Here is a 57,671-nt window from a genome sequence, read left to right on the forward strand (position 1 = left end):
TACCGACTCGACGCCTGGTGGACCGGAACCCCGCTGGGCACGACACGAATCTCCCACTACGAACAACTTGCCCTCAGCCACGCGGCCTGATCGACAAAAGCCCAGATCACATCGACCAACAGAGTCCCCACACCCACCAACGCAAAAACCAGCTCGCCCCGAACGACGACCCCACTGTCATCCCCCTGCCACCGGCTCGGATTGAACGCCACAAGGCCGTCGCCAGCCTCATCAACGGGTACCGGCGAGCCAGCTGACGACGGCCAAAGGCCCAGCGCAGCAGGCCGGTCGGCGCACACTCGTCAGGGTCGGGGCACAGGCGGGCAAGGCGCTCGTTCGCTAGGTCGACGGCGTCCCGAAGGCTACCGCCGCCGTTCGGATAGAGCTCGTGCTCCACACGCTGTAAGCGCTCCTCGATGGCGCCTACCCGTTCCATGACCCCTGGGCGGCTCGGCACCCCGGGGCACGCTTCCTCTCCGGCCCAATCGTCCATGAATTCGTTCACGCGACGGCCGGAGAGCAGCGCGGCGCGCCGTACGGCGGATTCCCACCCCACCCCGCATGCCGACTGCCCTCGCACAGTCGTCCGGCCGGAGCCTGTGACCATCGCGGACAGCACCGTGGCTCCGTTGTCGTTCTGCGGTCGGGCCGGCGCTAGCCCTCTGACCCGCAGCACCAGCACCTGCGTCGAGCAGCGGAGGCTGGCGGCGACTCAGCGTTGGCGCTGCACCGCTTCGGCGAATTCTTCCTGCATACAACCTCCAGGGAATCGCCACCGCACGCGCCCCCTCCGCCACCGGTTCATCTCCAGCCATTCTCCGCCTTAACTCGAGATCTCAAGCCCCCACCGTTTGTCGTATAAGACGTTTTCCAGCTCAATGGGAGCGCCCATTCGAGGGACACCGCGAGGAGATCGACAGCGCTAAGCTTCCGATATGTTTCACCGCCCCGTGAAAATTTCAGAGGCGGCTGCAAGCGGGGCTGCGGGGAAGTGGGAAGCGGCCGGTACCGGCGAGGGTGCGGTGCTGGTCAGACACAAAGGACAGGTGCGAAAATGATCAGGATCACCAACGGCACACCGGCCTGCGCGATCACCGGCGCACGGTGGACGAAGGCGTCGGCGAGCGATGGAATCGGCGACTGCGTCGAGCTTGCACGCGTGAATGAAACCGAAGTAGCGGTCCGTAACTCACGATTCCCTGACGGCCCCGCGCTGGTATTCACCCGCGCGGAGATCATCGCCTTCCTCGACGGCGCGAGTCACGGGGAGTTCACCTCCATGACTGTCTAAAACACGTCGGCCACAGGTTGCCCGTGAGGCGGAGAGCTGTTCATTCTTGGCGCGGGCGGGAAAGTCCCGCCCGCGCCAAGGAGTGCACATGTCGGGTCGGATTCTGGCCTTGGTCGGGCGGCAGGGAGAGCCACCGCCAGCCACACCGAAAGCAGCGGAGAAGCTCATCGGCGCTCTGCTGCAGTATCTGCGCCAGGAGCGCGGGATGATCCAGAGCGAGGTCGTGCGGGCCGTCCCCGAGGTCGGGTCCGGACCCACGCTCAGCCGCTACGAGAACGCCGTCGTCAAACTCAAGGCGGAACACGTCTTCGCGCTGCTGCGCTTCTACCGGGCGCCGGAGGACTGCGTCAGGGAAGCGGAGATGCTCCTGCAGTGGCCGCATGAGCGGACCTGGTGGTCCTCCTTCGCGGATGTCGCGAACTCCACGCTCATGTCGCTGTACGCCCTGGAGTCCACCTCGAAGGTGGTCCAGGTGTACCAGGAGAACAACGTCCCCGGGATGCTCCAGACCGCAGGCTACGCCCGCGCCTTGATGGCGGACTTCGCCCGGGCACAGTACGACCCCGAGACGCGGCGCAAGTACCTCGCGGCCATCGAACGCCGCCTGGAGATGCGGCTCCGGCGACAGCATCTGCTCGACCAGCCCAACGCTCCCATGTTCAGGGCCGTCATCGCCGAGTCCGTGCTGGACAAGGAACTGGGCGGGGTGCCGGTCATGCGGGAGCAGCTGCGCCACTTGTTCACCATCGCGGAGAACAAGCCCAACGTACATCTGCGGATCCTGCCCGGGTCGGCCATGCGGCAGGGCTCCCCGCTGCACCCTGCCATAACCCTGTGCAAGCCCCACGAAGGGACCGCCGGCCGGGCCGTCTACCTGGAGGACAAGAACGTCGGCGGTCAGCTCCTCACCGACAGCGCGCAGATCGAGACCTTCATGGCGTCGATGGACGACTGGTGGCGACACGCCTTGTCGAAGGCGGAGACCATGGATCGGCTTCAGTACTACATCGACCGGCTCACCGACGAGACCCCGCAGTAGGCCCCGTCACCCGATGCGCGCGACCCCGCCGTACTCGATCCACTCCTTACTCCGCTGCCGCGGAGTAAGTTCACTGTCCGGCAGCCAGCGCGAGACCTCGACCGGCTCGGGGGTCACCAGGACGTCGTGACCCTCGAAGAACCGGTTGACCTCGCTGTAGGAGCGAACCGTTCCCCAGGTGTTGTTGGTGATTTCCTGCATGAAATCGGTGATGCTGCGGCGGAGTTCCGGATCATCACTGGCCAGCTGCGAGATCACCAGGTAGCTGCCGCGTGGCAATTGTTGGCAGACTCGGCGGACCAGCTCCCAGGGGTTGTCAACGTCGGGAATGCAGTGAAGAACGGAGACGAACAGGGCGGCGACCGGCTGGTCGTCGCGCAGCAGCCGTCGTACCGCGCCGCTCTCGAAGATCTTCGTCGTGTCGCGGATGTCGGCGTTGAGGACGGCGGTAGTTCTCGGGTCCTCGGCCAGCATGATCTCCCCATGGGCGAGGACTACGGGGTCATTGTCGATGTAGACGACTTCACTGGCCGGATCGATGTCCTGGGCGAGCTGATGCACGTTGGGCCGTGTCGGAAGTCCGGACCCGTGGTCGAGAAATCTGCGGACACCCTGCTCCCGGGCGAGGTAACGCACAGCCCTACCAAGGAAGGCCCGGTTGACCAGCGCTAATTCACGGCTGTTAGGAGCCAGGCGGAGTAATTTCTCGCATGCTTCCCGATCAACCTGATAATTGTCCGTGCCGCCCAGGAGGTGGTCGTACATTCTGGCAACACTCGGCCTGCTGACATCAATGATGACCCGCTCCCCACACTCTCGGAAGGCATACGTCCCCCCTGAGACGCTGCCGGTACCCGAAGGCAGAGGTCCCATGCTAGGAGGACACGCTGAGGCAGGGCTACCCGCACCCCCCAATACTGCACCTATTTTGATGGCATTTCAGCCGCCGACTTGACCATCACACTCCGGCGCACACCAACCCCCTCAGAGGGAATACGACACAGGCATATTTCAAAACGCTCGGGCAGGGAGCAGATCCCGCAGAGCCCGGTGACGCAGCAGCTCGAAGTCGGCCTCGGACAGGCCCATCGCATAGCCGGCCTGGCCGGGCGACAGCCCGAGCTTGTAACGCAGGACCAGCGCGTCCGCCTCATCACGGCCGAGCAGATGATGAAGCCCCCGCAACGACGCTGTCCGACGCTCCGAAGCTCTGCGGGAGAGCAGGCCCCAGGCATGTGCAGCCGGCGAGGAACTACGAAGCGCCCTCTCCCACTGCTCGCCGAGATCACGCAGGGCAGCCTGGGCAATACCCGTACCGCTGTGGATGGAGCCCGCAACGGCCGTGCCGAAGCGCCGATAGACCATCCAGCGGTCGCAGCAGAAAACGGCGTAGGAGACCGGGAATCGCTGGATGGCCAACGGATCCATCCACGCGGCGAGGTACCGGTCGTCGAATTCGGAATCAGCGCGCAGCCCCGGCAGGCTGGAGCGCATCAGCATGACGTTTCACCTCACAAGGGGGTGCAGGCAGGACGGAGCGGAACCCAGCTCGCAAGTGAGAAGCCGCAGTGGGCCAAGAGGGCATCTCGGCTGCCAGGGCGCGTAGAGGGGTTCAAGGCCGGCTCGCTCGGCCGCTTCGCCATCGTGGCGGCGATGCCGCCCTCGCCCGCTAGGCGGGCGAGGGCTCCTTCACGCAGGGCCGCATCGTCAGACGGTACGGCGGACCTTCAGGTAGCTGACACAGCTACGGTCGGACACAGAGGCAGCCATCATGCCCGCCAGCACTTCCACCGGGAAGGGCTCCTTACGGACGGTCGCTGCCGCGAGGACGCCGGTCAAGAGCAGAGAACTGAAGCGCAGCGTGAGCATCAAGACACTCACACCAGCGGTTTGCCGGAGGACCGACAGCGGAATGCTAATCTCTGGCGCTACCGGAAGGACGGTTGCGATCTTCCGGCGGACGTGCTGCATCAATTTTCGCGCTCCTCGATGCGTAGTTGAGATGGCACGAGGGAGGGGTCCCGAGTTGGTTGACGTCGCCTCGGGGCCCTTTTCCGTGCCCAGTCGGACGCTAGTCGCATTACCCGCTTGCGGTGGCCCTCTGATCCACATGAAAACGGAACCGGGCACTCCTGATAGAGCGATAACGCACGGCTGACGTTGACCACTTCTCGACCCAATAGACCATTCACATGAACAACGAGCGAACCGTACTTGGCAATCACGGTGGGAAATGGTCAGGTGGGCCTGAAAATCCCTCGCGCGTCGCCCGAGCCTCACCACTCGTTCGGGTGAACCGACGGCCTCAGCCACTTCGATCCCTGCAAACAGCGGGTCCACCACCGGAGATCGTGCTCCCCCGGGCGGCCCTCTTCAGGGCTGCGTTTGCCGAGAACTCCTCGACCCCACACCCACTTGAAGCCCGAGGGACTTGCACGTCGGCTCCGCGTTGCCGGTCCAGCCCCATGCGAAGCTTCCGCGGCGGCATTAGCGAGCCCTCCGCCGGAGGCGGTCGTACTCCTCCCGCCGTGTCTCGGCTACCCGTTGAAGATGCGCGAGGGTGCCGTGGCGCCGGTGGCAATTCGGGGCGCACTCGGCGGTCATGCCCGGCGGGTTACCGGTCACATGTGTGATCTCGTCGCTCGGGCTGCCCGTGAAGGTCAGTGCCTGGTTGTACTCGGCAATCTCGCAGTCCGCGCCGGCCTCGTGCATCTGCAGATCGAGTCGTCCGTGTGTCTGTTCAGGCCCGTCGAACCAGAGGCGGCACGCTCGCTCCCCATACGGGCAGGTGCAGGTGCGCATGTCCTCCTTGAGTGCAATCCCGCAGATCGGGTGCGTGAGGTGTCCGATGAGCACGTCGTGGTCCGTCCAGCGCGCTCCGGCGAAGGTCAGGCGGATCCCGTAGGTGTTGGCGTGCTTGGTGAAGCCCGCCATATCCAGCCAGTCGGCTCCGGAGCGAAAGATCAGCAGTCGCCGCATCAAGGCGCTTCCCAGGGCCTGAACGGTGCCTTTATTGGCGCATGGTGGTTGACCTGGGGCTTTACGAATCGCCCGAGCATGGGCGTGATCAGTGATCGTGGGTCTGCGACTGCTTTACCTGATCTTCTGCCGACTACTGGGTTGCCTCCTTGTGCTGGGCCGATCGACCGCCGCGAACAACGCCGAGATCCTTGCCCTTCGTCATGAGGTCGCTGTGCTTCGTCGACAGGTCCAGCGGCAGCGGCTCTCACGGGCTGATCGTGCCGTGCTCTCGCACTGCACCTGCCGCCCCGTAGCGCTCCAGAATCGCTTCACCGGACCTGACCTGGGATAACGTACGTGGCCACTGGGTGTCCAGCATGATCAGTCCTTGTGCTGGTACGACTTACCTACCTGATCGCCACACGGATCTTCGCGTGGCTGCTCCTGATGACTCGATCCTCTGGGGCCAAGAATGCGGAGATACTGATCCTGCGGCACGAGCTCGCGGTTCTGCGTCGGCAGGTCACTACGCCCAAGCCCGGATGGCCGGACCGTGCACTGCTCGCTGCCCTGTCCCGACTGCTCCCCCGCGCCTTGCGTGAACACCGGATCGTCTCACCGCGCACCCTGCTGGCCTGGCACCGGCGCCTGGTGAAGCAGAAGTGAACGCAGTCGCCGTCTACCCGGGCGGCCGCCGCTGCCCGAGGAGATCCGCGAGCTGATCATCCGTCTCGGCGCCGAGAACCCCCGATGGGGATTCCGGCGCGTGCACGGTGAACTGCGCCGCCTCGGGCTCAAAGTCAGCCCCTGAAGGGCGTCAATATTCCAATCAGGCTGCTGAGCTGGGCGTTGCCTGTGGATGGTGAGGCGGTCGGGGCGGCGTGGTGTGGCACTCGTTGAGCAGTCCGCCGAGTACCTGCTTGCGCCTGACCGTGGCGGCGGGCAGTGGGATGACGTTCGGGTCGTCGTCTGGAGCACGTAGGTCCAGGCTGCGGTGAGCCCGTCCGGAGTTGTAGTGCTCGGCGTACCTGGTCAGGACCGTACGCAGATGTCGCTCGCGATGATGAGGAGTCGGTCGGTGCATTCGGCGCGGGCTGTGCGTATCCATCGTTCGGCGAACGCGTTGGACCGTGGGCTCTGCGGCGGTGTCGGGATGACGGCTGTGCCGTTCCGGCGAAGACGGCGTCGAATGCCGTGGTGAACTTGCTGTCCCGGCCACGGATGAGGAACCGGAAGCACCCAGCCCTCTCCACGATGTCCATGAGCAAGTTGCGGGTGAGTTGGGCGACCCATGCGCCGGTCGGGTGGGCAGTGACACCCAGGACGTGAACGCGCCGGGTGGCGATCTCCATGACGAAGAAGACATAGAGACGTCGGAGGAAGACGGTCTCCACGTGCATGAAATCGCAAGCGAGCAGCGTGTGGGCCTGTGAACGGAGGAAGGAGCGCCAGCTCTGCTCGGAGGCGCGCTGCGGTGCGGGGGGGCAGGGCCGCTGCGGCGCAGAACGCGCCGAACCGTGGCGGCTGCGACCCGATGGCCAAGCCGTCGCAGTTCACCCTGGATCCTGACGTATCCCCAGGTCGGGTTCTCTCTCGCCAGGCGCTGGATGAGCGCGACTGTCTCTTCCGCCAGCGGTGGTCGGCCGGGCCTGACAGCCGTCTGGTGCCACTTCCAGCGCACCAGACGGCGGTGCCAGGTCAACAGTGTGCCCGGCGTGACCAGCCGATGGCGGCGTAAGGCAGGTGGCAGGCGCCGGGCGAGAGCGGAGAGCACGGCACGGTCGGCCCATGAAAGCCGCGGCCGCTCGACCTGTCGACGAAGCACAGCGACCTCATGACGAAGGACAAGGATCTCGGCGTTGTTCGCGGCGGTCGATCGGCCCAGCACAAGGAGGCAACCCAGTAGTCGGCAGAAGATCAGGTAAAGCAGTCGCAGACCCACGATCAGGGATCATGCCCATATGTAGGCGATCGCAAAGCCCCAGGTCAACCACCGTACGGCAATAAAGACACCCTTCAACATCCTCGATGTCTACGCCCGGCACTACAACGGCCATCGCCCCCATCAAGCTCGAGAGCAACTGCCGCCTGACGACAACGACCTGGTCACGCCGCAGGATGACCCGAGCATCCCGCGACGACTACTGCAGACTCACGTCCTTGGCGGCCTGATCATAACGAGTACAGATATGCGGCCTGACCAGCCGCGATGAGTTGCTGAACGGCACAGGATTCCGCGGGCCAGGACCATTTCGGGACCAGCGGGTCGACGGCCGTGCCGAGCCGTTCGAGCAGGGCCGGCGGTGCGTCGGCTACCCATTCACTCACCGCGAGCAGGGGTCGCGCTCCGGCGAGGACCGCGCAGGCCGTCAGTGCCAGGAGCGTCACGAGAGGGTGCCGTACTCCTGCGGATTCCGCGGGTCCGGGACCTGTGCGAGGCGTTCCAGCAGATCCGGAAGATCGCTCCCGGACACTTCCGGATGCGGTCTGAGCTGTTCAAAGGCAGGGGAGGTCAGAGATGATGCGTCGGCAGCCACGGGCAGTCCAAGGTCACAGAGCGTAGAGAACTCCATGATCGCGGACGTCCGTGCCTGCTGTGTACCGAACCCCGCCCAACATGCCGAGACGTCAGCAACCGGGCGTCAGCCGACTACGCTGAAGTCCTGACCGAAGAGGGCGCGGTAGTACGCGACTTCCGGTTCGCGCTCCATCCTGATGTTGCCGGTGGGGGTCTCCGTTGTTGCGCTGTCGGACCATCCGGTTGGTTTCCGCTGCGCTCTTCGAGATGCACGACGAATGGATCGCCCTACCTCGCCGCCACCTCCCCGAAGGTGATATGGGTGATATCTGTCGTAAACTCTCTTTTAGTTCCTCCGCGCTACCCAACGTACCGAAATGCAACCGCCAGTTGATCCCCAACAGCATGACGAGGGACGCTACCTGGCGGACGCGTGTTCCCGACCGAGTGGCACTCGCTTCGGCATCCTCCCGCGCAGGTCATCGGAGGCCATTTACCCAAAGATTACTGGGCAGTTGACCTCAGGGTTTCGTGGTAGCGTCCTTGTTCGGAGGGACAGTGCAACCTGAAAGGGAAATCGTGAACACGGAGAAGATCACCGCTCGCCGCCTCTCGCTGGAAGAGGTGACGAAGCTCGGCGTGAAGGACAGGCTCTTCATTTCCGCCGACACGGCAGAACTCAAGCTTCCCGACTGCTATGTCCCCGCTTTTCTGACCAAGTCCGGTGAGGATTTCGAGGGCGGCTCGATCACGGCGAGAACCGTATTCCAGGAAGAGGTCTCCTGCCTTCCCGACGACGAGAATGAAGCCGGAATCTACTTGGCTGACGAGAACGGCTCGGTGACCATCGAGATCCTCCAGTCCGCCGGTGTCGTGCTGGACCTGGCACTTTTCGTCCCTGGTGGGGACAAGGGAGCCCTCACGGCCCTTTACGCTGCGGCCCGGCAGGCCTTCGGCGCCGACACCGTACAGATCTGGCGCCAGGGCCTCAAGGAGGTTCCCGACGTGAAGGTCGACATCTTCGAGGAGCAGATTCCCCGGGGGCGCAAGGGGACCGACAGCCCCAAACGTGACCGTCGCGCGTTCGACACCTACCCCACCCGTGCAGACTTCATCGAGTTCTCCGCGGGGTGGAAGCCGGTCATTGAGATTCACAGGCCGATTGTTGACGACACCCCGACCATATGAGGCGGCGTTACCTCTCGTTCTCGCCCTGAGAGAACGCCGAGAACGCATGCGTCGGACCCGGTCGACTCCTGAGCGACCCAGGGAGCCGTCGGAAAATAACTCACGAACGACGAAGCGCCGTTCCACTCGATGACCTCGCGAGACAGCCGCCTGACCAAAATCAAAGCCTGAAGTTATTCTGCGACAGCCCTCAGGGCTTCGCCGTAGTCGAGTGACGTCCACTTCGTACTCAGGCGAGGCCGAGGAGCATGAGGGGGCAGGGCTTCGGCATAGTGCCGTGACGTCTGGTTCGTGATCATCCGAGGCCGAGTAGCGCGAGGGAGCGCCGAGGGTCGCGGGCATTGCGGCGGAGGCCGGCCGCGATGTTCTTCACTCCGGCCGTGCGGAGGGTTCCGATGGCGAGGTTGCGCCAGGTGGCCATCGCGCGGGGCGCGTTGCCGGTTCGCAGCTGGGAGGCGTCCTCGGCGAAGGTGGTGTCGCGGATGTGGTGCAGGGCCTCGATCTGCCAGTGGTCGCGAACGAGTTGGGTGATATGGGCTGGGGTGGCCTGCTCGGCGGTCAGGCTGGTGACGGCGAAGACCGTCTTGACGGTGGACTTGCCGGTCTTGCGGTCGGTGCGCCGGCGCTTGATCTGGACGGCCTGGCAGGCTCCAGGGAAGAGGGGGCTGTTGACGGTGGCAACCTTGATCCGGCGGATCTCCGAGCGGCCGTGGCCGATGCTGTGCCGCTCGAAAAGTCATCGCCGCAGCTGAGCGGGGTGCGGTCAGTTCGCTGGGATTATGTCCTCCGTGATCGTGTCCTTGTTGTACAAGGTGACCCGGAAGCTTCTCACTGTTCCATCGGTGCTCCTCCGCCGTGGGACGGCGAAGGACGCGGAACTGCTGGTGCTGCGGCACGAGAACGCCGTCCTGCGCCGCCAGTTGACCGGACCGGTCCGCTATGAGCCCACCGATCGGCCGCCCTGTCCGGGCTGATACCCCGACGCCACTGGCTCAAGGTCTTCCCTGTGACCCCCGGCACCGTGCTCGCCCGGCACCGCAGGTTCATCGCCGAGAAATAGGACTACACCGCGCGCCGTGGCACCGGACGCCCGCCTACCGAAAACCACGAGCAGGACGCTGACCGTGCTCGAGGAGAATCCGCTCACGTCGCCCAGGAACTTCACGATGTACGTGTATCCGGTGAAGGCCCCGGTGGCGGACAGGGTCCCGGCCGTCAGCACGGTCGCGAACCGCCGGACGTCGGGACTGGTTGCGTAGGCGGCGGGTTCTTCTTCCGGAAGCGAGGTCGGCAGCAGAACGGCGATCGTCACCAGAGAGACGAGTCCCAGAGCCGCCAGCATGGCGACGGGCATCTGCCAGTCGCTCTGTCGGCCCAGCCAGGTCCCGGCGGGAACACCGAACACGAGGGCGACTGCGACGGACGGCGCACCGACCACACGCCCGCGGACCTCGGGCGCGAACAGGCCCACCGCGACCGGTCCCATTACGGCCCAGAACAGCGCCTGGGCGAGCGCGGTCAGCAGCCGCGCCGTGAGCAAAAGCCAGTAGGAGGGGGCCAGGCTCGCGATCAGACTGGACACGACAAGCGCGGTCAGTAGCCCTGTGAGCACATGGCGTCGGGGCACGGCCCGCGTGAGGTGGACGAGCGGCAAAGACGCAAGTGCCACCGCCACGGCGTAGCCGGTGACCAGGAGACCGACCGCTGACACTGACACCCGAAGGCTTGCGGAGATGAGCTCCAGCAGGCCGATCGGCAGGTTCTCCGCTGTGTTGAAGGTGAAGGCGGCGAGCATCAAAACCGCGAGCACCGCTGACCTGTGCCATAGAGCCGGTTGCCGCGTGACCCTATGGCCCCTTGCTGCCCTCGCTCGTTGCTCCTGCTCCGTGGCACCCTCCATGGAGCTACCTCACTGGGCCTCCGGTCACGCCGCAACCGAATTCATCTGCCGCAGAGGCGCTCAAATGATCAGGCATGGCCTTCAGGACCGTTCGGCGCGGGTTCGAGAGCACGCTCGCGGATCATCTGCCGCAGGCTCGTGCGGGTCGCGGCCAGGTCTCGCTCAAGCTCCTGGACGTGATCGGCGAGTGGTCGGAGTCCGGTGAGTTCGTGTTCGAGCTTCCTGTTGGCTTCGGTGAGTTCGCTGATCCGCTCGGTCAGTTTCCGGTTGCTGATCTGGTCAAGCTGGTGTCCGAGCTGCTGCCGCATGGCGGTCCGGAGCTGATCGCGTTCGGCGCGGAGTTCCTTGATCTCTTCCCGGGCCATGGCTAGGTCCGTGTGCAGGCTGACGGTGCTTGCTTTGCGGCCTTCGGCGGCTGCGGTGGCAGGAGCCTGTTCCTGCCGCTGGATGGCCGCCTGGACGTGTTCGCGGACGCCCTCGGCATAGACCAGCCAGGTCGATACTCTGGCGGCCCTGGCGACTGCGGTGAAGGAGATCGGCTCGCCGTCGTTCAGCATGCGCCGAACGGTGTCGAGCACGCGTTGGCGCTTGAGGAGGCTACTTTGCCGCCGGGACTCGGCAAGGACTTCTGCGGGGGTTCGGGCGGTCATCTCACGCTTCCTTCTTCGAGACGACGGTGATGGGAAGAAGCTTGTGATCGCCGCCCGCCCGGACCCGCCGGAGAACCGCAGCGGCCTCCTCCAACTCAGTCCGCTCGTGCTCGGGCATGCCTGCCATCCGCTCCCGCATTTTCGCCGCTACCCCTTCGTAGGAGTTGATCTGGGAGGTGAGGTTGTCGATAACGAAACCGGCTGCGTCCATCACCCGCGCCCTCTCACGATCGGCCCGCAGGCTGTTGATGTGGTCCTCGATCGCGGGAAGGTAGGACGGGTCGGGGCGGTAGAAACCGCACCCTGAGCACTGGAAACGGATCGGGCATGCATGGCCGCCGGCCTTGACATTCGACGGCTCGGTGCAGCCACCGAAGGGAACAGCCACCGATCGCTGTTCGTAGGCCGTCGACGAGCAGGGTTTCGCGATCCCGTGCCGGTCGGTGACCATCAGGCTGAGCATGCTGACCGCCTGGCGCTTGCGCTTAACTTGTCGTTTAACGTCCGTCTGCTTTGGTGCGGGGTTCCGGCGTTGCTCGCAGGGCGTGCAACCATCGCTGGCAGACGGCAAGGGCGACGGGTTCGAACAGCTCGGGTGTCGAGACTTCGACGAGGAACTGGGTCAGCAGGTCCTGGTGTCCTTCGTCGATGTCCACTCGGTCCTCGAAGTGCACCGCTTGGGCCCAGTCGATGAGCTCGCTGGGACTGGCGAGTCCAGTGGCGACCTTCTCCACGGCGGCGGTGTGATCATGACGGAGGGTGACGGTCGCTGTCGGGTCGCCGTGCCGGGCGGCTTCGATGAGTTCGGAGAGCTCACCGTTCCAGTGCACGAGGCCTTCAAGGGGTTGGCGCCCGTTCGCATCCACGGTGCCATCCTGCTTGATGGCTCCGTCATCGGACAGGGGTGGCCTCCCGTCAGCTCGCAGTCCGGGTGACACGTCGAGGTTTGGTGCCGACCTTGTGGTGAGCGGGGCGGCTGTATGTCTCGCCGGTCGCAAGAATTCGGCCCACGTCATGGCGGAGGGCCGGGCGGCGGTTCTTCGAGCCCGGCGGTCGGCCGGGCCCGGCCTTGGACGGTTTCGGTGCACGGGGCGGGAGAGCCGGTCTTCGTGCGGAGGTTTCTGAACCCCCGCCGGACTCGGGCAGGCGTCAGCCTGTTCGGTGGGGCCGGCTTCTCCCAGGGCCGCCTCAGATCGGTGGTCAGCGGGCGGGCCAGCCGGAGCTGGGCATAAGCCGCGACCACCAGCCACGTCCACCGATCGGCCGCCTCCGAGTTGCGGAGCCGGGGCTTCGTCCAGCCGAGCGTCTGCTTGAACAGGCGAAACGTGTGCTCCAGATCGAAGCGCCGGAGGAAGGGCTGCCAGCAGCGGTCTATGTCCGCCTCGGTGGCGCCGCTGCCCGACCACCACAGCCAGACCGGCTTGTTCACCCCGCCGCTGGGCAATTTCTCCACGACCAGACGGAGTACGGTGCCCTCGAGGATGGGCAGCGGTCCGTCGTGGTCGATCCAGGCCGCCCGGCGGGTCAGCCGCGGGTGCAGCCGGTCCCACGCCTGCGGGGTCGCCTTCCCATAGAGGCGGGTGTCCGTCATCGTCACGGCCTGCTCGACGTCCCAGGTGCTGGGGTCCCCGAAGACGAACTCGCCGCCATGCTTGGGCGGACGGCCGCCCTTGGGGTCGTAGACCCGCGGCGGTGTGGGTCGGCGCATCACGCTGTCCGAGCGGAGCCGGCCGAGGATCTCGACAGGAAGCCCGGCCAGCAGGTGGGCGATGCGCGGTGCGTGTATCCGGCGTCGAGCACGACCAGGACCTCCGGGTCGCCTTCCTGCCACTGGCCAGCGGCAATGAGCCGCTCGACGACCTCGCGGATCTGGACCGTGGTGACCGCGGCGACGTCGGCGCCGGGCTGCAGGCGGACCGCGTCCAGCACCGCCGTCCAGGACGTGCGGCCGGTCTCCAGCGCGGCCACCACCGAATAAGGCCAGCCGGGCACCATCTGGTGTTTGCCCTCGCCACGGCCGAACGTGTGACAAAAGGCCCGGTCAGCACAGGCGTTAGGGTCCGGCCGCAGCCACGGCGAGACATCCACGGCCAACACCAGCCGACCGTCCGCCGCCCTCGACAGCGGCATCCCGACCAAGGCACGACGCAGTCGGGCGACATCGATCTGTCCCTGGTTGAGCCCGCCGTACAGAGCTCCGTGCCGCGGCGGTGTTCGGGCGCGAGCGCGAGATCGACCAGCGTCCGCACCAGCCCGTCCGTGCACAACAGCGCGTCGCATAACTCGAATTTCGTCGGTGCCCGCGCTGCTGTTTCTCGTAAACATCATCGAGCCTCAAGATCCGCAACTGCCGTCCAAACCGACAGACAAACGCTGGGGAAGTGAACGAAGCCAGGTACCGCTCGGTCAGCCCGGCGGTGAGGGTGCGGGTGATCTCCTCCATGGGCGCGGGGTTCTCTGTGGCGACGTTGAGTCCTGGCTGAGCCGGTCGACCAGGCCGTGCGCCTGGACGGCGTACCCGCCGGTGATGACCAGGGGGTAGGGGGTGCCGGTGGCCAGGAGGTCGGAGAGGAGCCGGCGGTGGAGATTGCTGAGGTTCACGCCGCGGCTGCCGGGCGAGCCGAAGCCAGCTCGAAGAAAGCCTCTTCCCATACGTCACGGACAGTGCGGCTGATCAGCGTGCGCAGGACGGGCCACTGGTCGACCAAGAGAATCCGGTTCAGCAAGGCGATCAGGTCATCGTGCTGCCCTTCGGCCAGCACCGTGCGGTACAGCTCATCCGCGACCGCGGCCGGTCAAGATCGAACCGCGTCAGACCCGACCACGCCACATGCAACGGCAACCGGACAGAGCCATGTGCCGGCCCGGCCAGCCTCACCGAGCGCGCCGGGAAGCCTTCGCGTGTAGCGCTGCCGCAGCGCCTCGCCAGCGGACGGCGAGGGCTCAGCGGCAGGCATAACGGACATGCACTCAGTATGAGCGATGCAAGGCGACCCGAGCTTCGCCCCGGCGAGAACGCCGGCGACGGACAGGGCGACAGCGGCGACAGATGGACAGCGCACAGGCGGCAATCCGCCTCGGCCGGCTGCGCCGGGCGAGGCGGATTGCGGACTTGCGAACCGGGTTGGGGTGCCGCTCGGGCGGCGGGTCAGCAGCCGTTGAGAACGGAGGACAGGGAGTTCTTCTCGGCGGAGTCGACACTGAGGCCATAGTAGTGCTTCACCTGGACCCAGGCGCGGGCGTAGGTGCACCTGTAGGCGGTGCGGGAGGGCCACCAAGTACCGGGGTCCTGGTCGCCCTTGGACTGGTTGACGTTGTCAGTGACGGCGAGCAGCTGCGGGCGGGTGAGGTCGTTGGCGAGGGCCTGCCGCTTGGAGGTGGTCCAGTTCCAGGCGCCGGAGTCCCATGCCTCGGCGAGCGGGATGAGGTGGTCGATATCCACATCCGAGGCGGCGGACCAGGTGGCGCCGTCGTAGGGGGAGTACCAGCTGCCGCTGGTGGCAGCGCAGGAGGAGTCGGTGACGACGCCGGAGCCGTCGCGCTTGAGGACGGTCTCGCGGGTGTTGCAGGCGCCGCTGATGGTGATCCAGTGCGGGAACAGGTCCCGGCTGTAGCCGGTTCTGGAGTGCTCGGTTGCGACGGTGAGGGAGGCCAGGTAGGAGCGGGCGGTGGCAGCGCTGACCGGCGTCGGCAGTGCGGCCTGGGCAGGAGTGGTGCCGAGGAAGGCGAGAGCGGCGGTCGCGGAGGCCACAAAGCCGGCGAGGATGCTACGGCGAGCGTTCTTGCGCATGGCGTATCGACTCCTGAGCCGAAGGGTGAGGTGAAGAAGCGCCCCCATCCTGGCCCGAGGGAATCTATGCGAGTAGAGCGCCGAAGGTGAAGAACTGATAACAAACAGTCAACGGGTGCTGTGTGCCCAGTACCGGAGGCCGGCCTCCTCCAGGACCGCGACCGTGTTGGCGACCGGGGCACTGGTGGTGTCGGCAGACACGAATCTTGCGTCCGCCAGCTTGAAGACCCTCGCGAACAGCGCCAGCGTTTTGTCCGAAGCGGAGTCGGCCATGAAGTTACGCCTGATCACGCCAGCTTCAGAGCCGCCCTCGGACCAGCCGGTCGGCCACGCGTCCGTGTCCAGCCCCAGCCGCGTGCCCATCAGGGACAGGGCAGTGTCGACGGACTTCTGGCCGCCGGGACCGGCCTGTGCGCGCAGACCGGAGAACGCGCGGCACATGTCGTTCGCGCGGGCGAACCATTCGACGCTGTTGAAGTGGCGTGGCTCATTCCAGGTCGAAGCCGCTCCTCAGCCATTCAGGTGAGGTGACAGGGCGCGTCCCCGTGCGAGCCCGGGCGGTGCGGTACGTAGAGCGGCATGGCCACTCACCCCGATCCCCCGCCGAACGCTGAGACCGTGAGCCGCGAATCCCTGGCGAACCGCAAGGGCTACAACGACCGCTTCCTAGGAACGGTTGTACCGCTGCCCGTGCCTGCCGATCCGGGCGTCGAAACGGTGATCCTCCCGTACACCAACTTCAGCGTCGTCTTCCGCCTGGATCGGCGACTGGCCGCGGCAACCGCCGTCACGATCGACGGCGCGAACCTCATCGATGTGCCACGCAATGACGACTGGCGCTTCGACCCTGGCCTTCCCGAAGCCCAGCAGGCCGGCCACCCCGTCTACAAGGACAACCCCCTGGACAAAGGCCACCTGGTCCGCAGACTTGACCCGGTATGGGGCACTGAAGCCTCCACAGCGGACAGCGACACCTTCCACTACACGAACGCCGCTCCGCAGATGGACATCTTCAACCAGGGCAGGCAACTCTGGCAGGAACTGGAGAACTGCTGCTCGATCACGCCGAAAACTTCGATCGCAAGCTGACGGACGCGTCCGCAAGGAAACACAGCAGGTCCCGGAACCCGAGAAGCGGCTCCGGGAAACGGTCGCCAAGCTCAGGATCAGCAACCAGAACCAGGAGCTCGAAGAGCTCCGCTGGCTGGTGACCAATCTGACCCTCGCCAGCGCCGTCCTCACCCAGGAACAGTGTTTGCCGGCAACCCCGTCCCGGCCCCCGACAACGTGATCCCGTTCCGCCCCACCACCAGATGACGGCGCCGATCTGCGAGGCCGCCCCAGCTCGAACAGACATCTGAGCACATAGATCCGTACGTGATGGCGCACGACGGAGTCGTACGCGACTGAGGACGTTCAGCCGTACTTCCCTCTCGATGAAGGGGGAAGTACGGGGAATCGTGCTCAGGCGGCGCGGCCGAGTTCGGTGCGGGTGCGTGGATGAACTCGCGGACGGCCGGCTCGCGCCGCCGCGGGCCAAGGAACTCGCGGACGTAGTCCTTGGCCCGGGAGGACTGGACGCGGGCGAGGATATCGACGGACCGCTTACCCAGGTCGAGGTTGCAGGCTGGAGACCCCGGATGGCATGGCGGCGGCCTGCTGGTTCCACGCGAGGGCCGCTTTGGGGTTCTTAGGTCGAGGAAGATTCCGGCGGCGTCCGCGGAGAGGCGGGCATGGTGATAGAAGTCGATCCAGGCGGAGCTGCTGGAAGCCTCTGCCTGGCTCAGGAGGTCCTCGGAAGCCTTCAGGGCCCGTCCGGAGAGTGAAGAGACGCATGCTCGATTTCCTGTGGGCCATGGTGGTCTGGCTGGTGCAGATGGTGGGAACCTGGGCCGTGGTCGGGACCGGTCTTATCCTGCTCTTCCTCCGCACCTCCTTGTCTAAGTTCGCCCTGGCCCGTTCCCTCGTCACCGCCGGGGTGGTGCTGACCCTCGCCCATCGGTTCGGCTTTGCCACCGACGGTCTCTCTTTTGCGGACGGCATCATCGGCAAGTACCTCGTGATGGGCGCCGTCGCCACCGTCGTCTTGCTGGTACTGGGCGCGGTCTACGTGGCAGTCGGGCGCCTCGGTGCCCGAAGGGCCCGCCTCCGGCGGCTCGTTGTTGTACGGACCGACAGCTCCAAGATCCCCGGGCCTCTCGCGGTGATGCTGCTCCTCCTTGCCACCACCGCATTCCTCGCCTGGGTCATGGAGGCCGTTGAGGAGTACGAGAACGGCTTCATCCGTGTCGTGAGTTTCGGCATCGTGTTGCTGCCAGCCGGGGCGTTTCTGCTGCTCGTCCCGTTCAGCGTCAGCGGTACCGTCTTCAACGCGGCCAACGCTCACCCGGCCTTGCCATCGCTGGCCGCCCCGTTCGTAGCGGGGGCGGCGGTGGTCGCCGACCGGTTCGTTGGTGGGGTCATCGCCACCCCTGAGAACCTTAAGGACCCCCTAGCCCTCACCGGCCTCGCTGTGGTCATCGTCCTCAGTGCGGTCGAACTGGTGCTCCTCCATCGCCGGGGCCACGGCCTCACCTGGGACCCAGAGGGCGAGACAGGTGATGCGGCAGAGGACAGCGGTGCAGGGGCTGGAACCGGGACTGTCTGACTGGCGCCTCTCTGAGTGGGATGGGCCCACGTCCCCTTCACGTCGTAAGTGTGCCTGTGTCACTCTTCTTTGTCGGCCCGACAGCACCGTGTGAACGCGGGCGAGCGGTGACGGATTCTGGCGGGGGAACGGTGAGTTCAATCGCGGGGGATTGGGGTTTCGGCTGTGCGAACGCGGCGTGCTGGTCTGATCTACCTGTCATTGGCGCTGGTGGGGGTGTCCGGTGCGCCGGCGCTCGCCCATGAGGCTGGACTGGGAGCTAAGGCGACAGCAGTATCCCTCTTGCCGACGCTGGCCAGCACGTACCTCGCTTGGGTGGCGTTCCGATCCGACCGTTCCGAGGCCGCCGCAGGCGGGGAGCTGGGAAAGGTCGTGGATCATCTGGCCGCCGCCGTGCGAGGTCAATGGGAGGCCGAGGCACGCGTACGTCGGCTAAACGATCCATATCCGCTGCCGGTGTCCTGGGATCCGGCGCATGCAGACTTAGTGGAGGACTGGGCACGGCTGAAATCGACTGCGATCAGTTGGCCAAGCACGCTGCTATCCGATCGGGCTGGATGGGCTGCAGGCCCTGGAGAACTAGCAGGAACAGATGCGGAGATCGCCGAGGTTCTGCTGCGGAAGGTTCCCACCGGCCGGTTGGTGGTTCTCGGTGCCCCGGGTTCAGGTAAAACCGTGCTCTTGATGCGTATGCTGCTGACACTGATCGAGCAGCGGTCGCCTGGAAGTGCTGTCCCCGTCCTGTTCTCCTTGTCTTCCTGGAATCCGGCCAAGCAGCATTTGGATGATTGGCTGAGCGAGCAACTCGTCCAAGACTACGAGGGACTGAGGAAACCGGCCCCCGGCTCCTTAGAACAGATGAACTGTGCTCAGGCGCTGCTGGCCCAGAGGCTGATTCTTCCGGTGCTGGACGGCTTCGACGAAATCCCTTCAGTCGTTCGTACGGCGGCCTTGGACCGGATCAATGCGGCACTGCCATTGGGGCAAGGGGTGGTCCTGTCCAGCAGGGTCCGGGAGTATCGTGAGGCGCTTTCCCCCAATAACTCCATCCCCTCAAGGCTCGTCGGGGCGGCGGGAGTCGAACTGCGACCGCTAGATCCCGAAATTTCCGCTGCATATCTCAGGAGAGATTCCGGCGGTGAAATGACCGCCGCGGCGGCGCGCTGGACCCCAGTGCTTGAGCGACTGCGTCGTGGCGAAACCCCAATCGCCCGGGCCCTCAGTACACCGTTGATGCTCTTTCTGGCCCGCATCATCTACAACCCCCGGCCCGGCGAACACAGCGGATTGTTGCCTGACCCGGTCGAGTTATGCGACCGAGAGCGTTTCCGCACCTCCATAGAGATCGAGAGGCATCTCTTTGATGCCTTCATCCCGGCGGCGTACCGACCGCACCCCGATCCCAGGAAGCGCTGCCGTTGGCGGGCGGAGGACGCGCAACGCTGGTTGACCTTCTTAGGCACCCATCTGGAACACCGCCTGCGGGGAACGACTGACCTGGCCTGGTGGCAGCTGCGATACGCCACCCCGGCACCTTTCGTCGGCCTTGTGTTCGGTCTCGCGAGCGGCTTGGTGGGCGGACTCGTTGCCGGGTTTGGGGCAGGGATCGGGATCGGGTTCGGTGCGGGGCTGGGCACGGGCATCCTCCTGGGCTTCGGCGTTGGGCTTGCGGTCCGGAGGGTGAGTGCGCCAGGTCGCGGACCCTTGAGCGGCCTGGCAGGTGGTTTGGCGGGCGGACTCGCTGGCGGGCTGGTGGCAGGGCTGGCGAGCCAGATCGGCATCGGCCTCGCCGTCGGACCTGCGGGTGGAATCGCGGCCGGACTTGGAGTAGGGCTCGCGGTCGGTCCCGCGAGTGGACCAAGAGGCAGCGTGGCCGGCGGTTTCGTCGGAGGGACGGCGGCTGGCCTCATGTCCGGACTTGGTCCGGGGGCCCCCTCGGGAATCGTCAACGGTGTCGGAATCGGCCTGGCAGCCGGGCTCACCGCTGTGCTCGCAGGGCGCAGCGAGCCAGCGCAGCGACTGCACTGGTCCCCTGTCGGCGCCGGTGGTGGACTGGCGGTCGGTCTGGCGCTTGGCTTGGCGGCCGCGATCGTCGCCGGACTCTCCGCAGGCATTGTCGTCGGCCTCGTCACCGGCGCCGTCTGCACACTCATCGCAGGGCTCACAGGGGCGCCGACGAATCTGACAGCAGCAGGTGATCCGAACTCGGTATTGAACCGGGATTTCCGCACCTTCGCGGTCATCGCCCTGGCCACGGCCCTGGCAATTGGGATGATTGTCGAATTGGTCACTGGGCTGGCGGTCACCACGGAGAAGCGACTGCCTACGAGCTCTGCTGTGTTGCTCACAGCCGGGATCGTTCCGGGTATCTGGATGGGACTTGTTTCCGGCCTCGCGCTGGGGCTTGCCCAGGCCGCCTGGGGGGTCTTCGGCATCGTGCGGTGCTGGCTGGCCTTGCGCGGCCAACTGCCATGGCGACTCATGAGCTTCCTGGCCGACGCCCATGAACAACGAGGTGTTCTACGTCAAGTGGGAGCCGTCTACCAGTTTCGCCACGCAGAACTGCAGCGCCGACTGGCCGCCAGGCACTGAGCCAAGCCGATAGCTCGGGAACCGGGCGCAAGCCTTCATCCCCAAGCGACCCAGCTACGTTGACGCTCTCGCCTGCCTCCCCGCCAGGTCTGAACACATCTACTTGACAGGGAAGGCGCCCGTCGCCATCCTTCTGTGGGCCACCACGAGCGGCAGCAGCATCGCCTTCGGCGGGCTGCTCAGCGCCCTGTACGGGCTGTCGTCCACGCTGGCCCAGCCGGTCAAGGGACGCCTCATGGACCGCCACGGCCAGAGCGCGAATGCACCTTCCGGCCGCCCTGCTCAACTCGGCCCTCCTGGTGGCCCTGCCCGGGGCCGGACTGTACGACGGACCGGGCCTCGCCACGGCCATCGTCGTCACCGGCGGCCCGACCACGCCGCCCCTGGAGGCCGGGCTCCGGGCGCTGTGGTCGAGCGTGCTGCCCGATCCCAGGCTGCGGCACGCCGCCCTCGCGCTCGACACCGGCACACAGGGCCTGCTGTACATCTCGGCCCCCTGCTCGTGGCCGCGCTCGCCTCCGAGTACAGCCCCGCCGTCGCGCTCGCCGTCACCGCCGCCCGATCCGAGGCCGGCACAAGACGCCCTGATCAAGGCGCAACCCCCTTAACATTTTAACCCTTTTGAGGAGATCCATTTATGGCCGTTGTTGGTAAGTCCGGCTATCAGAAGTTGTGGAATGGTCCTCCATCCCATGAAGATCCACGGACTTCACTTGGCTCCCAGTCCGCGTAGAAGTCGGTTGGTGGCTCATCCAGCTTGACCTCCTCCGCAAGCCCCCCCAGCTCTTCAAGTTCCTCGTGCTCGACACGCAGGTCGCAGGCTGGGCAGGTGAAGACGAACGGGGTGAACATGACCGCCCACTCATCCTCGTCCACGTGCGTGTCACCACTAAGCCAGCCCTGCGAGTCGCATGCCGGGCAGGTTGCGGGCTCGTCGTGTTCGATGTAGCCGGGAGAAGAGACTCGTGCAATCGTGCCGAGGACGAGCTCGCGTTCCTTCTGGGGCAAGTGGCCGTAACGTTCAGAGAAGACATCCTTGGCCCGAGCAAGTTTGCTCTCCAGCCGGACACGGACAGCTTCCACGTTCTCTTCGAGAAGCCGGTCGTGCAGGGACTCGTAACGGCCCCAGTAGGAAGTGTCGATCTTGAGCTCGACGAGCAAGGGGTCGATCAGCCGGAGACACGTGGTGAAGACGGCATTGACCTCTGACCGGTCGTACATGCCACTGTGTGCGACGCCGTTACGAGCATTGGCTAGCGGTCCAAGCGCCCGCTGATCGACCGGCATCTTCTTCCGCAAGATCTTCTGCGCTCGGGCATGGGCTTCGGCCAAGCCGATGGTCTTGACCTGCTCCGCGGGAACCGAAGCGTGTGCCCCGTGACCCGTCGCGTGGAGCAAGGAGTTGAAATCCTTGCCCTCCACTACGAGAGCCGGGTGGAGGCTGGCCAGGTATGACTTGAGGAGGTGCTCGGCAGCGATCCCGGCGTGGTGGACCGCCAGGTCATGAGACGACGGGCCTTCGGCGAGCGCGGCGAAGGCCGCGATCATCCATTTGCGCGAAGAGAGCTTGAGCCGTTCAGAGTCCATGGCCAGGACACTAGGCGGCTAGAGCAAACCCATTGTCGGAATTTTGGTGGCGCTCAGTAGTGCCACCGGCGACATGTCCGCTCCTGCCCCAGCGCCGAGCAGGTCGAGGTCGCAACGGCAGCCGTTCTCGCGGTCTGGACCGTGTTCGGGCAGGAGAACCAGGCCGCAGTTGCTGGTACAGCGGGCTGTTCCAGCTTGCGGAATGCCCCCTGCCTGCGCAGTTGCTGTTCGGCGCTGTGTCTAGGGCTGACGAGAGTTCGGTCTGAGTCTCGGATGTCAGTGGTCTCTGGAACCATCGCCCGTCATGAAGCAATGTAGGTGTGGAGATACGACCGGCCGCGTGACGCCAGCAGCCATTCCGGTAGGCCAGCATCACCTTGCCGAAAATCAGACGACAGGCCCCTCCTCCTGGGCGGGCTGCATCCTGGCTTCTCACCGGGAAACTGGATCATGAGCGCGTCGAGGGCGAGCTCCATGCGGGCCAATGCCCTCTTCCGAGCGCGTGTGGCCGACCTGGGCGGCAAGGTTATCGAAACCGAGTGGCTCGGCACTCGGAAGCCTCACCGAGTGAGATGCAAGGCGGGACACGAGCACACGACCTATCCGACCAATGTCCTGGCTGGCAAGGGCATCTGCCGCACCTGCAGCAACCAGGCGCGTTCCCAGGCGGCCGAGACAGCTTTCCGGGCACGGGTGGCTGAACTTGGCGGGATCGTGCTTGAGGAGAGTTGGCTTGGCAACCACGAGCCTCACCGAGCTCGTTGTGTCGAGGGGCACGAATGCGCACCGCGACCGGCCCATGTACAGCAAGGTGAGGGAATCTGCTCCACATGCGCTAGAAACAATAAGCAAGTGGCCGAAGAAGCATTCCGGGGCGCTCTTGCACGATTAGGTGCAACCCTCCTTGAGCCGATTTACCTAGGCTCAGGCGAGCCGCACCGGGTTCGCTGCTCCAACGGACATGAATGCCTTCCCAGACCGGGCCTGCTGCGACTTGGCACAGACATCTGCCAAACCTGCACCGGCAGGGAACCAAAGGTTGTAGAAGCGAGGTTCAGGGCACGCATCGCGGAGTTGGGAGGCGTCGTTCTTGAGCCACGGTGGCTAGGAGCGGGTACGCCGCATCGAATCCGATGCGGTCAGGGCCACGTGAGTTTTCCGTACCCGTCAGCTGTCCAACGAGGCCAGGGGATCTGCCGAGTCTGCGCCGGAAAGGACCCAAATACCGCCGAAACAGCCTTCCGCGCAAGGGTTGACAAGCTTGGAGGCACGGTCCTTGAGCCGAAGTGGCTCGGTAATCACGCGCCGCATCGCGTGCGGTGCATCAATGGGCATTTGGGAACACCCACCCCGTCTAACGTGCGAGCAGGGTGCGGCATATGCCGCATCTGCGCAGGGAAGGTATGGGACGTCTTCTACGTCGTCACGGATGACGTAAGCGAGATCGTCAAGTTCGGCATCACTTCCGGAGATCCACGTCTACGCCTGTCTCACCATAAGCGTCACGGACTTGACCAGATCGTTCGTTTGATCGAAGGAAATTCCAAAGTGCGCGAGCTGGAGAACGTCTGTCTAGCCGCAATGCGTGGCACTGGAGAAATACCCGTCCGGGGACGCGAGTACTTCCACATAACCGCGTTGGGAACCATTCTGAATCTCGTAGACGACTGGGTCGATACGGATCGGCAGATCTCATGAACGAGCACGTCATCCCCGGGAGTTGCTGGTACGCCGAGATGTTCCAAGGTGCGGAATGCTCGGCCCCCCACCCGCCGTGTCCGATGCCAAGGGTGCTCGGCGGTGCACGCATCTTGGCGATGCGCACGGTCTCGTTGCGCTCGATCAGGGCCGGGAACGGTCACTCGTCGGGAAATGTCAGCGGCGCGGCATAGAGTCCCAGTCTCGGTGGAGCGACGCGGTCACGGGGAGGGGAGCCAACGTGGGGGTCCGCAGGTGGTCTCGGTACACGGACGATGAGAAGTTGAGGCTTGCGCTGGGCCTTGAGACGGTTCTTCGGGAGGGGGGTGCTCCCGACGCGAAGGCGTTTCGTGCCCGAGGCGATGAAGGGGTGCTCATTGAGGTTTCTGCCCCGCCGTATCAAGGAGACCTGGACCGCTACGGTCGCGCGCCTATGAACGTCCGCAAAACTTGGGTCGAGGGAGCGGTTCGGGGAATCCGGCTGCTTGGCGAGCGGGTTGGTGTCGACCTGGCCTGTCAGGGGGAGCACGCCAAGTACAGCGGTGATCCAAACTCCGGTATTGCACCAGACGGTGCGTCAGGATTCGTGCACATTACGGTCCCGTGGGCAGACGCCGATCACCTGCTAGCCGCGCTTGCGGGTGTGGCGCCGATCGTCCCAGCAACGGTGCCACGGCCAGACCCGGCTGCAGTTGAGGCGCGCGCGAGTGAAGTCGGTGAATCAGCCGAAGTGATCGCGTGTATGGAGATGGTCGCTGCTGCGGGCGCCGCTCTGACACGGGCCGTAACTGCCCTACGCTCCGCCGCGCGCGAGGCCGGCGTAGACACTTACGCCGCTTCACGTCACCGTCTAGCGGCCGTCCGTGGCGCCGTTCCGTCGAGCGCTGACCATCGAATACCCGGCCCTGACATCTACGACCCGTTCTGGGACGACCCCGTCGGCAGGTATCTCATCCAAGTCAACTATCACCTGACCGGCCTGCGAGGCGTCGAGACATCGAGACTCTGGGACGTCGTCTTCGCGAGCCGGAATGACGGCCGGCACCAGGACGGTGAGTACACATTGGAAGAGGCCCACATCGCCGAGGCGATCGTGCGGTTCGAGCCCGGGGTCGACTACGACCGCTTCCGTGCCTACATGCACGTGATGCGTGTACACGCGACCGAGCGGAATTATGCTGAAGCGCGCGAACCTTCTCTTCGTCTTGAGCGTGAGGCTGCTGAGCAGGCCAAAAGGGACGCTGCCCTGCGAAAGATAAAGAAAGAGCACGAGGCTGCGGCCCGTGCGCGAGAAGCGCGCGCTGCCGCTACTACGGGACGGAAAGCGAGGGTGGCCCAAGCTCGGGCCACCAAGCCCAAAGACGTGTTTTACGTTGTAACAGGCACGGACCTGGAAACCGGAAAACCGGGAGTTAAATTCGGTATTAGCAACGGGACCGGGGAGGTTCGGCTGTCGAGGCACGCCCGCGACGGCTACACCACCCGCCACCGACTCTTCACCGGGCTTCCCGCAGGGATCGCCCGAGAGGCGGAAAAGGGGATGCTGGCGCGCCTTAAGAGTGCAGGTCACCGGCCACTGCACGGGCGTGAGTATTACCCGCAGGCTGCCCTTGGACTGATTCTGGACTCGCTCGATGGGGACCTGACGCCTACTGCCGAATCTGTGGACAAGGAAGTAAGGGCACTGACCGTCTGATCTCGCGACCATCGCTGGCTTGACATCAGCCGAGGGCGCCCCTGCAGGTTTTTGTCCAGTAGGTTATTGGTAACCCCGGCTATCGGAAGTTGAGGAATCCTTGGCCGTACGACGGCGCTTACTCCCCACACGTTGCTGCCGTGAAGGTAAGAGGTTGTCTCACGTGGTGATGTCGTCAGCTGCGGCATGATGTCTCTTCGTGAGTGCCGATCTGTCGCAGCGGCTGGTTCCTGACGGTCTGTGGGAACTGGCCGCCCCGTTGCTGCCGTCGTTCAACTCCCGTCCGCAGGGCGGCGGGACCGCGCCGCTGGACGAGCGTGCCGTGCTCACGGCGGTGGTGTACGTGCTGACCAGCGGGTGCGCCTGGCGGTATCTGCCGGATACGTTCGGGGTGTCGCCCACGACGGCGGACCGCCGGTTCACCGCGTGGACCGAGGCGGGGCTGTGGCGTCGGTTGCACCGGGCGGTCCTGGACGAGCTCGGCGCCCGGGGCGAGATCGGCTCACCTCGGCGATCGTGGATGGCGCATCGGTGCGGGCGAAAAGAGGGGGCGCTGACCGGGCCGAACCCGGTCGATCGCGGCAAGAAGGGCAGCAAGCTGCACGTGCTGTCCGAGTCCTAGGGCATCCCGCTCGCCGTTGCCGTCTCCGGCGCGAACACCCACGACAGCCTCGCCCTCAAACCACTGATCCGCGGCATACCCGCCATCCGGTCCCGGCGCGGACCCCGTCGGCGCCGCCCGGTCAAACTCCGCGCCGATAAAGCGTACTTCTCCGCCGACCCCCCTCCTGACTGCGTGAACTGGGACTGGTCCCGTGCATCGCCCGGCCGGGAATCGAATCCGGCGAACGACTCGGCCGGCACCGCTGGAAGATCGAGAGGTCGATCGCCTGGCTATTCGGCTACCGACGCCTCACCGTCCGATACGACCGAAAGGGCTCCCACTTTCTCGCCTTCCTCGGCCTGGCCGCCGCCCTAACCTGCTACAAGAAGCTCGCGAACTCACCACATGAGAAACTCTCTAAGGGAGGCCAGATTCTTTCTCCGTTCTGTCGAGCAAGTTAGAGATAAAGATGCGATCCGGCTTCCCTGCAAATAGATAGAAGAGGGACTCTGGAACATATCCTGGTTTGCGAAACCAGTTTCGCACGCGAGCTCCTTGGCCTTGGTCGTCTGCAATCTCGCCAAGTATTGTCTCAGTGTCCTCGTAAATATGATGCAGACGGAGCCTCCTTGCCGATCGGTTGGACATAAACTCAGTGAGGACTGTATTGCCACTAGAGGTTATGCTGCGACTCCAGGCGTTCAAGGACTGATTTCCTGGACCAAGTATGTCGTTAACCGCATTCGATGCCTGTACCCAGTGCCAGACCTCCAGCAGTGTGGCATGTTCTGCGCCTTGCTGAAATGCCGCTGTGATGTTAACGAAGAAGCGTGCCATTAGGATCGCGTTTCGCCGTACGTCAACGGGTACTTGGGTGCCAAGTACGGCTCTTACGCCTTCGCGTAGCAAAAGATCGGTGATGCTGACGGCGCCCCTGCCACGCGGGGCAACATGGCAGGCGCTGAGGATGACGACTGGAGGCGGCCTTTCCAGTCCAAGTTCAATGCAGATTTCTTCCCCGATTACGAGTCCGGCGCTGTTCTTGCCCAGCGTACCGTGAGCACTGATGACCAGGAAGTGCGGCGCCTCATCAGCTACAGCGCGGCGTAGCTGATCAAGACTCAAAGTCTCCACGATTTTCATGGTGGTGCCGCTTGCCTCAACCTCCACATTTTCGCGTGCAGTACGCCACCCGATACGCGAAATTTGCCCAACAGGATCGTGTGCCGGGATGCATTCGGCAACCAAGACGCGAATTTTACGGTTCAATTCGATGGGGATCGAGGGGCCGAGCTCGTCCTGGACGGTCCTGAGGAGTGGCATCATTGGGCGGTAGGCGATTGGGATTCGTGCAGACAAAGGGGCAGTGTCACCGGGCATTCGCAGTAGCCCAATTGGGAAGTTTGTAAAAACAGTGAGCGCACGGGCGCGTCTGATGATCTCGACGACTGTTTGGCTCCACAAGGGCTTGGCAGCTTCATTGAGGCGCTCCAGTAACCGCCTGACGCTTGCTCCGCTTTCGGTTCCACTGAAATGTCGCTCCAGTTCTGCTAGGACAACAAAAGCTTCTGGAGGGACAGACGGGAGCAGGAGACCAACACCGCCTTGGGCGAGAGCATGATGCGTGGTAACAAATTCGATGGCAGCACGCTCAGTAAGCTCATCCGATCGCAGATGCATATCTGGCGACCAAGTATCCTCTGCATGCAATGGAGAGAGAGGTCGTGCACGCGAACGCAACTCAGTGTCGTATGCGATGCGTGCGTATGCAGGAGCGACTCCTGGCAGGGCCAGTGTTACCGGTATGCGCACCCGCGCCTCGGCGTATGCGCGAGGGAAATCTTGTTCTGCCTGCTCGTCGTCCGCGCCTTCTCGTTCAAGATGCGCAAAAGCAGAAAGAACCGCCTGTTCGTGAAAGGTCCGCGCCGTTAGAGAATCCAGTTCATCGAGCGAATTAATCTGTGTCTCAGTAGAGTCCCAGTTCATTTGGCGGGCAAGCCAGCGACGAGGTAGATCCATAGGAGCAGTGTCGAGACGGCGTGTCATTTCTGGCTCACGTCCCAAATATTCAACATCGGGTCTGTAACGCTCGCGAATTTGTTTCCAGTGGCTTCTTATGCTTTCATTTGACATTTCGGAATAAGTGATCGAGGGGAAGGAAAACCCAAGCGCTTCGGCGCGCCTGTCACACTCCTCTGCGAGGTGGTCCGGGCAAACTGTCAGCACCGGATCGAGGCCAGACATGAAACCCGCGCAATGCTCTTGGTCAAAAATCTCGATAGGGACCAGCAAGATTTGGTGACCGAGATTAAGTTCTTGACTCATCTTTAGCGCTGTGATCGAGATGTCAGCCAGTTGGAACACCGTATTGGGCAGGTGCAAGCAATACCACAAACCGGGCAACGCCGCAGACGCGGCGCGTGACAACCCATGCGGAATGGTGACCTTAGCGCCTTCACCTAACTGACGGTAGAGGAAGGGGCTGTAAGTCTTTGCATCGAGATCTTCGCCCTCCTCAAAGACGACTGCGTACATCGGCATGGGCGGTGGCACCCACCCGTCCGTCGGTGATCCGTCTGAGCTCATTCGCGATCTCCAGGTTCGCTGTTCCTGCTCGCTGCGCCGCTCTTGCGGCGCTTCCCCTGTAGTACAACTGTGAGGGTTCTCAGGATGTCACCACAAAAGCGCGTGTGCATGGATTTAGGAGACGAAGGACAGCAGGTCTGGTGGCAGTTACATAGCACCGATCTCCAGCACCGCCAAACACCGCATCGCCACCCATCCTCGTCCCTCGCATGCCATCCACTCCAGCGAGGTACTCGTGGCGGACGCTCCACACAGCACCATCGGCACCTTCGCCAAGTCAGACCAGAACCCCGTACGGCGCACCCGGTCAGCGGCGGCGGCTCAGTTCAGTGGCGTAGTCGGCACCGAAGCCCTGGCTCTCGCGGGTCCAGTTGTCCCCGGTGGACTGGTGAAATCCGAGCAGTCGGCTGATGACGACGGCGGGCAGCTCCGAGGCGATGTCCATCAGCGATGCGTGGCGCGCGAGCTGGGGCGGGACGCCGATCGCCTTCAGGCGCCGGCCCAGGGTGTGCGGGTCGATCGGCTGTCCGGGGTAGGTGCTGTGGAACAGCCACTTCGGTTCCCTGAGCGGGACGGTGGCCGCGCGGCCGTTCCGTCGTTCGGCGAGCTGGCGGATCAGGTCGTCCAGGGGTGCGGGGATCTCGACCGGGACTCGGCCGAGCTTCAGAGTGAGCGTGTCGCCGCGGTCGACGATGTGCTCGGTGGTGAGGCGGCTGATGCGGCCCACGGGCTGGGCGAACAGCAGCAGGAGCAGGCCAGCGGCCCGGTCGGCGACCTGGAGTTGCTCGTCGTGGACGAGGCGGCGGACCAGGTCCCAGCGTTGGTCCTTGCCGATGATGCGCGCGGCGAAGTAGTTGCCGATGACCGGCGCGGTCAGTGGTCGACTGTGGCCGCGTCTGCTGGTCCAGTGCAGGAATGCGCGGACCGTGGCGCGGGTGATGGGGCCGCCGCTGAGCCAGGCGTCGATCTGGTCCTGGCTGCAGGTGGCCAGGGTGGTGCTGCCATCGTGGAGCCATTCCAGCAGGCGGGCCACGTTACGGATCTCGACCCGGACGGTCTCGGCCCGGCCGTGGGTGACCAGTTGCCCGGCGGGCAGGCGGCGGAGTCTGCGCAGGGGCTGCCAGTTCGTGTAGTTGCGCAGGATCCTGCGTTCCTCGGCGGACGTGACGCGGGCGATGGTCTTGGCCAACCAGCGTTCCAGTCGGGCCAGTTGCTCGTCCCGGGCGGGCAGGGCTCCTGCGGCGACCAGTGCGGCGCGCAGGTACTCCACGGTCGGTGCGGCGGCGAAGCGGTCAAGGACCTCGTGGGTGACGGGTCCGTTCTCCACGGCGAGGGCCTTCAGGACGGCCCGGCGTGCGGGAATCTTGTGGATCCAGTGCAGCACGGTGCGGGGCGGCGGAGTCAGCAGCGCCTGGAAGACCGGTTCCAGCTCCGGGCGCATGAGGCCGCCCGGCGGGCTGAGTACTTCACGCAGGTCAGCGGCACGCGCGCAGGCGGCGCATCGTCCATGCCGGTAGAGCCGTTCGACGCAGGCGCACTGGGTGCAGGGACGGTGGGCGGCGGGGTGCCTGGCCCAGCAGGTCTGGCACAGGGGCTCGCCCTCGGGGGTCCGGCCGCTGGTGCGGAAGATTCCGCCGCAGCCGCCGCAGGGCTTGGGCTTGTTGCCGCAGTTTCCGCACAGTGGTTTGCCGGTGGCGGTGCGGTTGTTGACGCGTCGGTGCTTTCCGCAGTTGGCGCATACGGCTTCCTCGCGCTCCTTGGCGCTGCAGGGCAGGCACTTGGGGGCGTTGGTGGCGGCGAAGTAGCAGGGGCGGAGTTCACCGCAGGTCGCGCAGAGGGCGGTGGGGATCTCCCGGCAGGCGGCGCAGACTCCGCCGTCGTCAGTGCGCGAATTCCTCAAGCGAAGCGCGCCGCAGACACTGCAGGGCCTGTGGTTGAAGGGGTCGTGCTGGCGGCAGGTGCCGCATACCGGCTGGCCGTCGAACCTGCGGCCGCCGATCGGTCGCGAGCGTCCGCAGGCCGCGCAGGTCACGATCTTGGAGTCACGCCAGCACGGCCCGCAGCAACGCAGGCCGTCACGACGCTCCTTCAGGTCGGTGGAACGCTGGCAGAACGGACACGAGGGGACGACCACGCCCTGGGCTCCGCGATCGATCAGCGCCTGGGCCAGGGCGGAGATCTTGGGTGGCCCCTCGGCGCCGCGTCCGGTCAGCAGGTCAGGGGTGTCTTCCAGCGCCCACAACAGCCGGAGCTGGCCGGGGCGGGTGGGGTCGATCTGGCGGATGGCCTGCTGCGCGGTCGTGGGCGAGATGCCGAAGGGTCTGGCGGCGATCAGTTTGGCCAGTTCCTCGGCTGGGTCTGTGGAGCCCCAGGGCGGATGGGCCCGGCAGCGGGGCCGACCGGCGCGGTCACGCCCGGCAAGGGTGGTGCTTCCGCAGATCACGCAGGGGTTGGTCCGCGCGAGGCGGCGGTTGCTGCAGGCGCTGCAGATGCGTGCGCCGTCACCGAGACCGGTCAGCGGACGCTCGCGCCCGCAATCGCCGCAGCGGGGCAGCACCAGCCTTTCGGCGCCGGCCTCGCGCAGCGCCCGGACGAGCCGTTCGATCGCGCGTGGTCCCTCGGGACGACCGGACGTCAGCAGGTCCGGCCTGGCCTGGAGGACGTCGGCGAGCGTCCGCAGTTGGGGTCGCTGGCGGAAGACCGTCCGGAGCACGGCGGTGACGTCGATCCGCTCGCAGGCGGAGTCGGCCGACCGGACGATCTCGCTGATCACGATCTCGGGCTCGGTAGCGGAACGCGGCAGCTCGCCTTCGGGCACGACCGGCGCCTACTCGGGCACGATCCGGGCCCGCTTGGGCCGGAAGTCGCCAAGCCTGGTGTCCTTCCCGGCCTCCGTTCCGCCGCCGGCCGCGGCACTGCGACGGCGCCCCGAACCGGCCGCCGCGACGGGCTCGATGAGTTCGTCCATGCTGCAGCCCAGGATGTCGAGCAGGGCCATCAGGGTCTTCAGGCTCAGCCGCTCGGGCCGTTCCACCACCAGGCGGTAGGTCTGGCTGGGCGACAGGTCGATGCCGCGTTCGGCCAGCAGGGGGCGCAGGTCGGTGGTGGAGAACATGCCACGGGTGGCCATCACCTCCCGCAAGTGCCAGCGGTAGTCCAGTTTCGGCGTCACATCGTCTCCCTACTGTCCGCCCTGCAGGGCCTGGTCCAAGACCTTGCGCATCATCGTGTTCATGAAGTCCCCGCTCACTCCGGTGTAGAGGGCGGTCGTGGAGGCGTAGCGGTGGCCGACCTGGCCCTGGATTATCTTGAGTTCGCTGACTCGGCAGGCTGTTGACCTGTTCGTTTGCGTCGCGGTCGTTGTCCGTGACGTAGCGGATGAGGGCATTGAAGGGGCCTTTCAGCACGGGCCGATCGTTACCGACCTTTGATTGCCTGCGCCCGCCCGTGGTGGGCTGGTGCGGGTCGTCGCGGCGCGTTGTTCACCGAGCGCACGGGCGAGTTGGTCGCGAAGTTGCTGGTTCTCCTCGGTGAGCCGCTGGATGCGGGCGTTGGCGGCTTCGAGGCGTCGCAGCAAGGACGCGTCGGATGTGCGTTGACGTGCGGGAACCGGTGATCTGGGTTCCCGGCGGTGTGCTGCCCGTAGTCGCTCGATCTCCGCTCGCAGATCTGGCTGGGCATAGAGCCACGACCGGGAAACTCCGGCCTGCTTGGCGACGGTCTCGAAGGTGACGGGCTCGCCCGCCGCGTCGAGGGTGCGGAGGGCCTGGATGGCCTTGGCGCGGGTGTACTCGCTGCGGCGGCGGGCGGCGTGGACGATGTGCTGGCTGTTGTCAGCTCGCATCGGCGGTCACCTCCGGCCGCCCGGGGTCGTCTTCCAGACCGGTGATGATCTTCTCCAGGTTGCCGAGGACCTGCCGGTTCATCTCGACCACGCGTGCTTGGCCGCGGGCCTCGGCGGCCGAGACGATCTGCAGCAGCTGCTGGCGTTGCTCGCGGTGCTGCGGCAGGAATTCGGGGGTCGTGACGAACATCGGGCAGGTCAGGCATGCATTGGCATGCGGGCATGTCCGTTGCACCGGCAGGCCGCAGTAGCCGTTGGGCAGGGCCTGGGTCACGCGCCCGAGCCGCTGCTTGGCCCAGGTGGCCTCGGCCAGGGGGCCGTCGGGATCGACGGTGACGCTTTCGCCCTTGATGTTGACCTTGCGGGCCTTCTCCCAGTGCCGGCGGACGGTGGAGTCGTGCAGCCGGGCATAGTGGGCAGTCATCTCGCCGGAAGAGTGATCGAGAAGGACGCGTACGACTTCCTGCGGGACGTCCCGGTTGATCAGCCTGGTTCCAAAAGTGTGGCGCCATTGATGGGGTGTCAGATGGACCGGCCGGCCGTGTTCGTCCCGGACGTCACACCGCTCCAGCCAGCGATCGAGCTGGCCTCGGTAAGAGTGCGTGGTCAGCGGCCGTGTGCCGTCGGGGTTCATCCGTGGCGCCGGGAACAGCCACCGGCTGCCGCCGGGCCAGCGCTCAAGGACGCGCTGCTGCTGGGCGGCGATCTCGCCTTCGACCTCCTCATCGATGGGGACCAGGGCTTCGCGTTTCATCTTCCGGTTGAGGTAGCGCAGGTAGGCGGCGCCGTCGCCGTCCCGGATGATGCAGTCGAAGGACAGGTGGCAGGCGTCGCCGACCCGCAGTCCGCAGCGCATGAGGATCAAGGTCAGCGCCCGGCCGTCGGGAGTGTGCCAGCGGTCGAGGTTGGCGGGCTGTTCGACCTGGGCCATCACGTGCTCGGCCAGCGCGCGGGGCAGCCGCTTGTCGGGGCGGGGGAAGTCGTCGGGGTAGTAGGTCGCGTTCGCTGGGAGGCTCTGGTCCCAGCCGTGGCGGCGCAGGGCGTGGAAGAAAGCATTGAGCGAGCTGATGTCCCGGCTGCGGGAATGAGTTGATCGCGGGTCCAGGGCCAGGTCGGCGAGGTAGCGTTCCAGCACGGTCCGGTCCACGCGGGCGAGCTCATCGGCGGCGACGCGCGGATCGGCCAGGAAGCCGGAGAACCGGTTGAGGGCCAGGATGTCGACGACGGCCTGGTTAACGCTGCGGCCGATGCTCAGCCGCCAGCGCACGAACCGTTTGGCCAGCTCGCGCAGCCACGGCTGGGCGATGCGGTCGAACCGCAGCCGGGCCCTGGTGCCGTCGATCCCGAGCCGACGCAGTTCCCACACATCGCGCGGGAACTCGCTCTCCCAGCCGCTGCCGTGGACGAGGTCCTCCAGGTGCGTGTACGCATACCGAAGGAAGGCCAGCTGACCATTCTGGCTGTGGCTGGAGCCGCGTCCGGCGGCGTAGTACTCGCTCCACCGCTCCATCGACCACTCCAGCAACGACGCGGTGCCGCTGGCAGCGACCAGCCGGATCACCGGGGCAACGGCCGAGCTGTGGGTGTTGACCTGGCGCTCGTCGTGACGGCGCTGGAGGGCGTATTGCAGCTCCAGCCGCAGCTGCCGTTTCCCCTCCAGCGGCCGGAAGTCGAACCGGTCGTCCCCGGCGGCCTCGCAGCGGCGCACGAACTCCTCGATCTCGGGGCTGCCGACGGCATACCAACGGGACTTGTGGTTGTGGCAGAACGGCGACCTCCCCTGGGCCCACAGGGTGCAGAACGACAGCCGACAGACCCGGCGGTCGCTGTCCTCGACAGTCGGCAGGCTGGCAACCCACGTCCTCTTGTGGGGCTTGCCCGCTCGCTCCCAAAAGCCGTGGTGGCGCACGCACAAGCCCTGCCGAGCCGCCCCAAAGCGGCATCCGGCGACGGCGCATGCCGTCAGTTCCGACCGGCCGACCGGGTCGGCCCCGGGGTCTGCGATAAACGCTTCGACGTCCGGTTTCCCGCGCCGCTGCCAGCGGTAGTAGTGGCCCTTGCAGAGCTGGCGCGTGCGGGGCTGGCGCGGACATCCGGGGACCCGACAGGAACCCAGATCGAAGATCAGTTCCCCGGGGGCGGGGATGAACACGTCCACGCGGAACTCCGGCCGGATGGCGGCCATCAGTTTGCCGAGCAGCCCGGCGCCGGGGGCCGGAGCGGCAGACATCGCTTCGCTCACCAGCGCACCTCCCGGCCGGTAAGGAATCCTGCGGCCTCCAGAGCTCGGCGGGCGTCCTCCACGGACAAGTGGCCGTAAATGTCATGCGTGGTGGCGATCGAGGAATGTCCGAGCAAAGTGCTGACCACTTCGATCGGCAACCCTTGCCGCAGGAGCAAGGTGGCTCGGGTGTGCCGGAACCAGTGCGGGTCGAAGTCGAACCCGGTTTCGCGCCGCAGCCGCAGCACCAGGTCATAGACGGACGCGTAGGTCAGCGGGCGCCCGTAGGAGCCGCCCCACAGGTTGACGAACATGTAGTCGCTGTCCAGGTCGCCGTACTCACCGTGCAGGTAATCGGCGTAGAGCCGCACGATCTCGGGACCGACGGGAACGGTGCGCGGACAGACGGACTTGGCCCGAGCCCGGTTGTCGTTGACCCGCGGCATCACGGTCAACTCGCCTTCTGCCACGGCCAGATCCTCGTGGCGCAGGCCCAGGGCTTCGCCGATCCGGATCCCGGTCTCCCACAGCAGCGCGAATAGGAACCGGTCCCGCAACCGGGTGCAGGCGTCCAGGATCGCCTGGACCTGGGTGGCGGTCAGGAGCGTCGGATGCGTGCGGGGCGTCTTCAGCTTGATCGTGCGGCGGCGCTCGGGCTGGCCGCCGGCCAGGTGATAGAGGAACGGCTTCCAGCCCGTGCGCCGGGCCCGGACCGGCTGCAGCTCGGTGACGAGATCGCCGAGATCCACACCGTGGCGTGCGTGGAAGACGTACAGACCGCTGACCGCGGACAGCTTCCGGTTGACCGTGGTCACCCCGCAGTGATGCGCCGCCGAGGGCAGCAACGTGACACCACCGTCGCGGCCCGCGGGCGGCAGCCGGAGCCAGGCGACGAACTCGCCCAGGTCCTCCAGCCGGACCTCGCGCCAGTCCAGACCACGTCGGTCGAGGAAGACGAACCAGTCCTTCAGATCATGGGCGTATGCCTTGACCGTGTTCGGTGACCGCTCGATGTCGGTCAGGTAGGCCAGGTATCGCTCGATCGGCTCGACTATGCCGCCCTCGTCGCCGAGGACCGTCCACGACTCAAGCGGCGAGTCGGGCATCAGCACCCGTTGCACCAGCATCAAACCCCCCAGGGGACTGCGTGATGGACGGCGGTAGATAACCATCTCCACCACACAGTTCTCCGCCCGTCCCAGGCTCGTGCTGCACGTCGTGGACACACTGCTGAGGACTCAAGAGAAGCTGAACGAAGGCCGGGTCTGCGCCGTCCTCGATCTGGTGGGTCACGTGGCTGTGCCGAAGGCAGTGCGGGACCAGGTCCTTGTCCAGGCCCAGCGCGTCGCGGTAGGCCGCGAACCGTTCCTCGATCTCGCGGGCCTGGAGGCGCCCACCTCGTTCGGTCAGCCACAGCGCCGACTGCTCGGGCGCCGACGCGTAGCGGGGCCGGGCGTTGATCACATAGTCCTCGACCGCTTCCACCGCCCACGGCATTACGCTCAGCGTCGTGCGTCGGCGCGGCGGCGACCCCTTGGTCCGCTTGCCGTAACGCACGTGCAGCGAACCGAAGTTGCCCAGCTCCGGGGCCTTCGGGTTGCGGTAGAAGTCGGTGACGTCCAGCCGCGAGGTCTCGGTGCAGCGCGTGCCCCAGCCGTACATCAGCTTGAACACGGTGGCGTCCCGGTAGGCCGCGAGCGCTCCCTTGCGCCCCAGCCGGATCGCCCGGTCGACCTGGGCGTCGGCGTGATCGAGGAAGAGCTGGATCTCCTCCCGCGTCATCGGACGCCGCTGGGCGCCACCCTCGTAGTCGACCAGGTGCGCGACGGTGTTCCACTCGTGGCAGATCTGCACCGGGTGGACCCCGAAGCGCCTCTCGCACTCGGCCGGCCACTGATAGTGCGGCGAGATGACGTAGTCACAGAACATCCGGATCGCACCCTGGTACCCGCGGATCGTCGACTCCGCCCGCTTCAACTCGGCGATCAGGTACGTCATCCACTCGTCGAGATCGGACGCCGACCACTGCCACGGATACGCGTTGGTGTACGCGGCGAAGCGCCGCACCGCGCTCTGCCGGTCGCTGATCGTGTCCGGTTGCAGCCGTCGCCCGCCGCGCTGCTGCCGTCCCCAACCTTCGAGCATCGCGTCGAAGACCGCGTCCTCGGGATGCAGCAGAGACACGCCTTGGAGCAGCACGAGTTGCGCTGAAGCCTCCCGCAATCCCGCTCCGGGCATCCCTCCACCCCTCCGTTAGCCGCACGAATCATGCATCAGATGCACTCACACGCGCAACACCCCAGGCCACTGGCCTCAACTTCGAAGAGAGGTACTCGGCATGAAGCCGCAGAACACCAGCTCAACCGACTCTGGATCACGCATCCAACGCAATTCCCCGCAGTCCCGTACACAGTGGACCGTGGAGCACGCGTGCTCCCACCAGGTGGTTCATGACCTGTCCGGCCGCCCTGCCGACCAGCGGGCGGGATTTGCCCGCTGGCTTGCGGCGAAGGACTGCTCTGTTAACTGCACCATCCTCACCTCGTTGGTCACGGCATAAGAGGCCACGATCAAGGAGCAAGTGATGGATGTACGCGCTCAGTTGTTGGAGGGACGACGGGCGATCCCTCGTCTCGGACGAGTCGTGGAGGTCAACCGGGCACTGCGCTTGCCGAGAATGCCATCCGCCCTGATGGGGCCAGTGCATGGGGTGCGGCGTGCATCGGTCGCGATGGCTCGAGTCGGCGCTCTCGCGCGCCCGACAGTCTGCGCGTCATCATGATCGACCGTGCTGCTGCAACTGGCCTACCTGGGCATGACGGACGCGTTCGCGATGCTACGTCCGCTGCCGGTGAGCGACCGAGACACGGATGTGGAGATCCCGACCCTGCGCCACCAGCTCATGGTGGTGGCGCGGCACCTCGGCAAGGACAGGGTTCGGTGCACTCCAAGCGACCGGGCCTTCCTAGCCGGCGGCGCTGCTGCATCGGCCGCCACGGGAGATGCTGCGCGAGCCGCGTCTGGTGGTACGCCCCGTCACGGTGCTGCGCCAGCATCGCGGCCTCATGGAGCGGCGGATGCAAACCTGCCGACGTGAACTGCCGGACCGGACGTTGATCTGGAATCAGCGGCAACTGCTCTACGCTCTGCGGGAGTTCGAACAGTTCTATCACTCTCATCGCGCCCACCAGGGCATCGCGAACGCCCGGCCGCCGCACCCGTTGCCCACGCCGATCACCGATCCGGAACAGAACACCGGCCCCGACATACGAACGGGTATCGCCGAGGTGAGTCCAAAAGCCGCCAGTAGTTGATCTTGAGGTTCTGGCCGGTCCGGCCGTCACCCGTTCGGCTCAGTCTCGTTGGTGGTGATGTTGACCATCGTCTGGGCCCGGGGCGGGATTGTGACCTCGATCGAGCGGACCGCGTATCCGCGGTTCAAGCGGCTGATCACCGCGCATGAGCTGCATCTGTTCTTTGCGCCGACCCGGGAGGAGGCGGCGTGGGCGGCTGAGCGGATGGATTCCGATGGCCATCAGCTCGCGCTGTTGCTGGCATTGAAGTCCTATCAGCGGATGGGCCGGTTTCCGAAGCCGGACGAGTACCCGGAGATAGTGGTCGACTTCGTCCGCCGTGCGGTGGAGATACCGGAGGGCACCGTGCCGTTTTGGGCGACGGGCCGGACCGCCGAGCGGCAGCGTACGGAAGTGCGCCGCTGGGTGGGGGCGACGTACGACCAGGCCGCAGCCCGCAGGATCGCCAGGGAGTCGATCCGGAAGGAGGCCGCGGCGAAGAACCGTCCGGCCGACCTGATCAACATCGCGCTGGAGAAGGTCGTGGGGGCCGGGCTGGAGCTGCCGGCGTTCTCCACCCTCGACGCGATGGCCTCGACCATCCGCAAGGAGGTGAACGCCGCGATCTGCGCGGGCATCCACGACCGGATGAGTGCGGTCCAGCGGGCGGGTCTGCTGCGGCTGCTGGAGGAGCGGGACGAGGACGGCACCACGCAGTACAACCGGGTGAAGAAACAGGCCCAGGCCCCGAGCTGGTCGCACTTCAAGCAGCTGGTCACCCAGCTGGACTGGGTCGATGCCCTGGGCGACACCGCGGTATGGATGGACGGCGTCGCCTCGCGGAAGATCACCGACTTCGCCGGGGAGGCGGACGCGGCGGACGCCTCCGAGCTCAAGGCGTACGCCCCGGTGAAGCGGGTTGCGCTGGTGGCGTGCCTGGTGCACAAGGCGAGGATGCGGGTCCGTGACGATCTGGCGACCATGTTCTGCAAGCGCATGGCGACGAAGGTCAAGAAGGCGAAGGAGGAGCTGGAGGAGATCCGGCTCGCCGAGCGGGAGATGACCGAGGCGCTGATCGGCAACTACCGCAGCGTGCTCAAGGATATCGACGAGGGCGGCCCTGCCCAGGAGGCGCTGGCGAAGGCCGCCGAGATGACCGTCGGGGCCGTGGCCGCCCTTCAGGGGCTGGACGAGAATGCTCCGCCTGCGGAGGTCGCCCGGCGCCTGGGCGGTGAGGTCTCCCCGGCCGTCCTGGCCCTGATGAAGGCCCTGCTGGTGCAGTCCGGCGGGCTCGGCGCGGTCACCAAGACCGTGGAGGGCTTCGGCGGGTTCGCCAAGCAGTACGAGCAGATCGAGAAGGTCTCCGCCCACCACGGCAACTTCTGGGAGGTGCTGCTGTACGGGCAGATCGGCCGGGACCGGGCGCTGATGTTCGACCTGGCCGAGAAGCTGGAGTTCACCGCCACCTCGGAGGACGGGCGGGTGCTGGACGCGCTCGCGCACGCGCGGCGCAACGAGGCCGCCCGCGGCGAGTACATCAGCGCGATCGGCGAGGACGGCAGGCGGGTTGCCATCTCCTTCGCCACGCAGAACTGGCAGAAGGCGGTGGTCGACAAGAGCAGGCCGGGGCAGTTCGCCCGCCGGCACTTCGAGGCGATGGTCTTCACCTACCTCGCCGAGGAACTGCGCACGGGCGACGTCGCGGTGGTCGGTTCGGAGGAGTACGCCGACTGGAGCGACCAACTGCTGCCGTGGGGGGTGGTCGAGGAGAAGTTGCCCGCCTACCTGGTGGAGGTCGGCCTGGCCGAGGACGAGGACCAGGCCGCTGCCTTCGACACCGCCTCCTTCCGCCGCCAGCTGGAGGACCGGCTGCGGGCCGCCGCTGCGGCGGCGGACGCCGGCTACCCGGACAACGAGAGCCTGGTCATCGACCCGGCCACCGGCATCCCGTCACTCAAGCAGCACCGGTCCGAGGGACAGCGGCCGTCGGCGAAGCGGCTGGAGCAGGAGATCAAGGCCCGGATGCCGGAGCGCACGCTGATGGGGATTCTCGCGCGGACCGCGTATTGGGTGGAGTGGTGGCGCCGCTTCGGCCCGCCCTCGGGCAACGACCCCAAGCTCGCCGACCCGTTCGGCCGGTACGTGCTGTGCACCTTCGTGAAGGGCACCAACATGGGCCCGTACGAAGCCGCTCGCCACATCCCCGGCGTGAGCGGGCACGAGCTGGCGTACACGGCGAACCGGCACTTCTCCCTCGTGCTGCTCAACGAGGCCATCGCCGACCTGGTCAACGCGCACGCGCGCCTGGATATCTCGCAGGCGTGGGGCGACGGCACCGCCGTGGCCACGGACGGCACCCACATGGACACCTACCTGGACAACCTGCTCGCCGAGACGAGCGTGCGGTACGGCAAGCCGGGTGGCATCGCGTACCACCACATCTCCGACACCTACATCGCGTTGTTCACGCACTTCATCCCGTGCGGGGTGTGGGAGGCGGTCTACATCATCGAGGGCCTGCTCAGGAACGCCTCCGAGGTCAAGCCCACGACCGTGCACGCGGACACCCAGGGCCAGTCCCTGCCGGTCTTTACGCTGGCGCATCTGTTGGGCTTCAACCTGATGCCCAGGATCAGGAACTGGAAGGGCCTGACGTTCTACCGGCCGTCCAGGCAGAGCGAGTACGTGCACATCGACGCCCTGTTCGGGGAGCCCGGGAAGAACGTCATCGACTGGGATCTGATCGAGTCCCAGTTCCGGCACCTGATGCGGGTGGCCGTCTCCGTGCGCGAGGGCGTCATCTCCTCGGCGACGTTGCTCAAGCGGCTGCGGTCCGGGTCGCACAAGAACGCCACCTACACCGCGTTCCGCGAGGTGGGCCGCGTCGTCCGTACCGTGCAGCTGCTGCGCTATCTGACGGATGCGCCGCTGCGCCGGCGGGTGACGGCCGCGACGAACAAGGTCGAGTCGTTCAATCGGTTCTCCCAGTGGGTCGGCTTCGGCAACCAGGGCGTCCTCGCCGACAACGACCCCGTCGAGCAGGAGAAGACGATGAAGTTCAACGCTCTGCTCACGAATGCGGTGATCTTCCACAACGCCCTGGACATCGCCCAAATCGTCCGCCAGCTCCTGGAAGAGGGATGGGACATCGACCCCGAGGACCTGGCCCAGATCTCCCCGTACCTGACCGAGCACATCCAGCGGTTCGGCGAGTACTCAACGCACGAACTCGGCATCCAGCCGGAGGCGTACGACCCGAAACTTGACGTCGACTTCGCCCCGCTGCGCGAGCCGGACCAGACGGCCGTCGGCTTTGGCCAGGCCGCCTGATCCGGCCCACCGGCTTCAACTACAGGATCAGCACGGCTCACGGGTCGGCGGCTGGTACTGGTCTCCGAGGCCCATGCCACGCACCAGTTCCTGCATCAGCAGCTCGAACATGGGCTCCTGGTCGGAGAAGAGAGGGGCAAAGTGCCCGAAGACTTCCAGCGCGATTTGGCCGTAGAGCGACCGCCAGCAGCTCAGCATCACCACCATCGCGCCAGGAGGAAGGTCCACGCCGGTGTCTGCTCGGTAGTCCAGCATCTGCTGCCGCAGTCGCGGATCCATCTCATCCTCGACGAGGACTGGGAACCGGCGCTCCGTCCACAGTTGCACGAAGATGGGACCCCAGACAGCAGCAAGTCGCCGCACCCAGGCGCTGGTCAGCTCTCCGTGGGCGCCGCCAGCAGCCGCTGACGGTGTGCCGAAAAGCAGGTTGAATTCGGGCTGGTGCGTTATTGCCCAGGTTCGGAGCGCACGTACCGGTTCGATCATCCGAATCGCGAAGTTGTCCTCGGGATACGAATCAGCCGCAAACTGAAGGTCTTGAACCAGGTCGTCGACGATGTCCTCGGCGACCTGGTACACGATCTCCGGGAGTCCGCCCTCAAAGTGGTGGTAGAGGGCAGCAGAGGTAACACCGACACGGCGAGCAATGGCTGCAAGGGTGAGGTTTTCAGTCCCCTTGCTGGAGATGATGTGCCGAGCGGCAGCACGCACTTCGGCCGACATCTGGACCCGCATCCGTTCGCGACGCCCTGCTACCGCCATCCGAAACGTCCTCCCTCTGCTGTCGTCGCACTTTCGAGCCTTTACCCTACGGGGCAGAAGCAGCGCTGGCCGAAAGCACTGTCGGGCGGGACCGGTCGGGCGCTACCACCCGAAGGTGTAGCCCTCGCCGTTGCAGCCGCTGCATACGCCGTCGCCGCCGCAAGCGTCGCATTTGCGCTCCATCGGGAATCCGTCCACTTTGCCCGTTCCCTTGCACTTGCGGCATTCGCCTTTGCGTTCAGGACATGCTTTGCATCGAGCCATATCTGTCTTCCTCCTTACTTGGCAAGCAGCGTGGCCTGCCGACAGTGGTGTGCGTTCCACTCATACGGCGAGTCGGGGGGTCAGCTAACCCCGCCCGGACTCGATTCCTCTGAGCACATGGAGCTGTGGTCGCTCTCGGTGAAGCGCCATCTGTCGCCGAAGCGGTCAAGGGACCACGGCGGCGCGGGTTCGGCTGGCTTTCCTTGTGGGACAAGGATTAGACAGGCCTCGCTCCCTTCGACATGAACGCTCTGCAGCACGAGTCTGCGGCCGTCGTCGTCGGCGGGATATGGCTTATTAGAACTCCTTCTGAGTTCACTGATGAAGGATTCGCACCTTCCCAAACGCTCTTGTCCGCTGTTGCGCAGCATGGGCGTCATCAAGGCGCATGCCCTGGAGCTGTCGTCCCTCGTCACCGCGTCGGCGAAGGCATCCCATGTCTCGCGCACGCCGGCCTCACCTGGGTCGGCTCCGATGGACGCCACACTGCGTTCCGAGAGGGGCTTGCCTTTGCCCTGGCCGTCGGTTGTACCCGTGCTCGTGTTGCTGTCGCCGCTGTGCCCCCCGAACCAGTTGTTGACCGCGCCGCCGATAACCGTTACGGAGACCACCGCGACGGCCGCGAGACCGATACCTAAGAGGGTTTTCTTCGACTTTGCGTTGATCTTCAGGTCGCGGCCGGCGGAGCCCTGGCTGCTGACCGAGCCCGCGCCAGCCGCATGTGAGGTCTGCACGATGTTCGAGCCGCCCGCCGGCCCCTGGCTCAGATGGACCTGCTGGACAGCAGTCTTGAGCTGCTCGGCGAAACCTGGGTCATTCTCGGCCTCCTCGTTGACGACGGAGCTTGCTGCTGCGGCCCGGTGTCGGTCTTCCGGGTTCTCCTGGAATCTCTCCAGCGCCCGACCGCCGAACTCGCTGGCGCGAAGCCGGTCGGTCACAAGTCGGCGGAGTTCGCGGCTGGCCGCGTCCGGTACATGGCTCGATCGCAAGATCTTTGCCAGGAACCCGATGGCCTGCTCACCAAGATTTTGATCTTCCATCTCTCCCCCGAGGGCGAAGTCGGTCGCGGAGATGGAAGCACCCAAGCGCCGCAGATGCGAGCTCGGCGTGAACCAACCACCCCCGAACTAAAGAGTCTTTAGAAAGTAGCGCACATTTAAGATCCTTCTCCAATCGCGTGCGCCAAGGGGGGGCTTTGACGTGAGCGTTCGGTGTCTGCCGCAGTAAATACCGGATTTACTGCGGCAGGATCACTAACCTCACTCCGGAGCCCCTTCGGTGGCCTCGGACGTTCGACTGGGGCGCTCGCCCCGACACGGGGCGAGGTGTACGCATTTACTGCGGCAGATCAGAGAGAGGCGGACAAGTGGAAATCCAACGGGCGGCCGCACATGAGAATGGGGGCGCGTTACGGGTGCCACGCGCCCGGGTCGTGCCGCTGTCCGCCCCACCACCGTCGTACGCTGCGGCGGTCGAGCGGTACCTCACCGGCGCAGGCATCGCGAAGTCCTCCGCGCGCATCTACCGCATCTCGCTCACCACCTGGGGATGGATGCTGCGCGGCGAACCGGCACCGACCGGGCCCGCCCGCCGTGGCGCCAAGCCCACCCCCTTCGACCTGGCAGCCATCGATGACCCGGGCTTACCGCCGGTGCTCGCCGAGCTCGCCGCCGCGCGGGCGGACGAGATGGACGCCGACACCGTCAACCGCGAACTGTCCATCGCACGCAAGGCGATCGGCTGGTGGCAGCGCCAAGGCTGGATCATCGGCGACCCGACGATCGGGATCGAGCGCCGCCCGGCACCGCCGGACCGCACCAAGGCGCTGTCCAAACCCCAGATCACCGCTCTGTGGGCGCTGGAGCCATCCGTGCGGGACAAGACGTTCTGGAAGCTCCTCTACGAAAGCGCCGCGCGGGCCGAGGAGATCTTGTGCCTGAACATTCAGGAGCTTTTCCCCGCCGACAAGCGCGGCCGTGTCGTCTCCAAGGGTGGCGCCGTGGAGTGGATTCACTGGCAGTCCGGCACCGCCCAGCTCCTGCCCCGCCTCATCGCCGGCCGCACACACGGCCCCCTCTTCCTCACCGAACGCAAAGCCCCCGCCCGCACGCCGACTCTGGACGTCTGCCCGGTTACTGGCCGCGCACGGCTGTCCTACCGCCGGGCGGAAGAGATCTTCGAGGAGAGCACCCGGCTGCTGGCCAACCCCCTCGCCAGCCCCGACGACTTCGACGACCTGGAGGGCTGGACGCTGCATCGGCTCCGCCACAGTGCTCTGACGCACGACGCGGAGGACGGCACTTCAACGCCGATGTTGCTGGCCCGCTCCCGTCACGCCTCCGTCCGCTCCCTGGAGCGGTACGCCCGCCCCGGCGTCGACGCGGTCGCTCAGCACGTCGCCGAGCGGGACCCAGCTGCGCGGCGTACGCGCTGAAGGTCAACTACTGGCGGCTTTTGGGCTCATCTCGGCGATACCCCACGAAGACCCGACCGCCTCGGCGGCACCCTCCACACATACCGGCATACCCCATGACCCGCACGGATGGGATTTCCGGCAAGCGCTCGTCCGCTTGGCACACTATTTTTCGCCGAGAAACCCCCGCCGACTGTCTCACCACAGCGCTCCAGAGCCGGATACGGCACTCGCGCCCTGGGAGTGACCTATCTGCCGGCGGACGCCAAGGGGCTTTGCCTCGCCTTGACGCAGGTCGCTCGCAACGACCAGGACGCCCGCGTGCGACCTGCCTGCGAAAACCGACTCAGCGACATCACCGACAGTCCCCCCATCCCTGTCGCATGGGGAGCGCGACTCCGTGCTCCCACCCCGAAAGGAGGTCGAGAGCCGACAAGGGTCCTTATGCCTCTCGATGCACAGAGCATCCGAAATCAATGGGGTGACGCCAGGGGCCTACGGTTGACGACGGCATGCAGGGGCGCGGTACGGCGCTGTAGGTGTACCGGATCGGGCGACGGACGAATCGGGCACCGTTGACACGTCTGCGAGTTGGGAGCACGAGGGCTCCCAGAGGGCTCCCCATCGCTCCCATTCAGGAAACGGTTAAGGCCGCCTCCGCTACCCGCAGAAACGGCCTTCGACCTGCGAAAACGCTGGTCGGGACGACAGGATTTGAACCTGCGACCCCTTGACCCCCAGTCAAGTGCGCTACCAAGCTGCGCCACGTCCCGGTGCTCGTTCGGCTTGGGCTTTCCCCTCGCCGACCGCGCATGAAGAACAATACCGCACCTCAGGGGGTGGCCGCTGCCACCCCAGGGTGAAGATCGGGAGTCCGGCGGGACCAGCTGGGGTGTTCGCTCAGCGGGATTGAGTGGTTGCTCAGCGTTAGCGGGAGGTTGCGGGCTGCGGCGTTGGCGGGGAGGATGGGTGCTTGACCTGAAGTGTGGTTTAAGTTGCACGCTCGGTCCATGACCTTCACCGACGTTCACACCGCGCAGGGGTACGACGATCTTCCTCGGCTGATGAGTCTGATGACCGGGGACGAGAAGCACGGGCCGGCCGCGACCTCGACGCTTGACGTGGTCTGGGTGCTCTACGACCGCGTGCTGCGAGTCTCGCCGGAGGCCGTGGATGCTCCGGACCGGGATCGGTTTCTGCTGTCCAAGGGGCACGGGCCGATGGCGTACTACGCCGTGCTCGCCGCCAAGGGGTTCCTGCCCGAGTCGCTGCTGCCGGGGTTCGGGGCGTACGAGTCGCCGCTGGGACACCATCCGGATCGGGTGCTCGTACCAGGCGCCGAGATCAGCAGTGGCTCACTCGGGCATGGGCTGCCGTTGGCCGTGGGGAGTGCGCTCGGGTTGCGGGCGCAGGGGCTCTCCGGGCCGGCGGTGTGGGTGCTCGTCGGCGACGCCGAGTTGGACGAGGGCAGCAACCACGAGGCGATCGCGTATGCGGGGGCCGTCGGGCTGGAGCGGTTGCACACGGTCGTTGTCGACAACGCCTCCGCCACCCATGGCCGGCCCGGCGGCATCGCCGCGCGCTTCGAGGCCGCGGGGTGGTCCACGGCGACCGTGGACGGGCGTGATCACCAGGCGCTGTACGAGGCGTACACCGCGCCGCACCTGGGGCGGCCGCATGCCGTGGTGGCCCGGGTCGAGGCCAAGGTCTGATTCGTTTCCAGGGTGAGAGGAACTGTCTTCAATGGACACCATGCGTGAGCGTTTCGCCGCCACCGTCTCCCGTCTTCTCGACGACGCCCCCCGGCTGGCCGTCGTGCTGGCGGAGATCGGTAAGGACGGCTTCACGGACGCGGCCCGGGCGCATCCCGACCGGGTGATCAATGTCGGCATCCGCGAGCAGTTGCTGGTCGGCGTGGGCGGTGGGCTGGCCCTGACCGGGATGCGGCCGCTTCTGCACACCTTCGCCAGCTTTCTGGTCGAGCGGCCCTTTGAGCAGGTCAAGCTGGACTTCGGGCATCAGGGCGTGGGCGGCGTGCTGGTGAGCGCGGCCGGTTCGTACGACTGGCCCGCGGGCGGCTACACCCATATGGCCCCCGGCGATGTGGCCCTGCTGGACACGCTCGACGGCTGGACCGTGCATGTGCCCGGCCACCCGGACGAGGCCGAGACGCTGCTGCGGGACGCGGCCGCGGCCGGTGACGACTCGGTGTACGTACGGCTGTCGGCACACTCCAACTCCGCCCCGCGGGACATCGCCCCCGGCCGCTTCCTGACCGTACGGGAGGGGCGCGGCGGCGTGGTGATCGCGGTCGGGCCGATGCTCGACAGCGTGCTCACGGCCGTCGAGGGGCTGGATGTGGCCGTGTTGTACGCCACTACGGTGCGGCCCTTCGACGAGCGGACGTTGCGTGCGACGGCCAGGGCGGGAGCGGGTGCCGGGGCGGCAGTCGATGTCGTGCTTGTCGAGCCGTATCTCGCGGGCACCTCGACCGCCGCCGTCAACGACGCGCTCGCCGACCGGCCGCATCGGGTGCTCGGCCTGGGCATCCCCCGGCGCGAGCTGCGCCGCTACGGCACGATCGACGAGCATCTCGCGGGCCAGGGGCTGGACCCGGCGTCGTTGCGCGAGCGCGTCTCCGGCTTCCTGCGCTGAGGCGGTGGCTCCGCCGGGGCCGGGCGGCCCACGGTTCAGAGGTGTTTTTCCAGCCAGGTCAGCAGGTCCTGCTGGACATCGTCCCGGTTCGTCTCGTTGAGGATCTCGTGCCGGGCCCCCTGGTATCCCTTCCAGCTCAGCTCCCGCGTGCCGCCGTAGCGGAAGTCCTCCAGGAGTTCGTAGACGAGCGTCATCCCCTGGTTGCACGGGTCCACGGTGCCCACCGCCAGATGCACCGGCAGCGCGGCCGGGATGCGGGCCTGGTGGCGCGGGTCGTTGATCTTACGGACGCCATGGACCCAGTCCAGGGACAGCCCGGCGCTGAACGCGAAGCCGCACCGCTCGTCCGCCGCATACGCGGCCACCTCCGCCGCGTCGCGCGAAAGCCACTCGAAGCCCGTCCGGTCCTGAAGGGACTCGTACGGGTCGTTGAACGAGGCGAAGAGGGTCGGGGTGAAGGTGGACGGGGCGGTCCGGCCCCGTTCCGCGATCTCCTGGGCGATGCCCTCCAGCGCCTCCTCGGTCTCGGTTCCCGGCAGGGAGCGGAAGGTCCCGGAGAGGATCAGCCCGGCCAGCTCCTCGCCGTACTCCTGGGCGCAGTCGCGGGCCAGCATCGAACCCATGCTGTGGCCGAGCAGGACCAGGGGCGCACGGGGGTGCGCGGCCCGGGCGCGGTCGCCGATGGCGCGCAGGTCCGAGACGATCGCCCGCCAGCTGTCGCCCTCCTCGCCCACGACGCCGAAGCCGCCCGTCGACTCGGCGGTGGCTCCGTGGCCGCGGTGGTCCGAGGCGACCACCGCATAGCCGTGCGCGGCGAGGAAGCGGGCGAACCGGTCGTAGCGCCGGGCGTGTTCGGCGGCGCCGTGGGCGATCTGGACGATCGCGCGCGGGGCGCCGTTCTCCGGCAGCCAGGTGTAGGTCGCGACCCGCACACCGTCGGGCGTGGGCAGATGGTCGGTGCGGTGGGTGATACCGCCGTCGGGCATGCCGTCTCATCTCCTGGTGCTCATCGATCTGGTGCACATCGATTTGGTGCTGGTCGGCCTGGTGTCAGCCGGTCTCGTGCTGGTCGGTCTCGTGTTGGTCGGTCTGTGCAAGTGGGTCTGGTGTGAATCCGTCTGGCGTGGAGGGGTGCGGACGGAAGCCCACTCTCCCTTTGCCGGGCCCGCAAGCCAAGGGCATCGACGCGCTCTTGTCCTCCGGGGCGTGGGGGGTGTAACGATCAAGGGCTTGGTACCGCGTATCGACTCCTGATCCATGCAACTCCCTTGCTCCAGGAGGACCGTTGGACACGCACGACGCTTCGCTCTCCCCTGCCTCGGCTGCTGCCTCCGCCCTGTCGCGGCGGCGTTTTCTGCAGGCCGCCGCCGCGGGCACCGCCGCCGCCACCGCGGCCACTCTGCCCTTCGAGACGGCCGCCGCCGCACCGGGCAGGCCCGTCTCGCTCTCCTTCACCGCCGCCACGAACGGCGCCGCGACCGTCTCCCCGTCCGGCGACCGCATGATCGCCGAAGTCCAGAACGTCCTGTGGTCGGTCGCCCGTAAGGGTGGCGAGGCCGTATCGCTCACACCGGCCGATCTGGAGCCCACCCGGCCGGTCTACTCCCCCGATGGAAAGCTGCTGGCCGTCTGCGCCTACCGGGGCGGCGGATTCCATATCTGGACGCTGCGCCCCGACGGCTCTGGTTTGCGGCAGCGAACGGACGGCCCGTGGGACGACCGCGGTCCGGCCTGGTCGCCCGACGGCACCCGGATCGCCTTCGCCTCCGAGCGCGGCGGCGACCCCGTGGCGGGCAGCCCGTACCGGATCTGGGTACTGGAGGTGGCCACCGGTGAGCTCACCCGGCTCACGGGCGCGGACGGGCAGGACGGGCCGCTCCAGGACGGCGCCTGGGAGGACTTCGACCCCACCTGGTCCGCGGACGGCGAGCGGGTGCTGTTCGTGCGCGGTGCGCTCGCCGGGACGACGCTCAACGCCCGTACGGTCGCCTCCGTACTGGCCGACGGCACCGGTCCGGTCACGGCCGAGCACACCGATCCCACCGCCGACGCCCAGGTGATGACGCCGTCCGTGTCGGCGGACGGCCACCTCGCCTATCTGCGGACCACAGCCGCTCCCGCCGCCTCCTGCACGCTGGTCGTGGCCGGGGAGCCGGTGGCGATCACGGGGGATGTGCAGCCCGTGCCGCCCCGTTGGGTGTCACGCGAGGAGCTGCTGCTCACCGTCGACGGGCGGTTCCGGGTGTTCCGGGTGTCACCGGCGGTACGCTCAGGCGCGGCCGGAAGCGGTGAGGAATCCGACCGTAAGGGCGTTGCATACGAGGAGATACCCTTCTCCGCCACCCTCCCCATCGACCGGCCCCGGTATCGCGTCAAGCGGTACGACTTCGACGGTGGCGGGGTGCGGCCGGTGCGCGGGCTGCATCTGCCCGCGCTCTCTCCTGACGGCCGTAAGGTGGCCTTCGCCGCCCTCAACTCCCTCTGGGTCGCCGATGTCTCCGGCGGCCGCGCCCCGCGCCGGGTCGTACGGGCGGCCCCCACCCGGTATCTGCTGGCCCCCACCTGGACGCCCGACGGGCGCGCCCTGGTGTACGCCGACGACCGCGACGGGCTGCTGGCCGCGCGCCGCCGGGACCTCGCCTCGGGCAAGGAGACCGTGCTGGCCTCAGGCGGCAAGGTGCATCCGGCGCTCTCCCCCGACGGCAAGCGCCTCGCCTGTGTCGACATGTCGGGAAACCTGGTTCTACGCGATCTCGACGCCGGTACGGAACGGGTGCTCGCCGCGCCGATGGGTGCCGGCGGACTGCCCGGCCGACCGAGCTGGTCGCCCGACGGGCGCTATGTCGCCCTGTGCGATCGCAACCGGCTGAACCAGCGGTTCCGCGAGGGCTACAACCTGATCCGGGTGATCGACACCGACACCGGTACGGCCAGGCAGCATGCCGTCGCACCGCACACTTCCCTCTCCGACCGCTATGACTCCGGCCCCGTCTGGTCCCCCGATGGCCGCCATATGGCGCTCATCGTCGAGTCCGCCCTGTGGCTGCTGCCGGTGAGGGCGGACGGCACCCCCGACGGCGCGCCGCGCCGGCTCACCGACGAGGCCGCCGACCATCCCTCCTGGTCCGGCGACTCCCGCCACGTCCTGTATCTGTCGGCGGGCCGACTGCGGCTGCTGGACGTCGAGCGCGGCACCGCCCGGACGGTCCGTGTCCCACTGGACCACCGGAGGCCGCGCCCCGCGGACACCGTCGTCCACGCCGGGCGGTTCTGGGACGGCACCGGAGGCGAGGGCGGCGGCGGCGGTCGTGCCGTTGACGGCCGTAAGGACGGCACGGTCCGCGAGGACGTGGACATCGTGGTGCGCGGCGGACGCATCGCGGCCGTGGTGGCGCACCGGGCCGGGCGGCCCGCGAAGCGGCGCGTCGACGCCTCCGACCGCACCGTCATCCCGGGGCTGTGGGACGCCCACACCCACCCCTGGCAGTACACCTATGGCGGCCGTCAGACCGCCCTGCAGCTCGCCTACGGCATCACCACGGCCGTTTCCCTCGGCGGCTTCGCCTATGAGCAGGCGCGCCTCAGGGAGGCCGTCGCGGCGGGCGCCTTGGCCGGGCCACGGCTGCTGGCCACCGGCGAGCTGCTGGACGGACCGCGCGTCGCGTACAGCATGGGCCGGGCGCATCGCACCCGGGACGGTCTGCGGCGCTCTCTGGAGCGCGCTGCCGCGCTCGACTGGGACTTCGTCAAGACGTATGTCCGCGCACCGGGATGGATCATGGAGGAGGCGGCCCGGTTCGCGCATGAGCGGCTCGGGGTGCGCACCGGCAGCCATCTGTGCACACCGGGCATACAGCTCGGACAGGACCTGACGACGCATCTGCAGGCCACCCAGCGGCTGGAGTACGGGCACGCCACGACGGCGTCCGGGCATTCCCAGCAGGACGTGGCGGAGATCTACACCGCGACCTCCGACTTCCGGCTCATCGCCACGCCGTTCACGGCCTCGCCCCTGGTGGGCGCGGACCCCTCGCTGGCGGAGGACGAGCGAGTCACCCGGCTGATGCCGCCGTGGGACTCCGCGCTCGTACGGCAGCTCGCCGGGACACCCCCGACGGCGGACCAACTGACCACGCTGGGCACCGAGATCGGGGTCTACCGGCGGATTCTGGCCGGGGGCGGGGTGGTGGCCCTGGGGACGGACCAGCCGTTGGTGCCGGTGGGCCTCCATCTGCATCTGGCCCTGCGTGCCCTGCACCGGTTCGGGCTGTCGCCGCAGGAGGCGCTGCGGACGGCGACCATCCTCCCGGCGCGGGCCTTCGGTGCCGATCGCGATCTGGGGACCCTGGAGGTCGGGAAGCTGGCGGATCTGACGGTCGTTGACGGCGATCCCTTCACGGACTTCGACTCGCTGGTGAGGACGGTGTCGGTGCTGCGGGGCGGGGTGCCGTACGAGCAGCGCGAGCTGGTCGAGTCCTTCCCGGGGGCCGGTGCCGCGGCGGCACCGCACGGGCGGTCGGCGGATGAGTGGCTGGAGGTGGGGCGCCTGTTGCGGCGCGACTCCTGCTGCGCTGTGGAGGGCTGAGGGTGCTGGGGGTGGGGCGGGGGCTTCGTCCCCGGCCCACCCCGCCAGGTTCCTGGCCGCCTCGCCCGGTTCCCGACCCGCCTCGCCCCGGTTCCGGCCTCGCCTCGCCCTGGCCCGTGGCGCCGTATGCCTGCCCTAAGGGACCCCCACACCCCGAGCCAAGGCCCCACGCCGCACCGTGAATCGCCGAGCGAGCCGCCTCGAAGGGGCTCCGGGCCAAGGGAATCCCTCTCGTCGGGCGTTCGGATGGTGGATTCGGGGATCGGAGCCGGGGGCCGAGACGGTCACCGGGGGACGTCGAGCCTGGCCAGGGAGCCCGTTTCCAGGGCGCACCACAGCGCGCCGTCGTACGGGGTGATGCCATGCGGTTCGCAGTCGGCTCGGGGCAGGTCGTACGCCGTGATCCGGCCGTCGGTGGTGATGCGTCCGATCCCGCCGCGGCCCCATTCGGTGAACCACAGCGCCCCGTCCGGGCCAGGGGTGATGGCGTGCGGCCGCGCCTCGCGGTCGGGCAGCGGGTACTCGGTGACGGTGCCGTCCACCGTGATGCGGCCGATCTGCCCCGCGCCGATCTCGGTGAACCACAGGGCGCCGTCCGGCCCTTGGGCGATGCCCACCGGCGCGGCGGCCTCGGTCGGCAGGGGGTGGACGGTCGTCAGGCCGTCCATGGTGATCCGGCCGATGGCGTTGCCCTGGTTGAGGGTGAACCACATCGCGCCGTCGGGCCCCGCCGTCAGGGCGGACGGGAAGGCTCCGGGCGCGGGGTACTCGGTGATGTCGCCGTCCATGGTGATCCGCCCGATGCGGTCGGCGCCCGACAGGGTGAACCACATGGCCCCGTCCGGGCCCGCGGCGATCCCGTACGGGCCGCCGTCGGCGGTCGGCGGTTCGTAGGAGGAGGCCATGCCGCCCACGGTGATCCGGCCGATGCGGTGGGTGCCGTACTCGGTGAACCACAGGGCGCCGTCGGGCCCTTGGGCGATCATCGTCGGCTTGGTTCCGACGGGGTGGACGGTGATCCTGCCGTCCGCGTCCCTGCGGCCGATCGCGCCCTGGTGGACCAGGGTGAACCACAGGGCTCCGTCGGGGCCGCCGGTGAGCGCGTAGGGCCCCGCGTCCGGCTCGCTGACGGTGAAGACGCGGACCGGGTCGGCGAGCCACCGGCCGATCCGGTCCAGCAGCACCTCGCCCGGCTCGGACAGGTGGAAGGCGTGCGGCATGTCCGCGTACTCCTCCAGGCGCACGCTCACCCCGGCGGCGTCGGCCGCCTCGGCGAAACGGCGGGCGTCGTCCAGGAGCACCTCATCCGTGCCGACGGCGATCAGCAGCGGCGGCAGCCCGCGCGGATCCCCGTACAGCGGCGACTGCGGGGCCTGGTCGGCGGGCGCGCCGGCCAGGTACTGGGCGCGTATGGAGCCGAGGGCGGCCTGGTTCATGACGTCCTTACCGTCGTTGGCGGCAAGCGACGCACCGGTAAGGGCGAAGTCGGTGACGGGTGAGACCACGACCGCGGCACCGGGCCGCGGGCCGCTGGTCCGCCCGATCTCCAGCAGGGCGGACAGCACCAGCGTGGCCCCGGCCGACTCACCGGCAAGTACGACCTCGGCGGCGGGGACGCCCTCGTCCAGCACGCTTCGCCAGGCGGCCAGGACGTCTTCGAGCGCCGCGGGATAGGGGTGTTCGGGTGCCAGCCGGTAGTCCACCCGCAGGGCGGGGCGTCCGGTGGCCTTCGACAGCCGATAGGCCATCACCCGCTCGGCCTCGGGCATGGTGTGGGCGAACCCGCCGCCGTGCACATAGATCACCGCGCCGCCCCGGGCGCCGGGCGCGCGTACCCAGTCGCCGCGCACCTCGGCGTCGTCCGGGAGCGGGGCGGCGATCAGCGCGTCGGCGCGGTCGCGGACCGCTTGGACCGCCTCGGGCTCCGCGGGTACGGTGATGACGTTCAGCAAGGGTCCTCCGTCGTGGGGTGGTCGGGACTCGCGAGGGTCGAGATCAACTCCCGTAGCGGAAATTACTATGCACGACCAGCGCGAGGAGGCCCTGGCCGTCGCCCTCAGCCATACCCCCAGGACGTGAGCGCGTCGCCGTCAGCGCGCCGCCGTCAACGCGGCCGTAAGGGCGGCGGGCGCCTCCGCCAGCGAGGGGCCGTACCAGGTGAGGTGACGGCCGCTGACCAAGGCCGCCGGGAGGCCGGGGAACGCCTCGGGGCCGTCGTCGGCCGTGAAGCGGTACGGCTCGTCGGGCAGCACCACCAGATCCGCGTCCCGCGCCGTCAACTCCTGGATCGGGATGCGGGGATAGCGCTCGGGATGCGCGCTGTAGAGGTGCCGTACGCCCAGCCGGGCCAGGACGTCACCGGCGAAGGTGTCCCGGCCCAGCACCATCCACGGACGCCGCCACACCGGTACGACGGCCTGCCGCGCCGGGCCACTGGCCGTTACGTCCGCCCAGGCGGCCTCGGCCGCGTCCAGCCAGCCGGGCCGGGCCAGTCCGCAGCCGCGCACCAGGACCCGCTCCAGCTCGGTGAACGCCTGGTCCAGGGTGCGCACTTCGGTCACCAGGACCTCGAGACCGGCGGCGCGCAGCGCGGCGAGGTCGGAGGGGCGGTTCTCCTCCTCGTTGGCGATCACGAGATCCGGTGCGAGGGCGGCGATCCGGGCGGTGTCGGGGTTCTTGGTGCCGCCGATGCGCTCCGCGGCGAGGCCGGGTGGATGGGTGCACCAGTCGGTCACCCCGGCCAGCAGCTCCGGCGCGGTGGCGGCGACGGCCTCGGTGAGCGAGGGCACGAGTGACACCACGCTTCGTACGGGGGTGCGAGGGCTCATCGCTCCACCGTACGACGCGACCCGCTCCACCGTACGACGCGACCGGTCGGGCGGTTCCGGCAACGCCGGATGCGAGCCGTAAGGCCCGCGTACGAGCCTTACCGGCCCCGCCACATACCCGTACGGCCCCCGCACGAGCCGTAAGGCCCGCACCTACGCCGCCTCCCCCAGCGCCTCCCACGGCCAGACGGTCCGGCCACCACGGTCGCCGCCACTGCCGCGGTCGCCCTCCGACAGCAGCCCGACCATCGTGAACAGCTTGTCGCTGAAGCCGCCGATCTCGTACCGGTTCGGCCGGCCGGTGTCGATGGAGGTGGCCGCGTAGCCGGTGGTGTTGACGCCGAAAACCGGCACCCGCGCCGGAACGGCCTCCGAGACCGGTGCGGACCGGCCGCCGCGCGCAGGGGCGACCGCCTGCATATCCGAGACGATCACCACCCGGTCGTGGCCGCGGTAGGCCGCCCGCAGCGCCGCCCCCGTCTCCGTGCCGTGCCCGACCTCGCCGATCCGCGCGCAGAATCCCTCGACGTCGCGGAGCACCGAACCACCCGGGGTCAGCCGGTGGCCGAAGTGCCCGGAGGCGAAGCCGACCAGGTCCACCTGGCAGCCGCGGTGCGCGAGCGCGACCCCGAAGAGCGCGCCGATGTCCACATGGCGCACCTGGGAGCGGCCCGAGACCGGCGCCTGCATGGAGCCGGAGGTGTCCACGAGCACGAGCGTGCGGCCCGGCAGCGCCGGGACGGCCGCCGTGGCCGCGGTCAGCGCCCGGTCCAGGGCGTGGCCCCAGCGCAGGGACGGCGCGGCCCGGTACGCGGACAGGAAGCGGTACGGGAACTGACGGGAGCGGGCCACCTCCGCCGGGTCCGCCAGCCGCGCCGCGACCCGCTCGGCGACCGCGTCCGGCAGCCCGGCCTCGTCCAGGTTGCGCAGGTTGCGCAGCAGCGCCATGTAGCCCATCGAGGGCAGCACGGCCTGCCAGGCCACCGCGTCCATCGGCCCCTGCAGCCAGCCCGCGAGCGCCTCCCAGGTCATCCCGGCGGAATGGAGCGCGTCGGCGGCGTCCGGCCGCTCCAGCACGGCACGTCGCTCCCACTGCGGCAGGGCCGTCAGCCGGGCGCGGGCGCGCAGGATGCGCAGCGAAACCGGGGGCGCGGCGTCCCGGTGGTGGCGGCGGTCGATGGCGTGCCGGAACAGCTCGCTCTGCCACGGCTTTTCGGGGTCCGGGGCGGCGTGCACCAGTTCCAGGACATCGGCGAAGCGGAAGCCGTCGCTTTCGGTGTCGTGCTTGAGCAGCGAGCGCTCGGTATAGAGGCGGCGGGCGGCGTCGGCGAGGCCGCGCTTGACCGGCTTGGGCAGGGCGCGGCCGTGGTGGGCGGTCCAGTAGGCGAGGAACTCACCGGGCTCGTCGGCACGCAGACACGCGGCGTCGACGATACGGCGGTTGCCGCCGTGCAGCCCGGCCGCGAGACGTGCCGCGACGGCCTCGGCGGCGGCGACCAGCGACGCGGTGCGCATCTGGGCCTCGCCGCGCAGCCAGGTGATGAAGCGCGCGGTCCAGTCGGCGTCCTCGACAGCGACGGTGCGGACGAGGGTGCGGAAGCGGTCGTCGCGGTCACCGGAGGACTCGTAGAAGGTCTGCTCGCCGACCATGTTCACCACGGCCAGCAGCACCAGTTCGGACTTGCTGTCGCGGGTGACGGCGGCGCCGCCCTCATAGGTGGTCGTGGTGGTCGTCGTGACCATGGTGGTCGTCGTGGCCGTGGCGCGCCGGATGGCGCGGTTGAACTTCGTCATGCGGTCATGCCTCTCCCCCGAGTGGGCATAGGAGGGAGGCGGCGCACCGGTGCGTCGGCAGCGCCTGAGGTCGAAAGTGGGCGGCGGACTGTTCTGGGAAAGGAAGTAACCGCGGCCCGCGCACCAGGCGCTCCGATGCCGTGCGCGCGCCTCCCGAGATCAGAGTCGACGACGGTACGTTTCCCACCCCGCGCCGGCGGGGTGTTTCAGGAATCGAACCCAAATCGACCGAAGTAACCGTCGTCTTCGCACCGGGAGGTGCGTTCACGGCTACGACAGTAGGGGGCCGGCTCCTCGGCCGTCATCCGGTTTTCTCCGCCCGGAGGACCGCAGACCACAACACCGCGGCCCGGAGCGGGTGCTCCGGGCCGCGGTGTGTGCGTGGTGTCCGCGGTGGGTCAGCAGACCACCTGGTGGCAGGTCAGGAAGCCACCGGCGCCATCTTGTCGACGATGCCGGGGTGAGCGTCCATCCACTTCTGAACGCCCTCCTCCTCGTTGCCCTTACCGGCGTCCTGGATGGCCGCCTCCAGGCTCCCGAGTTCCTTCTCGGTCATGTGCCACTTCTTGAGCCACCCGTTGAACTCGGGGAACTTCTCCGGGAAGGACTTGTTGGCGAGCGTGTGGAGCTGGTTGCTGGCCCCGAACGACTGCTTCGGGTCGGCCAGCTTGGTGAGCTTGTACTTGCTGTACGCCCAGTGCGGGGACCACAGGACGACGGCCACCGGCTCCTGCTTGGCGTACGAGCGCTCCAGCTGCGCCAGCATCGCGGGCGAGGAACCGTCGCTGACCTGGTACTCCTTGTCCAGGCCGTATGCCTTCAGCACCTTGCTCTTAAGTATCTTCATCTCGCCGGTGCCCGGCTCGATGCCGATGATCTTCCCCTTGAAGGTGGACGACTTGCCCTTCAGGTCCGCCAGCGACTTCACGTCCTTC

Annotated in this window: 41 protein-coding genes, 1 tRNA gene and 7 pseudogenes (1 of these 49 running past the window's edge); 16 read left to right on the forward strand and 33 right to left on the reverse strand. The window is 67.2% G+C overall.

From position 1 onward, the window contains the following. Nucleotides 1-1,054 precede the first annotated feature (1,054 nt). Nucleotides 1,055-1,291: a DUF397 domain-containing protein gene (locus J5X86_RS17860; protein ID WP_208517796.1), complete on the forward strand. Its 237-nt coding sequence runs from the start codon at nucleotides 1,055-1,057 to the stop codon at nucleotides 1,289-1,291. Nucleotides 1,292-1,379: 88 nt separating this feature from the next. Further along, a complete protein-coding gene (locus J5X86_RS17865; RefSeq protein ID WP_208517797.1) occupies nucleotides 1,380-2,330 on the forward strand; it encodes a helix-turn-helix transcriptional regulator in 951 nt (316 codons plus the stop codon). Nucleotides 2,331-2,336: 6 nt separating this feature from the next. On the opposite strand, the gene J5X86_RS17870 is transcribed toward J5X86_RS17865, so the two are convergent. The 4 genes from J5X86_RS17870 to J5X86_RS17885 all read right to left on the reverse strand — a co-directional run bounded on the left by J5X86_RS17870 (nucleotide 2,337) and on the right by J5X86_RS17885 (nucleotide 5,309). Further along, a complete protein-coding gene (locus tag J5X86_RS17870; RefSeq protein ID WP_308124636.1) occupies nucleotides 2,337-3,125 on the reverse strand; it encodes an SAM-dependent methyltransferase in 789 nt (262 codons plus the stop codon). A gap of 216 nt (nucleotides 3,126-3,341) precedes the next feature. Next, on the reverse strand, nucleotides 3,342-3,830 hold the full coding sequence (locus J5X86_RS17875) for a hypothetical protein (RefSeq protein WP_208517799.1): 489 nt from the start codon (nucleotides 3,828-3,830) through the stop codon (nucleotides 3,342-3,344). A 207-nt stretch (nucleotides 3,831-4,037) separates the two neighbouring features. Beyond that, on the reverse strand, nucleotides 4,038-4,301 hold the full coding sequence (locus J5X86_RS17880) for a hypothetical protein (protein WP_208517800.1): 264 nt from the start codon (nucleotides 4,299-4,301) through the stop codon (nucleotides 4,038-4,040). A 516-nt stretch (nucleotides 4,302-4,817) separates the two neighbouring features. Next, complete coding sequence (locus tag J5X86_RS17885; protein WP_208517801.1) at nucleotides 4,818-5,309, reverse strand: hypothetical protein; 492 nt, start codon at nucleotides 5,307-5,309, stop codon at nucleotides 4,818-4,820. Nucleotides 5,310-5,681: 372 nt separating this feature from the next. Between J5X86_RS17885 and J5X86_RS17890 the strand changes: the two genes are divergently transcribed. Further along, nucleotides 5,682-5,957, forward strand: a complete 276-nt coding sequence (locus J5X86_RS17890) for an integrase (protein WP_208517802.1) — start codon at nucleotides 5,682-5,684, stop codon at nucleotides 5,955-5,957. A 163-nt stretch (nucleotides 5,958-6,120) separates the two neighbouring features. Here J5X86_RS17890 and J5X86_RS17895 read toward each other — a convergent pair. Together J5X86_RS17895 and J5X86_RS52475 are read right to left on the reverse strand one after the other, a co-directional pair. Next, a pseudogene (locus J5X86_RS17895) lies at nucleotides 6,121-7,233 on the reverse strand (integrase core domain-containing protein). A 230-nt stretch (nucleotides 7,234-7,463) separates the two neighbouring features. Further along, nucleotides 7,464-7,679 (reverse strand): hypothetical protein, encoded by a 216-nt coding sequence (locus tag J5X86_RS52475; RefSeq protein ID WP_308124600.1) that lies wholly within the window; start codon nucleotides 7,677-7,679, stop codon nucleotides 7,464-7,466. Nucleotides 7,680-8,388: 709 nt separating this feature from the next. On the opposite strand from J5X86_RS52475, the gene J5X86_RS17905 reads away from it, so the two are divergent. Next, nucleotides 8,389-8,997 (forward strand): hypothetical protein, encoded by a 609-nt coding sequence (locus tag J5X86_RS17905; RefSeq protein ID WP_208517803.1) that lies wholly within the window; start codon nucleotides 8,389-8,391, stop codon nucleotides 8,995-8,997. 295 nt (nucleotides 8,998-9,292) lie between these two features. Here the strand turns inward: J5X86_RS17905 and J5X86_RS17910 are convergent, their stop codons facing one another. From J5X86_RS17910 to J5X86_RS17955, 10 genes and pseudogenes are all read right to left on the reverse strand, one after another. Next, the gene (locus tag J5X86_RS17910) at nucleotides 9,293-9,715 is read right to left on the reverse strand and encodes a transposase (RefSeq protein ID WP_308124637.1); all 423 of its coding nucleotides are present in this window, start codon (nucleotides 9,713-9,715) and stop codon (nucleotides 9,293-9,295) included. Between the two features lie 339 nt (nucleotides 9,716-10,054). Then, nucleotides 10,055-10,792, reverse strand: a pseudogene (locus J5X86_RS17915) (MFS transporter); the annotation flags it as partial. 173 nt (nucleotides 10,793-10,965) lie between these two features. Beyond that, the gene (locus J5X86_RS17920; RefSeq protein WP_243980708.1) at nucleotides 10,966-11,547 is read right to left on the reverse strand and encodes a DUF6262 family protein; all 582 of its coding nucleotides are present in this window, start codon (nucleotides 11,545-11,547) and stop codon (nucleotides 10,966-10,968) included. A gap of 1 nt (nucleotide 11,548) precedes the next feature. Further along, nucleotides 11,549-12,010, reverse strand: a complete 462-nt coding sequence (locus J5X86_RS17925) for a hypothetical protein (protein WP_308124601.1) — start codon at nucleotides 12,008-12,010, stop codon at nucleotides 11,549-11,551. A 34-nt stretch (nucleotides 12,011-12,044) separates the two neighbouring features. Then, entirely contained in the window at nucleotides 12,045-12,377 is a 333-nt protein-coding gene (locus J5X86_RS17930) for a hypothetical protein (RefSeq protein ID WP_208518051.1), read from the reverse strand. Between the two features lie 85 nt (nucleotides 12,378-12,462). Further along, a pseudogene (locus tag J5X86_RS50710) lies at nucleotides 12,463-13,853 on the reverse strand (NF041680 family putative transposase); the annotation flags it as partial. A 92-nt stretch (nucleotides 13,854-13,945) separates the two neighbouring features. After that, a pseudogene (locus J5X86_RS50715) lies at nucleotides 13,946-14,148 on the reverse strand (hypothetical protein); the annotation flags it as partial. Continuing rightward, nucleotides 14,145-14,504 (reverse strand): annotated as a pseudogene (locus J5X86_RS17945) (hypothetical protein). The pseudogenes J5X86_RS50715 and J5X86_RS17945, both read right to left, overlap by 4 nt. A 191-nt stretch (nucleotides 14,505-14,695) precedes the next feature. Continuing rightward, nucleotides 14,696-15,337, reverse strand: a complete 642-nt coding sequence (locus J5X86_RS17950) for an HNH endonuclease family protein (protein ID WP_208517806.1) — start codon at nucleotides 15,335-15,337, stop codon at nucleotides 14,696-14,698. Between the two features lie 108 nt (nucleotides 15,338-15,445). Next, on the reverse strand, nucleotides 15,446-15,700 hold the full coding sequence (locus tag J5X86_RS17955) for a hypothetical protein (RefSeq protein ID WP_208518052.1): 255 nt from the start codon (nucleotides 15,698-15,700) through the stop codon (nucleotides 15,446-15,448). A gap of 255 nt (nucleotides 15,701-15,955) precedes the next feature. On the opposite strand from J5X86_RS17955, the gene J5X86_RS17960 reads away from it, so the two are divergent. From J5X86_RS17960 to J5X86_RS17975, 4 genes are all read left to right on the forward strand, one after another. Then, nucleotides 15,956-16,426, forward strand: a complete 471-nt coding sequence (locus tag J5X86_RS17960) for a DNA/RNA non-specific endonuclease (protein WP_308124602.1) — start codon at nucleotides 15,956-15,958, stop codon at nucleotides 16,424-16,426. A gap of 745 nt (nucleotides 16,427-17,171) precedes the next feature. Next, the gene (locus J5X86_RS17965; protein ID WP_208517807.1) at nucleotides 17,172-17,984 is read left to right on the forward strand and encodes a hypothetical protein; all 813 of its coding nucleotides are present in this window, start codon (nucleotides 17,172-17,174) and stop codon (nucleotides 17,982-17,984) included. Nucleotides 17,985-18,356: 372 nt separating this feature from the next. Further along, nucleotides 18,357-20,576: an NACHT domain-containing NTPase gene (locus J5X86_RS17970; RefSeq protein WP_208517808.1), complete on the forward strand. Its 2,220-nt coding sequence runs from the start codon at nucleotides 18,357-18,359 to the stop codon at nucleotides 20,574-20,576. Between the two features lie 260 nt (nucleotides 20,577-20,836). Continuing rightward, nucleotides 20,837-21,184, forward strand: a complete 348-nt coding sequence (locus tag J5X86_RS17975) for a hypothetical protein (RefSeq protein WP_208517809.1) — start codon at nucleotides 20,837-20,839, stop codon at nucleotides 21,182-21,184. Between the two features lie 55 nt (nucleotides 21,185-21,239). On the opposite strand, the gene J5X86_RS17980 is transcribed toward J5X86_RS17975, so the two are convergent. Further along, entirely contained in the window at nucleotides 21,240-22,163 is a 924-nt protein-coding gene (locus J5X86_RS17980; RefSeq protein ID WP_208517810.1) for a hypothetical protein, read from the reverse strand. A 1,981-nt stretch (nucleotides 22,164-24,144) separates the two neighbouring features. Between J5X86_RS17980 and J5X86_RS17985 the strand changes: the two genes are divergently transcribed. Both J5X86_RS17985 and J5X86_RS17990 read left to right on the forward strand, forming a co-directional pair. Then, a complete protein-coding gene (locus J5X86_RS17985) occupies nucleotides 24,145-25,557 on the forward strand; it encodes a hypothetical protein (RefSeq protein WP_208517811.1) in 1,413 nt (470 codons plus the stop codon). Nucleotides 25,558-25,756: 199 nt separating this feature from the next. Then, nucleotides 25,757-26,622, forward strand: a pseudogene (locus J5X86_RS17990) (IS5 family transposase). Here J5X86_RS17990 and J5X86_RS17995 read toward each other — a convergent pair. The 7 genes from J5X86_RS17995 to J5X86_RS18025 all read right to left on the reverse strand — a co-directional run bounded on the left by J5X86_RS17995 (nucleotide 26,579) and on the right by J5X86_RS18025 (nucleotide 36,996). Continuing rightward, a complete protein-coding gene (locus tag J5X86_RS17995) occupies nucleotides 26,579-28,702 on the reverse strand; it encodes a CHAT domain-containing protein (protein WP_208517812.1) in 2,124 nt (707 codons plus the stop codon). The pseudogene J5X86_RS17990 and the gene J5X86_RS17995 sit on opposite strands and share 44 nt — an antisense overlap. Before the next feature lie 352 nt (nucleotides 28,703-29,054). Further along, a complete protein-coding gene (locus tag J5X86_RS18000) occupies nucleotides 29,055-31,565 on the reverse strand; it encodes a hypothetical protein (RefSeq protein ID WP_308124603.1) in 2,511 nt (836 codons plus the stop codon). A gap of 9 nt (nucleotides 31,566-31,574) precedes the next feature. After that, on the reverse strand, nucleotides 31,575-31,919 hold the full coding sequence (locus J5X86_RS18005; RefSeq protein ID WP_208517813.1) for a helix-turn-helix transcriptional regulator: 345 nt from the start codon (nucleotides 31,917-31,919) through the stop codon (nucleotides 31,575-31,577). Nucleotides 31,920-32,147: 228 nt separating this feature from the next. Then, nucleotides 32,148-32,591 carry a DUF6262 family protein gene (locus tag J5X86_RS18010; protein WP_208517814.1) on the reverse strand — a complete coding sequence of 148 codons (444 nt, stop codon included), beginning with the start codon at nucleotides 32,589-32,591 and terminating at the stop codon, nucleotides 32,148-32,150. Further along, entirely contained in the window at nucleotides 32,581-34,833 is a 2,253-nt protein-coding gene (locus J5X86_RS18015) for a site-specific integrase (RefSeq protein WP_308124604.1), read from the reverse strand. The genes J5X86_RS18010 and J5X86_RS18015 overlap by 11 nt, the downstream gene beginning before the upstream one ends. Then, nucleotides 34,830-35,939, reverse strand: coding sequence for a tyrosine-type recombinase/integrase (locus tag J5X86_RS18020; protein ID WP_243980714.1), 1,110 nt, complete (start codon nucleotides 35,937-35,939; stop codon nucleotides 34,830-34,832). The genes J5X86_RS18015 and J5X86_RS18020 overlap by 4 nt, the downstream gene beginning before the upstream one ends. Further along, complete coding sequence (locus J5X86_RS18025; protein ID WP_308124606.1) at nucleotides 35,899-36,996, reverse strand: tyrosine-type recombinase/integrase; 1,098 nt, start codon at nucleotides 36,994-36,996, stop codon at nucleotides 35,899-35,901. Before J5X86_RS18025 ends, J5X86_RS18020 begins: the two co-directional genes overlap by 41 nt. Nucleotides 36,997-37,814: 818 nt before the next feature. Between J5X86_RS18025 and J5X86_RS18030 the strand changes: the two genes are divergently transcribed. Then, nucleotides 37,815-38,126 (forward strand): hypothetical protein, encoded by a 312-nt coding sequence (locus tag J5X86_RS18030; protein WP_208517816.1) that lies wholly within the window; start codon nucleotides 37,815-37,817, stop codon nucleotides 38,124-38,126. Between the two features lie 57 nt (nucleotides 38,127-38,183). Further along, entirely contained in the window at nucleotides 38,184-41,435 is a 3,252-nt protein-coding gene (locus J5X86_RS18035; protein WP_208517817.1) for a Tn3 family transposase, read from the forward strand. Nucleotides 41,436-41,462: 27 nt separating this feature from the next. Here the strand turns inward: J5X86_RS18035 and J5X86_RS18040 are convergent, their stop codons facing one another. Together J5X86_RS18040 and J5X86_RS18045 are read right to left on the reverse strand one after the other, a co-directional pair. Continuing rightward, on the reverse strand, nucleotides 41,463-42,197 hold the full coding sequence (locus J5X86_RS18040) for a TetR/AcrR family transcriptional regulator (RefSeq protein ID WP_208517818.1): 735 nt from the start codon (nucleotides 42,195-42,197) through the stop codon (nucleotides 41,463-41,465). Nucleotides 42,198-42,541: 344 nt separating this feature from the next. Beyond that, nucleotides 42,542-43,501: a hypothetical protein gene (locus J5X86_RS18045; RefSeq protein WP_208517819.1), complete on the reverse strand. Its 960-nt coding sequence runs from the start codon at nucleotides 43,499-43,501 to the stop codon at nucleotides 42,542-42,544. Nucleotides 43,502-43,875: 374 nt separating this feature from the next. On the opposite strand from J5X86_RS18045, the gene J5X86_RS50725 reads away from it, so the two are divergent. Continuing rightward, on the forward strand, nucleotides 43,876-44,895 hold the full coding sequence (locus J5X86_RS50725; RefSeq protein ID WP_308124607.1) for a tyrosine-type recombinase/integrase: 1,020 nt from the start codon (nucleotides 43,876-43,878) through the stop codon (nucleotides 44,893-44,895). Nucleotides 44,896-45,570: 675 nt separating this feature from the next. Here J5X86_RS50725 and J5X86_RS18060 read toward each other — a convergent pair. After that, nucleotides 45,571-45,647, reverse strand: a tRNA-Pro gene (locus J5X86_RS18060). Nucleotides 45,648-45,884: 237 nt separating this feature from the next. Here J5X86_RS18060 and J5X86_RS18065 point away from each other — a divergent pair. Next, entirely contained in the window at nucleotides 45,885-46,586 is a 702-nt protein-coding gene (locus J5X86_RS18065) for a transketolase (RefSeq protein ID WP_208517820.1), read from the forward strand. Between the two features lie 31 nt (nucleotides 46,587-46,617). Continuing rightward, nucleotides 46,618-47,529 carry a transketolase family protein gene (locus J5X86_RS18070; protein WP_208517821.1) on the forward strand — a complete coding sequence of 304 codons (912 nt, stop codon included), beginning with the start codon at nucleotides 46,618-46,620 and terminating at the stop codon, nucleotides 47,527-47,529. A gap of 35 nt (nucleotides 47,530-47,564) precedes the next feature. Here the strand turns inward: J5X86_RS18070 and J5X86_RS18075 are convergent, their stop codons facing one another. Beyond that, entirely contained in the window at nucleotides 47,565-48,515 is a 951-nt protein-coding gene (locus J5X86_RS18075) for an alpha/beta hydrolase (RefSeq protein ID WP_208517822.1), read from the reverse strand. A gap of 299 nt (nucleotides 48,516-48,814) precedes the next feature. On the opposite strand from J5X86_RS18075, the gene J5X86_RS18080 reads away from it, so the two are divergent. Continuing rightward, nucleotides 48,815-52,114: an amidohydrolase family protein gene (locus J5X86_RS18080; RefSeq protein ID WP_208517823.1), complete on the forward strand. Its 3,300-nt coding sequence runs from the start codon at nucleotides 48,815-48,817 to the stop codon at nucleotides 52,112-52,114. A 284-nt stretch (nucleotides 52,115-52,398) separates the two neighbouring features. Here J5X86_RS18080 and J5X86_RS50730 read toward each other — a convergent pair whose 3' ends face one another. The 5 genes and pseudogenes from J5X86_RS50730 to J5X86_RS18100 form a co-directional block, all read right to left on the reverse strand. Next, on the reverse strand, nucleotides 52,399-53,133 hold the full coding sequence (locus J5X86_RS50730; RefSeq protein WP_308124638.1) for a virginiamycin B lyase: 735 nt from the start codon (nucleotides 53,131-53,133) through the stop codon (nucleotides 52,399-52,401). 195 nt (nucleotides 53,134-53,328) lie between these two features. Continuing rightward, nucleotides 53,329-53,964 (reverse strand): annotated as a pseudogene (locus J5X86_RS50735) (alpha/beta hydrolase); the annotation flags it as partial. 240 nt (nucleotides 53,965-54,204) lie between these two features. After that, nucleotides 54,205-54,942 carry a helical backbone metal receptor gene (locus J5X86_RS18090; protein WP_208517825.1) on the reverse strand — a complete coding sequence of 246 codons (738 nt, stop codon included), beginning with the start codon at nucleotides 54,940-54,942 and terminating at the stop codon, nucleotides 54,205-54,207. A 153-nt stretch (nucleotides 54,943-55,095) separates the two neighbouring features. Further along, complete coding sequence (locus J5X86_RS18095; RefSeq protein WP_208517826.1) at nucleotides 55,096-56,736, reverse strand: TROVE domain-containing protein; 1,641 nt, start codon at nucleotides 56,734-56,736, stop codon at nucleotides 55,096-55,098. A 421-nt stretch (nucleotides 56,737-57,157) separates the two neighbouring features. Further along, nucleotides 57,158-57,671, reverse strand: the final stretch of a protein-coding gene (locus J5X86_RS18100) for an ABC transporter permease/substrate binding protein (protein ID WP_208517827.1). 2,105 nt of this gene lie beyond the right edge of the window; the window shows 514 of its 2,619 coding nt (coding positions 2,106-2,619); the start codon falls outside the window, past its right edge; it ends in the stop codon at nucleotides 57,158-57,160.

Source organism: Streptomyces sp. NEAU-YJ-81, assembly GCF_017592595.1.
Classification (GTDB): Bacteria; Actinomycetota; Actinomycetes; order Streptomycetales; family Streptomycetaceae; genus Streptomyces; species Streptomyces hygroscopicus_B.

Excerpts from the sequence above, each read along its gene's own strand:
- J5X86_RS17860 (WP_208517796.1), top strand. The coding sequence starts at position 1,055 with ATGATCAGGATCACCAACGGCACACCGGCCTGCGCGATCACCGGCGCA.
- J5X86_RS17865 (WP_208517797.1), top strand. The coding sequence starts at position 1,380 with ATGTCGGGTCGGATTCTGGCCTTGGTCGGGCGGCAGGGAGAGCCACCG.
- J5X86_RS17875 (WP_208517799.1), bottom strand. The coding sequence starts at position 3,830 with ATGCTGATGCGCTCCAGCCTGCCGGGGCTGCGCGCTGATTCCGAATTC.
- J5X86_RS17880 (WP_208517800.1), bottom strand. The coding sequence starts at position 4,301 with ATGCAGCACGTCCGCCGGAAGATCGCAACCGTCCTTCCGGTAGCGCCA.
- J5X86_RS17885 (WP_208517801.1), bottom strand. The coding sequence starts at position 5,309 with ATGCGGCGACTGCTGATCTTTCGCTCCGGAGCCGACTGGCTGGATATG.
- J5X86_RS17920 (WP_243980708.1), bottom strand. The coding sequence starts at position 11,547 with ATGACCGCCCGAACCCCCGCAGAAGTCCTTGCCGAGTCCCGGCGGCAA.
- J5X86_RS17925 (WP_308124601.1), bottom strand. The coding sequence starts at position 12,010 with ATGCTCAGCCTGATGGTCACCGACCGGCACGGGATCGCGAAACCCTGC.
- J5X86_RS17950 (WP_208517806.1), bottom strand. The coding sequence starts at position 15,337 with ATGCGCAAGAACGCTCGCCGTAGCATCCTCGCCGGCTTTGTGGCCTCC.
- J5X86_RS17955 (WP_208518052.1), bottom strand. The coding sequence starts at position 15,700 with ATGGGCACGCGGCTGGGGCTGGACACGGACGCGTGGCCGACCGGCTGG.
- J5X86_RS17965 (WP_208517807.1), top strand. The coding sequence starts at position 17,172 with ATGCTCGATTTCCTGTGGGCCATGGTGGTCTGGCTGGTGCAGATGGTG.
- J5X86_RS17975 (WP_208517809.1), top strand. The coding sequence starts at position 20,837 with ATGCACCTTCCGGCCGCCCTGCTCAACTCGGCCCTCCTGGTGGCCCTG.
- J5X86_RS17980 (WP_208517810.1), bottom strand. The coding sequence starts at position 22,163 with ATGGACTCTGAACGGCTCAAGCTCTCTTCGCGCAAATGGATGATCGCG.
- J5X86_RS17995 (WP_208517812.1), bottom strand. The coding sequence starts at position 28,702 with ATGCCGATGTACGCAGTCGTCTTTGAGGAGGGCGAAGATCTCGATGCA.
- J5X86_RS18010 (WP_208517814.1), bottom strand. The coding sequence starts at position 32,591 with ATGCGAGCTGACAACAGCCAGCACATCGTCCACGCCGCCCGCCGCCGC.
- J5X86_RS18020 (WP_243980714.1), bottom strand. The coding sequence starts at position 35,939 with ATGCTGGTGCAACGGGTGCTGATGCCCGACTCGCCGCTTGAGTCGTGG.
- J5X86_RS18030 (WP_208517816.1), top strand. The coding sequence starts at position 37,815 with ATGCTGCGCGAGCCGCGTCTGGTGGTACGCCCCGTCACGGTGCTGCGC.
- J5X86_RS18035 (WP_208517817.1), top strand. The coding sequence starts at position 38,184 with ATGTTGACCATCGTCTGGGCCCGGGGCGGGATTGTGACCTCGATCGAG.
- J5X86_RS18040 (WP_208517818.1), bottom strand. The coding sequence starts at position 42,197 with ATGGCGGTAGCAGGGCGTCGCGAACGGATGCGGGTCCAGATGTCGGCC.
- J5X86_RS18045 (WP_208517819.1), bottom strand. The coding sequence starts at position 43,501 with ATGGAAGATCAAAATCTTGGTGAGCAGGCCATCGGGTTCCTGGCAAAG.
- J5X86_RS18065 (WP_208517820.1), top strand. The coding sequence starts at position 45,885 with ATGACCTTCACCGACGTTCACACCGCGCAGGGGTACGACGATCTTCCT.
- J5X86_RS18070 (WP_208517821.1), top strand. The coding sequence starts at position 46,618 with ATGGACACCATGCGTGAGCGTTTCGCCGCCACCGTCTCCCGTCTTCTC.
- J5X86_RS18075 (WP_208517822.1), bottom strand. The coding sequence starts at position 48,515 with ATGCCCGACGGCGGTATCACCCACCGCACCGACCATCTGCCCACGCCC.
- J5X86_RS18090 (WP_208517825.1), bottom strand. The coding sequence starts at position 54,942 with ATGAGCCCTCGCACCCCCGTACGAAGCGTGGTGTCACTCGTGCCCTCG.
- J5X86_RS18095 (WP_208517826.1), bottom strand. The coding sequence starts at position 56,736 with ATGACGAAGTTCAACCGCGCCATCCGGCGCGCCACGGCCACGACGACC.